Genomic DNA, 57487 nt, shown 5'->3' on the forward strand with positions numbered 1-57487 from the left:
GTTGAAGGTCGCATCGTACGCTTCCCGATCGATGTAATTCCCCTCGGCGTAAATGTCGCTTAGCTCATCGGTTACATCCCGGCGGGCGGAGATCCTGATCAGGGCCTTGATGCGCAGACTGTTGGCAAAGCGCGTCCAATCCTCCAAATTACCGTTGTATAGTATGTCTCCGGTCAGGGGGATGGCTCCACGGTATTCCCGCATGCGTTGCACGGAGGTGCGTAGGTTATCGAGGATTCCCCCCGCTGCCAGATAGATATCCTCCTGGCGATCGTAGGCCGGCGTGACGATCCCGTCGGTTCGCCCACGTACGGCCTCGAAGTATGGGACATCCCCAAAAATATCGGTCAGGTTCATTGCCAGGTACGCCTTCATCACCAGGGCGGGACCTTCGTATACCGCGGCGGCGGGATTACTTCGGCTCTGCTGCAGGATCGTCTCATTGTCGCGCAGGGCGGTATAGAGAATGTCCCAGGGATTCCCCCCCTCCTGGGGGCTGCCGAGGGCGTGACGATCGAGGAGGTTGAAATCAATCATGGCAAAGTGCTGGCTGAGCAGGTTTCCGGCGACGAAGCCCTCGTAACTCATCGCATCGCCGTAGCCGTAGAGCACCTGCCGGAGCAGCAATTCGTTCTGCACACTGGAGGGTGCATTTTCATTCGTATTGATCTCTTCAAAATCCTGGGTACAGGACTGGAGAACCAAAAACACCAGGAGGCACGGTACGTATTTCATTTGTCAGCGGGCGTTAAAAAGTAAGTCCGAGGCTGAGTCCGAAGCTTCTGGCACTGGGGTAGGTCATATCCTCGACGCCGAAAACGATGCTCTGCCCCTGAATGGCGAACTGCTCCGGATCGAAGTGGGGAATCTGCGACCAGGCGTAGAGGTTGCGGCCGATCAGGCTGACCGTCGCACTCTCCAGTCCCCGCAGGAAGGTATCGGCGAGTTGACCCCGATCGAGCCGGTAAGTAATGCTCGCCTCCCTGAGTTTCAGGTAGCTGGCAGCGTAGACGTTATTCTCCTCGTGGTTGCGGTCGTAGTAGCTGCGGTAATAGCGCTCAGCGTCGATCGGGGTATCGTTGGGTACGTAAATCGGTTCCTGGTCGGTACCGGTGTTCTGCACGCCCGGAATGATGATTCCGCTAGCGGGGCGATCGGCGGTTTCCTCGAGTTGACCCGCCACGCCGGCCAGACTCAGCGAGCGGCTCACCAACTCCCCGCCCTGCCGCCAGTCCAGGAGCAGACCGAGTTCGACGTTGCCGAACCGAACGTTATTCTGCGCTCCGAGGATAAAGTCCGGGTTGGCGTTCCCGATCTTCCGCAGGGTATTGTCGGCGACGAGCGCGCCGTCGCTGTCCAGAATGAACTGCCCCCCCTCGGTTTTTCGGTAGCCGGTTCCCCAGATGTCTCCGATTTCTCCCCCCGGCTCGACGATGAAGTACACCGTTTGGTTGACGGAGTTGTATACCCGACTGTAGGAAAGGGTGAATCGATCGGTACCGGCCGGCAATTCATCCACTACTGCCCTACTGGTGCTAAAATTAAAGCGGCTGGTCCAGCGAAACTTACCCGTGGCAATCGGAACGGTGGTGAGGATGGCCTCGATCCCACGGGAGCTGACCGTCCCCCCGTTAACGATCTGCTGGCGGTAACCGGAAGACTGGGCAATGGGCAAGCTCAAAATCTGATTTTTTGTCCGCTGGGTGAAGTAAGTGAAGTCCAATCCCAGGCGATAGTCGAATAGGCGAATGTCGGCGCCAATCTCGCTGGAGGTAGCCTGCTCGGGCATCAGGTTCGGCTGGGCTAAGACGGCTTGCTCACTGAAGGTTGGTTGGCCGTCGAAGGGCCGCTGGGCCACGAAGGTCGAACTCGTTCGGTAAGGATCGGTGTCGTTGCCGACCTGCGCCACATTTGCCCGCAGCTGGAGGTAGTCGATGACCCCGGGCAGCGAGAAGGCCCTGCTGGCCAGAAAGCTTAGACTGGCCGAAGGATAAAAGAACGCGGTCCGGTCGGCACTGGTGGGGGTCGCGAGTGCACTGGACCAGTCGTTGCGTCCCGTAATGTCCAGAAAAAGGTACTCGCGAAAGCCAAGCCTGGCCAAGCCGTAGACACTGTTGATCCGCTTCTCCGCCGTCTGATCGGAGATGACGACCGGGCTGGCCGCATTGCTGAGGCGAAAGACGCCGGGCTGGGCCAGGGTGAGCGCATTACTCTGGGTATTCCGGGCCTCCTGCTGCAGCCGATTGGCACCACCCAGCAGGTCCAGGGTAAAATCTCCGAAGCCCGTTGCGTAGTCCAGCAAAATATCGGTGTTGACCTCCCGAAAAAAGACGTCGTTTTCTGCATACCCGCCCTGGGGAAAACGATTGGAACTGAAGTTGCGACGGAACTGACGCTGCTCGTTGCTGTAGTCCATCCCCGAACGTACACTCACCTTCAGGTTTTCGAGGATCTCGTAACTGGCTGACATAAACCCGAAGAGGCGGTCCCGACCAAAGCTGTTCCGGTTCTCCCGTAGGGTGAAGTAGGGGTTGTCAAAAAAGGTATAATTGTAGCTAAACTGCCGGATGCCCTCCAGCCCCGGTTGCCAATAGTCCTTCAACACCTCGGTATCCGTCTGCCGACCGAGCCAGGCGGTCAAACCGTAGTTTACGTTCTCGGAGCCATACCCCCCGGCCGGCCGATTGTCGGAGCCGGAGTTGATGTAGTTGATCCCGGCATCGATGCGTAAGCGATCGGCGGGACGGAAGCCAAAGCGGCCGGACAGTGTTTTTCGTTCGAGGTTGACACCGGGTATGTAGCTGTTGCTGCGCAGATCGGTGGCCGACAGTCGGAAATCGCCGTAATCTCCGCCGCCGCTAATGGAAATGCTGTTGATGGCCGTCGTGCCGGTCCCGTAAACGTTCTTCACGTTATCGGGGCGACTGATGAAGGGCGTAGCCGGAATCGCCTGCCCACCGTGTACCGCCACGTCGCCGCCACGAACTACCCTCCCGTCCGGCAGGGTTACCGGGCTGTCGAACTGTGGGATGTTGATGCCGGCATCGAGGCGTGGCCCGTAGCTGTACGTAATGTTGTCCGAAATCCCGCCACCGAGGCCATCGACGAAGGCAAACGCGCCACCCTGCCCCTGCCCGTACAGGTTCTGGTAGCGGGGCAGCTGAAAGGGGGTTTCGGCCGTCAGGCTGCTGTTGAAGCTGATGCCCAGGCCCGGCTGTCTTCCGCCGCGCTTGGTGGTAATCACAATCACGCCGTTCGCAGCACGGGCGCCGTAGAGAGCCGCCGCCGAGGCACCCTTGAGCACGCTGACCGAGGCGACGTCGGCCGGATTGACCTCCATGGCACCGTTTCCGAAGTCAACCTCCTGGAAGCCCGCCGCCGCCTCGTCGGTCCGGTTGATGATGGTGTTGTTGTTGATGGGCACGCCGTCGATGACGAAGAGGGGATTGTTGTTGGTAAAGCTGGTCTCTCCCCTGATGACGATCTGGCTCGTCGAGCCCACCCCGGTAGCACCGGCGGTGACCCGCAGACCGGCAATCTGCCCGCTGAGGTTGTCCAGAAAGTTGACGGCCTGTACGTCGGTCAGCGCTTCCGTTTCCAGTTGTTGGACCGAATACCCCAGCTCGCTGTTCTTGCGCCGAAGCCCCAGCGCGGTAACGACGACCTCGGAAAGGTTGAGGCCTTCGGTAAGCTCGATGAGAACCGTCGTTGCACCTGCGTCCCCGCCTAATCTGTAGGTTTGAGTTTCGTAGCCTAAGTAGCTCACGATGAGGTCTCCGGGCAGTTCGTCCACTACCAGAGTAAACATCCCCGTTGCGTCCGTCACCGTTCCGTTTTTGGGATTATCCCCTTCGTACACGGTGGCACCGATCAGCGCTTCCCCGCCGGATGTGACGGTGCCGGTAACCGGGATTTGTCCGGACAGATAAAGGGTAAAAAGCAGACCACACAGCGTGGCCCACGCGCGAGAGCGTGACATACGGCAAAGATTGAGAAGCTACTAAACGGAAGGACGGCAGTAGTCAAGGGCACGGTGCAAAGGTCTGGACTGGAACGACGTTGCCGGTATCCTTTCACCACTTACGCCCGATCGCGACACATTGGATTTAGTGCAGCAACCGCGTAAGCGCCGATTCCCACCGTTCGTAAGCTATCCGCAGGGATTCCGTATTCTTAACCTCCGGGGTGATGGTCTGTTCGATCTCCTGGCGACCAACGGCGCTCGCCAGATCGGGGGAATGTCCGGCCGCTACCCCGGCTGCCAGCGCGGCCCCCACCGCACCGTTGGTGTTGTGCACCTCAATGGTCGCGCCGGTAAGGGTAGAAATAGTGCTGGCAAATAGGCGGCTTTGAAACATATTGTCGTTGCCAACCCGGATCTTGGACAGCTCCACCCCGAGCTCCTTCATGATGCGCATTCCGTAAACGAAGGCGAAGGCCACTCCCTCGATTCCGGCACGCACAAGGTGAGCGCGGGTGTGCCGGTTGAAGTCGAGTCCGAGTAGTTGGGCGCCGAGATCGCGGTTGCCCAACATGCGTTCCGGACCGTTGCCGAAGGGTAGAAAATGGAGTCCGTCGCTGCCGACCGGCACACTGGCCGCCATGCGCTCCATATCTCCGTAGCCCGTATGCTCGTCGCACACCTGCTGGCGTATCCACCGGTGGGCGATGCCGGTCCCGTTGATGCACAGTAAAATGCCGATGCGCGTCTGGTCCTCGGTGTGGTTGACGTGGGCGAAGCTATTCACCCGTTGGCCGGGATCGTAGGAAAGTCGGTCGGTTACTCCGTACACTACGCCACTCGTACCTCCCGTTGCAGCCACTTCGCCAGGGTGAATCACGTTAAGGCTCATGGCGTTATTCGGTTGGTCGCCGGCGCGGTAGCCGATGATGGTGCCTTCGGCCAGACCGGTTTCCGCCGCCGCTTGCTTGCTTACCTTTCCCTGTAGGCCCAGGGCGGGGACGCGGGTGCAAAGTTTATTGGCATCCAACCCCATGCCATCGAGTACGATATCGGCGGCGTGGTTTTCCTTAAAGTCCCACAGTACGCCCTCGCTAAGACCGGTCACCGTGGTGGTGGGCTCACCGCTCAACCGCAGGGCAATGTAGTCGCCGGGCAGCATGGCGTGGGCCGAACGGCTGTAGTTGTCCGGTTCGTGCTCCGCCACCCACTTTAGCTTGGCAGCGGTAAAATTGCCGGGGCTATTGAGGCAGTGCGACAGGCACCGCTCTTCCCCAATTTTGCCAAAGGCACGGTCTCCGGTTTCCACCGCCCGTCCGTCGCACCAGATGATGGCGGGGCGCACGACCCGGTGATCCTTGTCGACCAGTACGAGTCCGTGCATCTGGTAGCCAATGCCGACCGCCCCGATGTCTGCGGAACGAATCTCCTCCGCCCCGGGGGAAGCGAGTAATTGCTGAGTGCATTCGGTCACGTACCGGTACCAGAGTTCGGGGTCCTGCTCCGCCCAGCCCGCCCGGGGAGCGTCCATGCCCATTTCTTCCTGGGGTGCCTGCACCCGGGCGACCACCCGTCCGGTACCTACCTCCACGAGGGCTGCTTTGACGGAAGAGGAGCCGATGTCATATCCAATGGTGTACATAGCGGAGGGTAAGTTTTTGTGGGCGATTCGGGCGGCAATGTACGGTACAGAATTTACCTGCCGCCACGCCGAAAACGGCGAACGTGAAGGCCCGTGACCCGTTCATCAGTAAACAACGATATGCCAACCTCACCCTCGCCCATCATCCTGGCCGGCGCTACCGGCGACCTCGGTGGCCGCATCGGCCGCAGCTTGCTGACACTGGGGGCACCGGTGCGGGCACTCGTTCGGCCCGGATCGTCCCATCGCCTGCGGGAGTGGGAGACGCGGGGAGCGGAAGTACGGGAGGTAGATTTTGAAAACCTGGCTGCCCTTACCGAAGCCTGTCGCGGAGGAAGTTGCGTCGTTTCAGCTCTGTCCGGTCTCGAAGCGGTGATCGTGGGCGTACAGTCACGGCTCCTCGACGCAGCCGTAGCGGCCGGCGTACCCCGCTTTATCCCGTCGGATTTTTCCATCGACTACACCCAGCTCCCCCGGGGGACCAACCGCAACCTGGACCTCCGCAAGACCTTTCAGTACCGGCTGGAGGCAGCTCCCGTTCGGGCCACGTCCATCCTGAACGGCATGTTCACCGAACTACTCAATGGGGAGGCCCCCTTCGTCCTCCGCCGGATCCGCCGTGTGATGTACTGGGGCAGCGCCGACCAACCGCTCGACTTCACGACCAAGGACGATACGGCGATGTTTACCGCGCTGGCCGTACTGGACAACACAACGCCCCGGTTTTTGCGGATCGCCGGCGATACCCTGACGGCCCAGGGATTAAGGGATGTGGCGACCGAAGTGACCGGTGAGCCCTACCGTCTGCTCACCGCCGGGGGCACCGGCCTGCTGAGTACGGTAATCGATGTCACCCGCCTGGTAGCACCCAAGCGGGAAGAAATCTACCCGGCCTGGCAGGGAATGCAGTACATGCGCAACATGTACAGCGGGCGGGGCAAACTGCATGAATTGGATAACGATCGCTACCCGGATATGAAGTGGACCGGTGTACGGGAGGTACTCTCGCGGTAACCGCCGTCAGTTTTCCATGATTTTCAGGAAATCCTCGAGTTCGGACAGGTGGCGCTCGAAGGCAGCGCGTCCGTCGGGGGTGGCCCGGTAACTCGTGCGGGGTTTGTCCCCGACAAAGCGTTTCTCGACTTCGATCTGCCCGGCCTTCGTAAGGGCTTTAATGTGTCCGGCCAGGCTGCCGTCGGTCAGTTTGAGGGCATCGCGCAGGGTTACGAAATCAACCCAGTCGTTTACGATGAGGATGCCCATCAATCCCAGTCGCATGCGGTGACCGTATAGTTTGCTCAGCCCCGCCACACTCGCCTTCACTTCCTCCACTTTCTTCATGCCGCGTCGTATTTAAGGTACATCCAGATGCCGTAAGCGATGTGAAATACGCCGAACCCGAGCGCCCAGAAGTAGAGACCGTAACCCACGAAGAAGAGGGACAACAGTCCAAGGGCAAGCTCCATGTACCCTAGGGTACGTAATTCTTCGGTGGCAAAGTTACTTCCGTTCAGCAAAGCTAATCCGTAGAATACTAAGGTAGTAGGCCCGATCAATCCACCCTGCGCGTGATACACGAGAGCCAGGCAGAATATCCCGCCGACGGCCAACGGTACGCAAATGTTGACCACCAGCTTATAGGTTTTCGGATCCTGAATGGTGTAGCCGAGCCGTATGACCCGCCGGCGGGTGAAGAAGTATCCGCAGGCCAGGGCACCGCTGACGACCACCGCCGCATTGGTCAGCAAAAACATCAGGGGGGAGATTCCCCAGGGATGGGGTGCGTTGAGCCGGACGTCCTCCGTAATGAACACCAGGTCGCTTCCCCCCGCCCACTGGTAGGCGACCACCGCCGCAATACCGAGCAGGGCAAAGCACCCCGCCCCCACGCCCGACAATCCACTCAGCCCGATGAAGTAGCGGGACCGCTCCATCAAGTGACGGATGTGCCGTAGATCGGATATGGGAGTGTGGACGGTACGCGACATTAAAGGACTTTGGCCCGTAAAGTAACTGATTTTTCGGAAGGATTAACCCTCCCCAGGCCGCTGCCCACCGCAGTATGCCAAACTTTCCCCGCTCCTTTGGCCTTATTACCCTGCACCCGCGCACCCGCCCCATGTTCTAAAAAGTATACTGTCCTGGAAAGCAAGAATCTCCCAACCGGTGCCGAAGCGCTTCTGATCGCACTGGCCACGCCCGCCCCCCATGGTCTCACCGGCATCCCGGTGCTGCTGTGGGGAAAACCGGGTGTCGGAAAGTCCAGTTTTATCGAAGGCCTGGCGAACGATCGGCTGCGCGTGACCACCCTCATCGCGTCCATTCACGATCCGACCGACTTCAGCGGCTTGCCGTTCCTGGAAAACGGACAGGTGCGCTACGCCGTGCCGGAATGGGTGAGCGACTTCGATCAATCGCCCGACGGGATTCTCTTTCTTGACGAACTCAGCACCGCCCCGCCCTCGGTACAGTCGGCCTTATTGCGCGTCGTATTCGAACGCAAGGTCGGTTTCACGCCACTGCCGGGGGGGGTGCGCATTGTTGCCGCCGCCAATCCCCCCGATCTCATGGTGGGTGGCTGGGAACTCTCTCCGCCCCTGCGCAATCGTTTCGTGCACCTGCAGTGGGACATCCCCGAACAACTCTACATCCGATCGCTGACCCAGGGCTGGGAAGGCGGACAACTGCCCCGGGTCAGTGCGGAAGACCACGCCCGGAGGTTGGCGGAATGGAAAATTCGCGTGGGGGGATTCCTTCGTCTGCGACCCGACGCCCTGCACGGCAGTCCGGATGAGAACCGCTACGGATTCGCCACGCCCCGCACCTGGGACTTCGCCACCGCCCTGCTCTGTACCTGCGATTTGCTGGGGTACCGCCTCGGGGACGGTCAGCAACAACGCGTGATCCTGGATCTGGTCACCGGTTGCCTGGGCGAAGCAGCCGCCATTCCGCTCATCGAATACCTTACGAATCTTCGCCTCCCCGATCCGGAAGCCGTGCTTGCAGGTACCGAGACGGTCGACATCACCTCACTGGACGATGCCGAACTCTACGTATTCTACTACAGCCTAAACGTATACCTGCTGCGTGCACTGGAGTCTCCACGATTGGTCCCCTTCTCCCTGAAGTACCTGCAATTGGCCGAGGAAGTGTTTAACGACGGCCGGCGGGACATCATTTTCGTGCCCCTCAGGGAAATGGCGCGGGCCGGTTGGCTCGCTCGTTTGAGCGCTACGGCCAGTAGGGCGGGGACGCAGGAGCAAGGCGAAATCCTGGAGCAAATCACCCGGGTATTTAGCGACGAGGCCTTCAACGAATTCGTAGATGTCCTCGCCTAATTTCAAGGAAATTGCCGAACGGGTACGGTTCGCGCGCGCCTACGCCGCCGAGCAACTGCCCTGGTTCGCCCCGGCCCTGTTCCGGTCCAATATTGTCATTACCCCGCAGGTGGAGGTGGCCTCCATTGACCTGCACTACAATGTCTACTGGAATCCCGTTACCGTAGACCAAATTTGGCGCGATCGCGACCGGCGACTTGCCCTAAGCGAACTTGGTTTTTTGTGGATCCACGAGATCAGTCACCGACTGCGCCGCCACGGGGAGCGGGCCACCGCACTCGGTATCTCCTCCGGTCCCCGGGCCCGTAGGTGGAACATCGCCTGCGACTTCGAAATCAACGATTCGGAATGGTCTGGACTGAAGATGCCGGCCGCCTATCCGGGTATGCTTCCCGAAGGTTTCGGCCTGCCGCGGGGGCAGTTGGCCGAAACCTACCTCTTGCAACTAGAAGCCGGAGATTACCCGGACCTTTCCTTTGCCATCGACGAGGGAAGCGGGATCCACGGCCTGCCCCGGCCGTGGGAGGCGGGCGACCGACAGCGGCTGTCGACGATCGAGGAAGAGATCATTCGCCGCGAAGTCGCCCGGCGCAGCTGGGAGGCGAGCCAGGATTTGGTCCCGGATGCCTGGCGCGACTGGGCCGCCGACGTCCTCGGTAGCCGGGTCAACTGGAGGCAGCGGCTGGGGCACCGCCTGAGCGTTGCCCTCCAGCGGGGTATCGGTAGCCGGACCGACTACAGCTACGCCCGTCCAAGCCGCCGGCAGTCGGTCTACCAACCCATCATGCCCCCCAGCCTTGCGGGCGACCAAACGGCCCGGATCGCGATCGTGGTGGATACGTCGGCATCCATGCAGGCAACGGAACTGCAGCGCGCACTCAGCGAGGTGGCGGCGGTCGTGCGGCAGTTCAATCATCCGGTCACAATAATCCCCTGCGACCTGGTGGCCTACGAGCCGGTGCGGGAGGTTTCCGAGCGGGAAGCTTTTCGTATTTCCTACTTACCCGGCGGAAGCGGCACGGACATGCGCGCGGGCATCGACGCTGCGGTTCGCCTGCGTCCACGACCAGATAGTATCCTGGTGCTTACCGACGGCATGACCGTATATCCGCAAGCAAACTATCCCGTACCGGTTATCTTCGGCATCCTGCGGCAGGAAGGACAGGAAACGCAACTCCCCCCCGATCCGCCCTTCGGACCCGATCGCGTCGTGATGATCTAATTGCCCGTTTACTTCGTTTATACCGCGGTATGGAGAATATTTCTGCGCAGCTCGTCCTGACGACCAAGTACGGCCAGGCCTCCTTCGGCCTTACGGTTTACGAAGACGGAACCGTGGACGTAAGTGAACTCCCCTTTCAGCATTTGCCGGAGAGCGTATACAAGCTTACTTACGGCAGCGACTGGGCAGTGGTATGTGAATACTTTAAATCACTGGCTGCTACCCTGCCCTACCGCGTTTCGGCGACCTTGCTGAGCCCCCAACCGCCGCCGGAGCTCCTAGGCGTAGTTTCGGCTTACCGTGCGGCCTTCCCTTCTCCGGAGTGTTATGGACCGTTCACCGAGTTCTGGGCACGCCATCCGAAACAACATGGCTTGTTCAGTTTCCGGGACGATCGCGTGAATGCGGCCCTCGACGCGCTGCGGCAGCGGGGCCGGCAACGGAACCTGGAGAAATTCGGCCCCTACCTGCAGGATTACCTCATCGCACTGTTACCCATTGCCAACCACCGCACCACCGTTTACGTATATGCGGCCATCGGCGCACTCGGCACCGAAGCCGCCCGCGACTACCTGCTGAAAGAACTGGAATCCGAGGGCCGTCATCCCTTCACAAACAAGATATTACGTGCCCTGACCTTCGCCAGTGATGCGGATACCTTCCACCGGCTGGTGGCCGTCTACCGGGCGGGCAAATTCAGTACCGAAGAGGTACTTCAACACTTGCTCTTCCTCGGGCGCTTCGGGTCCGAGCTGGCGCTCGACCACGTTCGGGAGTTGCTGTCCGCCTACCCAACGGAAGCGGAGGCCATCGGTCGGACGCTCGGCGATCTCGGCCTGACCGAAGCGGAGATCGCTCAACTGCTTACGGCGGAGTTTGAGCGGCAGCGGGAGTACTACGCACTCGACCCACTTCTTCGTGCGGTCAACCGGCGGCAGGTAGCCGGTCACCGCATCGACTTAGCGGCCATGAACGCCAAGGCCGATGACCCCGCCTTTCTGGAGTTGCCCCCCGTCAACTGGCCGCAGCAACTGGAGGAAGGTTGGCGGGAACTTGTGGCTGATACTCCGGCAAGCGAGGTGTATGAAGTACTCGGCCATTACATCGTACGTCCCGAGCCCCGCCTGCAGCGTAACGCCATCTTGCAACTGAAAGCATCCCGGTCGCGGACACCGACCGACGACCGCCTTCCCTACGAAATCGAGCGAAGGCTACGGGAGCTCGTGGCTTCCCGCTACGACAAAATTTACGTGGAGGTACTGAATATTCTCGGGGGCAATCCACTGGTCCTGAGGGAGCGCAAGAAAATGCTGCTCGCCGTACTCAACATCAGCATCGGCTCCCGTTACCGCTTCGTGGTACTCAATGCGTTGCGGATGATCGGTGATACGGACACCCTGCGGCAGTTCAGCCGGGCCTACTACGGCAGGGAGATCGCCACGGCTCCGGTGGGGTCGGAGCGCCTACAGCAGATTGCCGGACTGTTGCCCTATCTAGACAAATACCTCGGTAATACGGAAGACCTGCATACTGCCCTGAAGGCGCGGCGGTCGTCCAGGTCCTAAACGGCCGAAAAGCTGGTACTTCCCTCCAATTCGGTGAACTGGACCGGGAGTACCCCGCTGCCCCCGTGCTCGGTAGTGTATACGCCGTAGATGCTGTCCACGGCCTCCATCGTAAGCTTGTTGTGGGTGACGATGATGAACTGGCTGTCCTTCGAAAACTTCTTGACGATGCGGTTGAACTTGGAAATGTTCGCATCGTCCAGCGGCGCGTCAACCTCGTCAAAAATGCAGAAGGGAGCCGGCTTGAGCAGGTACAACGCAAAGAGGAGGGCCGTTGCAGTCAGGGTTTTTTCTCCCCCCGACAGCTGGCTAATCGTTTGCGGTCGTTTGCCCTTCGGTTTGGCGACGATTTCGATGTTGGATTCCAGTGGGTTTTCCGGGTCCAGGAGGATCAGGTCGCAGTTGTCGTCTTCGGTAAACAGGCTGCGGAAGACGTCGATGAAGTAAATCCTCACCCGCTCGAAGGAATCGAGAAATTGAACAGTAGCGGTATCCTCGATCTCCTTGATCGTTTTAACGAGGGTGTCCTTGGCGGCAATGATGTCGTCCCGCTGTTTGGTGATGTTCTCGTGGCGCTCCTTCATCTCGTCGTAGGCTTCGACGGCCATTGGGTTGATCTCGCCGTAGTTTCCGATCCGGCTGCGCAATCGGTCGACCTTGACTTCCAGATCGCCTATGGAGCCGGTCCACTCCTCCACCTCCATCTCGGCTAGTGCGGAAAGAGAAAGGTTGAACTCGATCTGCAGCCGTTCCTCTACGGAGTTGATCCGAAACTTTACATCCGTGAATTTTTCTTTAAGCTGATTGACCCTGATCTGAGCATCCTGCCTGATGCGGTTCTCGCGGCGCAAATCGTCCTCGTAGCCGTTGATGGTCGTACGGGCGGCGAAGTAGGCCTGCTCGGCCGAATTCAGGGTAGCCTGGTATTCCTTTTTCTCGACGTACATGGATTCGAGGTTACCCGCCAGGGTCAGTTGCTGCTCGTCAAACTGTCGCGCTTCCCTGGCCAATTCCTTGAGTTGCTCGCGGTTAGCGGCTTCCTGCTTGCGGATCTCGTCGCGGCGGTTTTCCCGGAAGGACAGTTCCCGCTCCAGCGTCTGCAGGTGGTTCTGCTGCTGGATGTGCAGGATGTTTTCCTGGTTGAAGTGGGCGCTCGCGGCCGATAGTTCTTCGCTCAGGCGCCGATAGGCCTCATCGGTTCCGGATACGTCGGCGCGGAGGGATTCGATCGTGGCGTGCAGGCCGGCCAGTTGCTCGTCGATCTCCAGGTTGCCCCGGATCAGGTCCTCTACCTGCTGGTTCAGCTTGCCGTTCTTCGCCTCGGTGTCGGCGAAGTACCCCTGAAAGCTCTCGACCCGCGCCCGCAGGGCGGCCCGCCGCTGTTGCAAGCCGTTGAGTTCGCGCTGGCGGATCTGGATTTCGCGGTCCAGCCGTTGTTGCCGCAGGTCGCTGACCTTTTTGCGCTCGTCGGTCAGGGTGGTGCTTAGTTTCGCGGCCTGTTTTTCGGTGGCGGCAATGTCGCGTTCCAGAAGTTCCAGGTTTTTCTTTCGCCCGATCTTCTTTCCTTCGAAGAGGCCCACCGATCCGCCCGAAACGGAGTAGGCCCGGCGTGCGTACCGACCACCGAAGGAGAGGATGGTGTTTCCGTCTTCGGGTGCTGCGGGCAACTGCGCTTCGTCGCTGACATAAACGCCGTGCAGCAGGCGATCCGTGAGCGGGCGGTACCGGTCCTCTACCGTGACGACCTGGGTGGCGGGTTTTGTTCCGGCCGGGGCGGGGGCACCCGTGGGGGCGGGTGTGGGGAGTGCATCCAGCACGAAGAAGTTGGCTTTCCCCTTCTGCTTGTCGCTGAGGAGTTGGATGGCGGTTCCGGCTTCCGCCGCCGTATCGACCACGTAGTAGCTCAGGAAGGGCTCGAGGTATCCTTCGATAGCTACGCGGTAATCTTGGTCGACCAGGATCACGTCAGACAGCAGCGTGGGTTCCCGTGTCCAGGATTTGTTCTTGCTGAGGAAGCGGATCGACTCCGGGAAACCCTCCAGGCTATCGATCATGCTCTTCGTGAGCTTGTACTCGTTGCGGCGGGCGTCGAGGCCCCGGTTGATGCGGCTCAGCTCGGTTTGGAGGTGTTCTACGTTCACCTCGGTGGTTTCGAGGGCATCGCGGCGTTCCTGTTCCCGTTGCTCCAATTGCGCGACCGCCTCCACCTTAGTTGCTTCCTCGGTTTCCAGTTGCTTCAGCGCATCTTCGAGGGATTCCCGCTCGCCGCGCCGGTCCTCCATTTCTCCCAAGTTCCGCTCGACCTGGAAGCGGAAGTTTTCCACCTGGTTGCCGTTGATGGCACGGCGCTTCTCGAGTTCGAAAATGCGACGCTCCTCCTGCTGCTGTTGTTTCAGCCCGCTGTCGAGCTGCGACTTTATGCCGGCGTGTCCTTCCTTTACGCGCACCAGTGCCGCTTCGGCCTGCTCGCGCGATTGCCACCTGGCCTCCAGTAGTTGCCGCGCTTCGGCGATCTGGGCACCGGTTTGCACGGCCTGCTCGCCGTAGCTGGCAAGTTGACCGACGGCCTCGTCCAACTCTTCCGTAAGCTGCCGGGTCTGCCGCGCGACAAAGGTTTTGCGCTGTTCCAGCATCTGCTTTTCGTTCTCCAGGCCGCGAAGTTCCCCGACCAGGGCGTTCAGCTTCCGTTGCCGCTCGCCGACGAGTTGTTCCTTGTCGATGTGGCGTTGCCGCTCCTCCCCCAGCTGTTTTTCCAGTGTGGTGATCTTGGCGTCGGTATTGCGGTAGGCTTCCTCGGCGTGATTGATCTCGTTGCGGATGCGGTCGTAGTCGATGCGCAGTTTCTCGACCCGGAAGCCGGTGAGGAGTAGGCTCAGGTCGCGGTACTGCCCCTTAAGGTCGCGGTACTTGCGGGCACGTTTGGCCTGTTTTTCCAGGCTGGTGAGGTTGTTGGAGATTTCGTGGAGGACGTCCTCGATGCGGTCCAGGTCATCCTCCGTACTCTTGAGTTTCCGGAGGGTTTCCTTCTTGCGGTTCTTGTACTTGCTCACGCCGGCGGCCTGCTCGAACATGCGCCGGCGGCTGTTGTCCTTGTCGGCCAGGATGTCGTCGACCATCCCCAGTGCAATGATGGCGTAGGAGTTCGATCCGATGCCCGTATCCAGAAAGAGATCGCGAATGTCGCGCAGTCGACACTGTACGCCATTAAGCCGGTATTCGGAATCCCCGCTACGGTACAACAGGCGGGTGATGGTGACCATGTTGTACTCCGTCGGGAGCAGGTCCTTGTCGTTTTCGAAGGTCAGGCTTACGGAGGCCAGGTTGCCGGCTTTCTTCTTTTTGGTGCCGTTGAAGATGATCGACGACATTTTGTCGAGCCGCAGTTCGGAGCCCTTCTGTTCGCCGAGTACCCAGCGGATGGCGTCGACGATGTTGCTCTTACCGGAGCCGTTGGGACCTACGATACCGATCACGTCGGCATCGAAGTTCACCACCGTTTGGCTGGCAAAACTCTTAAATCCCTTTATCTCCAGTTGCTTCAGGCGCATGGCGGGCGAAGGTAGAAAATTTGGGCGGGGACGCAGGTGCGGCGTTCGTCATCAAAGGTGCCGTGTTCGCACGTAAAACTCCTTGTCACGGACACCGAATGCCTTCACCAGGAGTGGACTGACCACCACCACGACCCGGCTGTCGTACACCTGTTCGGGAATGCGGGCAACCACCCGGGCGTACACCGTTTTTCGGCTTCGCGGATCGTCGATTTCGATAATGCTGCCAATGGGCGCGGTCCGGTGCAGGACCATCCACTTGCTCTGGTCGCCGTGACTCGTCCAGGCCGCCTTACCGTTGGTGGTTCGTACGGTTGCTCCCTCCGTTCGTGCGAGCCACAGGTCCCGCAGGGCGCGGTTTCGGATTAGGTAGGGATCTTCGACCTCAACCTGGGTACCGGGACTGATGCCGTCGAGCCGCAGGTAGCCGATCTTCACGATCTGACCGGGGCTCAGGTGGGTGGGGTCGAGGTCGGGGTTCAGGACCCGAAGGAGGCGGTCATCCGGGAGTCCGAGGGTGCGGCGGGTGAGTCCGTAGAGGGTTTCTCCGGGCGACATCCGGTACCGGACCGGGACGAACCAGGCGGTGCTGTCGGGACTGAAGCCCGGCCGGATCACCCCGCGGGGAATGGCTACCGTGACCCGGGTGCCGGGCGTATAACCAGCGCGCAGGCCCGGATTGAGGCGATATACGTCCTCCAGACTAAGCCCGTAAAATCTTGCGGCACCGTAGAGGGTTTGTTTGGGTGCCAGGTAATGGTCGAACAGTAAGTGGCCGGAGGCGGGATCCGACTTGACGATGACCGTATCGGAGGGAAGCAGGAAGTAAAGGCTGTCTCCCGTTGCGCCGACGGTTCGTACCGCGCACACCACCACAAGGAGAAGCCAGAGAGTAGAATGTTTCACGTTTGGAAGCGTTGGGACTAATGCAGCAACGAAGGTACGCAACCCACCCGATGCCGCGCGACCAACCAAAACGTGCTTCTTTTGTTTCGTTTGGGTTAGCGCGCATACCGACCGAATAAACCCTAAGTCGGCCGGCGAAATGTCAGGCTTTTTTGTCAGTACCCCCTGGGTGGCACAATTCTTTCACTCAAGCGTTAACTTTAGGGCACGTCCTCGGAACTTACCCGGTTACCCGGCTCCCGCGGACCCGCCCTAAACATCTTTTACTCCAAAGTTTATCGAATGAACCCTCCACAGCGGGAATTTAACCCCGAAATAAAACAGGCGATGGCCCGCGGCAAGCAGGAAGCCGAAAAGATGGGTCATACCTACGTCGGTCCCGAGCACCTACTGCTGGGTGTCCTCAGCATGGGCGGCAGCCTCGCCACCCGTGTACTCCGTAACCTGGCCGTCGATATAGAAGCCCTCACCGACACCCTGCGCGAAAACGTGCAGCGGAACGGTGGACAGGCCAGCAGCCATACGATCTCTAAGCTCCCCCTCAACGACAAGGCCGACCGCGTGCTCAAGGTAACCTTCCTGGAAGCCAAGGCGCTCAAAACCTCGCAGGTGAGTCCGGAGCACCTTATTCTATCCATACTGCGCAACAAGGAGCTTTCCGCAACCAAGATCCTGCGGCAGTTCGAGGTGGAATACGAAATTTATAAAGCAGAATTAGACTACGTGAAAGACGAAAAAGACTTTACCGAAGACGATACGCTACCGATGAACCAGGCCCCGGGCAGCGGCGATGAAAGTTTTGAGGACGACGATGCCGGTCGCGGCGGCCAACGCGGCGGTCGCGGTCAGGGAAATGCAAAATCCCGCACCCCCGTCCTGGATAATTTCGGTCGCGACATTTCCGCCCTCGCCGAAGACGACCGACTCGACCCCATCATCGGTCGGGAAATCGAAATAGAGCGCGTAAGCCAGATCCTGAGCCGGCGTAAGAAGAACAACCCGATCCTGATCGGTGAACCAGGGGTCGGTAAGACGGCGATCGTCGAAGGACTCGCCCTGCGCATCCGCGACCGCAAGGTGAGCCGCACGCTCTTCGACAAGCGCATCGTGATGCTTGACCTGGCCGCCCTGGTGGCCGGTACGAAGTACCGCGGACAGTTCGAGGAGCGTATGAAGGCCATCATGACGGAGCTCGAAAAGAGCCGCGACGTGATCCTCTTTATCGACGAGATCCACACCATCGTCGGCGCCGGCGGTGCCACGGGCTCCCTCGATGCGAGCAATATATTCAAGCCCGCACTGGCCCGTGGAGAACTGCAGTGCATCGGTGCCTCCACCCTGGACGAGTACCGCCAGCACATCGAAAAGGACGGTGCCCTGGATCGCCGCTTCCAGAAGGTACTGGTCAATCCGCCCAGTGCCGAGGAAGCCGTACACATCCTCAACAACATCAAGCCGAAGTACGAAGACTTTCACAACGTCAACTACTCCGACGATGCCATTGAGGCCTGCGTCAAGCTCAGCGACCGCTACATCACCGATCGCTTCTTGCCCGATAAAGCTATCGACGTACTGGATGAGGTAGGTGCCCGCACCCACCTGAAGAACATCACCGTACCCGAGCACATCGAGCAGGTGGAAGCCAAGATCGAAGAGGTCAAGGAACAGAAGAATGCTGCGGTCAAGAACCAGCAGTACGAGCGTGCCGCCGACCTGCGCGATCAGGAAAGCAAGCTCCAGCGTACCCTAGAGGATGCCAAGAAGCAGTGGGAGGAGGAAGCCAAGACCAAGCGCTACCCCGTCAACGAAGAAGACATCGCCGAAGTGGTCAGCATGATGACCGGCATCCCCGTACGCCGTGTCGCGCAGAACGAAAGCAAGAAGCTCGTCGGCATGGAGGGTGATCTGCAGGCCGTCATCATCGGCCAGGATAACGCGATCACCAAGGTCACGAAAGCCATCCAGCGCAACCGCGTGGGCCTAAAGGATCCCAGCAAGCCCATCGGTACCTTCATTTTCCTCGGTCCTACGGGAGTTGGAAAAACGGAACTGGCCAAGGCCCTTGCGAAGTACATCTTCGATAGCGAGGAGAGCCTGATCCGCATCGATATGTCGGAGTACATGGAGAAATTCAGCGTCAGCCGACTGATCGGTGCGCCTCCCGGCTACGTCGGTTACGAAGAGGGCGGTCAGCTTACCGAGAAAGTCCGGCGCAAGCCCTACAGCGTCATCCTGCTCGACGAGATCGAGAAGGCCCACCCGGACGTTTACAACATCCTCCTGCAGGTACTGGACGACGGTCAGCTTACCGACGGTATGGGACGCAAAGTCGACTTCAAGAACACCATGATCATCATGACGTCCAACATCGGCGTACGCCAGTTGAAGGACTTCGGACAGGGAGTAGGTTTTGCTACCAAGGCACGTACCGAGAATGCGGAGGAGAACAGCAAGGCCGTCATCAACAACGCGCTGAAGCGGACCTTTTCCCCGGAGTTCCTTAACCGGATCGACGACGTGGTCATCTTCAACAGCCTCGGTCAGGACGAGATCTTCAAGATCATCGACATCGCCCTGGCGGACCTGTACAAGCGACTGAACGGTCTAGAGTTCAGCCTGGCCCTCGACGAGCCCGCGAAGAAGTTTGTCGCGGAGAAAGGTTTCGACCCACAGTTCGGTGCCCGCCCCCTGCACCGTGCCATCCAGAAGTACATCGAGGATCCACTCGCCGAGTATATCCTCAACAACAACCCCGAAGGCGGTTCATCCCTGCTGGCCAAGCTCAACGAAGCCGGCGACGGACTGGAGATTGCCCAGAAGGAAGTGGTCACTTCGGAGGAATAGTTGGACGAATAGGGTCAATCGGGCGTTATGTGCCGCTTCGGCGGGGCAAAACGCCCGATTGACCTTGCTCCGTTGAACTTTATTCAGAGCATTCTTTTTAATTTGCAGTATGATGTCCGCCCATTGATGGTGGACCGCTCATTTTTTATCATTTAATCACCAATCTATTGGCAAAGAGAAGAGGCGGCGGCCGTAATCGTTACACACGCAGAGAAGAACCCACCCCCCAATTCCGCATCAACGATATGATCCGGGTCCCGGAAGTGCGCCTGGTTGGCGACAACCTGGAGCAGATCAGCGAAGAGCTCGGAACCAAAGTAGAAAGCGGCGTGTACGACATCCGCCAGCTGAAGGGCTGGGGACGCGACCTGGGGCTCGACCTCGTCGAGATCAGCCCGAACGCCAGTCCGCCCGTTGTCCGCATGACGGACTACAAGAAGTTTCTCTACGAAAAGAAGCGTAAGGAAAAGGAGATCCGCAGCAAGGCGGTCAAAACGGTCATCAAGGAAGTCCGTTTCGGCCCCAATACGGACGACCACGACTTTGACTTTAAGGTGCGCCACGCCCGCGGTTTCCTCGAGGATGGTGCGAAGGTGAAAGCCTACGTTCACTTTCGGGGTCGTTCCATCGTCTTTAAGGACCGTGGTGAGTTGCTCTTGCTCCGCTTCATGAAGGAGTTGGAGGATCTCGGCGCCGCGGAGGCCATGCCCAAAATGGAAGGCCGGCGCATGAACGTCATCATCAGCCCGAAGAAAGTACAGAAGAAATCGAAGTCCAAATCCAGCTCGGAAGAGGAGGACAAGGAATAAGGGGTACATCCCCTTCCTATTAACGTTTAAACCCGCGCCCGCCTGTTGATTCAGGCGGGCGCTTTAGTACCCCAGCCATTGGCTCAGATCAAATCATCCCGCTTCGCCTCCTCCCACGCCCGCGTCCACCAGGCACCCCGCGACGGGAAGCCAGAATTCGCCTTCATCGGTCGGAGCAACGTCGGGAAGAGCAGCCTGATCAATATGCTCACCCAGCGCAAGGAACTGGCCCATACGAGCGGCAAACCGGGTAAAACTCAGTTGATCAATTATTACCTGATCAATGAGAGTTGGTACCTCACCGACCTGCCGGGCTACGGCTACGCGAAGCAGAGCAAAAAGACCCGGGCAAAGTGGGAGTCCCGTACGGAAAATTACTTCCTCAAGCGACAGACATTGGTGTGCGCCTTCGTGTTGGTAGACAGCAACGTGCCGCCCCAACTCATCGACCTGGAATTCATCAATTGGCTGGGAGAACACGGCGTACCCTTCGTGATCGCCTTCACCAAAACCGACCGCAAACAATCGCGCGACGGGGGCAGCGTAGACGACTTCCGCCAGGAGCTTCTGAAAACCTGGGAAGAGCTACCCCCCATCTTCCTCACCAGTGCTACCCGGGAAACGGGGCGCGATGAAATTCTAGAATTTATAGAAACCACCTTGTTGGCCCTACCCTGGCCCTACTATGGCGAGGTGAAGTAGTAACTTTGTGCTCCCGCGTCCCCGCCGGTAAATTTTGAACCTGATGAGTGCCACCATTCCCAAGACCGCCCTACCCCACCCCGAATTCGAACGGGAAGGCAAGCGGTACCGGCACACGGCTCCCAACATCGAGCAGTGGGACATCTACAAGATCAGTGAGGATCGGGAAGCTTTCGTCAAGGCACTCGAAGCGTCCAGCGCGCAACGGATCATCCAGGAAGCGGGAGACAGCCTGCCCGACGTACTGAGTAAAACCATCTTCAGCGAACAGGAAAGGACCAAGAACGAGCCCTGGAAGGTTGATCCGCCCCAGGAACGCAGCTACTGGAAGCGCCTCGCCAAAATGCTGGCCACCCAGAGCCTCGACCAGGACGAACCCACCAGTGCCGATGAGGCCGCCCGCAACATTCTGCAGCGCATCGTCCACCGCTATTCCGAAGAAATCGTCGGCACGTTCAAAATCCCGACCTTCCACTTCGCCAGGCGCTTCCTGACCTTCTTCTTCGGCCGATTACTCAATGCAGCTACCGGCCGCACCTTTAGAAGCCTGTTCTCAAAAAAGATTCTGCTGCAGGAGAAGTTACTGGTGCGCGGCTACGTCGAACAGGTCAGGACCCTCAGTGAAAAGGGAACGCTGGTCATGGTCCCGACCCACTTCAGCAACCTCGACAGCATCCTCATCGGGTACGCCCTCGACCAGGTAGCCGGACTCCCGGCCATGAGCTACGGTGCGGGCCTGAACCTGTACAATACGGGCTATACCGCCTACTTTATGAATCGCCTCGGGGCCTACCGGGTCGACCGGCGGAAGCGCAATCCCGTCTACATGGCCACGCTCAAAATGATGAGCAAGCTCCTGATCCAGCGTGGCGTCCCTTCCATCTTCTTCCCCGGCGGCACGCGGTCCCGCTCCGGCGCCCTGGAAACAAAGCTCAAGCTGGGACTACTCGGCACTGCGGTCGAGGCCCAACGTGCGCGCTACCAGCAGGGACGTAACGAAAAGATATTCATCGTCCCGGTGATTCTGAGCTACCCATTTGTTCTGGAAGCACAATTCCTCATCGAGCAGCACCTGCGGCTGGAGGGGCAGGATCGCTACATCAAGGCCCAGGACAGCTTCCATTCCCTGCGGAGCATCATGAAATTCGTGTGGGGCGTGTTCAGCAAGGGCAACCAGATCACCATCACCCTCGGTCAGCCGCTGGATGTACTCGGAAACCGCGTGGATCAGGACGGCAAAAGCTACGGGCTCAACGGGCGCCACGTCAGTACCCGTGAATACTTCCGCGACCAGTACGGCAAGATAAACAAGGACCTACAGCGGGAGAGCGAATACACCCGGTTACTGGCCAACCAAATCGTAAAGCGGTACCACTACGACGGCATCGTACTGCCCGGGCACCTCGTGAGCTACGCGGCCTTCATCATGCTCGAACGCACCTTCATCAAGGACGATCTGTACGCCATACTCCGGTTGCCGGCCGAAGACTTTTACTTCCGCAAGGACGCGCTGGTCAAAGTGGTCGGACAACTGAGGGACCGACTAATCGAGATGGAGGCGGAGGGTAAGGCCAAGATCGCGGCGGAACTAAGGGAGTCGGCCGAACAAATCATCATCGACGGGATCGGCAATATCGGCAACTACCACATCGACAAGCCGCTGAAGTACGATCCTACCGGCCGCATCGTGAGCGACAACTTTTCCATGCTGTACTATTACCACAACCGGCTGTCTACCTACGGCCTCCGGGGCCGGCTCACCTGGCCGAAAGAAATGATCGGCGACGAACGAAAGGAGTAGCGGCTCGCTACAGCACCGATTGCCTTGATCTGAGCTCAAAGGTGTGCAAGCCGGGTCCGTGCGGCCGGGTGATCAATTCGACGATCTCCTCAAATAGGGACGCATCCTCCGTAAAGCTGTTCTCCCCGAGATCGAGCACCACCACCGGCGTCTCACGCAGCGTGCGGAAATAGCTGAAGTAGGCTGACTGAACGGATGCCAGGTAGTCATCCTTCATATCCCGCTCGAAACTACGCCCCCGTCGGGCAATATTTGCCTGTAGTGCCTTCACCGGGCGGTGCAGGTACACGATCAGTTCCGGCTGGGGGAAATTGACATCCAGGGCGCGGAACAGGCGACCGAACAGACGAAATTCCTGCTCCGTCAGGCTGTTGCGGGCGAACAGCAGGGTTTTGATGAAAAGGTAATCGGAAATGGTACCCTGGGTAAACAGCTCGGGCCGCGTAAGCTCGTTCTGCAGTTGTTTATGCCGCTCGGCCATAAAGAAAAGCTCTACGGGAAAGGCGTACCGTTCGGGATCGCGGTAGAATAGCGACAGGAAGGGGTTGTCGTCAAACTCCTCCAAAATCAGCCTGCGGTTGAAGCGTTCGGCGAGCAGGGTAGCCAGCGTGGTCTTGCCGGCACCAATGTTGCCTTCAATAACGGTAAAGGGTGGAAGGGTCATAGTTACATTTGGGTATGGCAAAACTAACCCTCTCCACCGGATCCAACGTCGGGGACCGACAATTCTACCTCGCGGAAGCACGATCGCTACTGGGTCAACGGCTGGGAGAAATCCTCTTCGCAAGCGAGGTCCGGGAAACGGAGGCCTGGGGGTATACCGACCAGTCGCCCTTTCTGAATCAGCTACTAATCCTGGAATCTCCCGTCGCCGTTTCGGGCGAAGCCATCCGTCACGATCTCCACCGCGTACTCGACGTAACCCAGCAGATCGAGCACGAATTGGGTCGTACGCGTGATCTATCCTGGGGACCCCGCACCCTCGACATCGATCTGATTTTCGTCGATGACCTTCGTTACGAGGACGAGCGCATCAGCCTCCCCCACCCCTGGTGGCGCCGGCGACCCTTCGTGCGGGAGTTATTGCCCCGCTTCCCCGCTCCCGAACTAGGCTTGTTCAGCGAATATTAACGTCGGTGTTCTCGATCACCGATAGGCGGGGCAATGCCCCCTCCGCGTACCGACGTCCTACGCTGGCGATATCCCGATCCTCGCCGTTGACGCCGTAATTGATGTAATCCTGAACGAGCACGCCGTTGATTCGCCGCTTGTTCGTGGCCTCCCGGAACCGGAGCCCCCCGTCGTTCACCTCAAAGGTATAGGCGAGGTAATCGAGTTCCCCCGTCGACCGATTGAAGAAATAGCGGTAAACGTCTTCAAAGTCGGCTCCCCCACCCTCCGGTGCGAAGGTGACGGCAACCTGATCGTACAACTGCTCTTTGATCGTAATGGTATCGAGCAACTCCGCATGGGCGGCCGGGTCGTCCAGTCCGTAAGGAAGCATGAAAAAGTAGCGGACCGAGTTCACCGATTCCGCATAGGCGGCACTATCCTTCGCCGTCAGGACCACCATAGAATCGTTCACCCTTCGCTGCAGTCCCGTATTGTCCAGCAGGTCTACCACGTGGTTGCCGGTGGAGTCGGTAAAGTCACGCGTATAGGCAAATTTGCCCCCGTCCCTGCGGATGCCGTACTCCCGCTCCCGAAAGGTAAAGGTGATGTCGGTCGTTGCGAATCCCTCCATGCCGTGGGCCTGCACTGCCCGCTCGATTACCTCGGATGCGTTTTCCGCGGCAGGCTCAGTTTCCTCCTGGGCGGGTCCGCAGGTCCAAAGGATACACAGGAGTAGCCATAGAATCGGGTAAGTGCGAAGAATTGCCATACGGTTGTTTTACTAATTTTGGGTTGGTACGTTGTCCACGGTATGAAGTACATCCTGTGCGCCCTGCTTTCGGGAATTTTCCTCAGCACCTGCGGCCCCGCCCAGATGGAGGACGGACTTCCGGACGTTGAGAAAAGGATTTTGCGGGCCGAAAAGTTATTTAACGGGGCGTATGAGAACCTGGATGCGGCAATTATGGAACGCCTCCTGACCGAGGATTTTACCATTGGTTACGCGGATGCCGCACCTTCTAAGAACAGAGAACAATTCGTGGCCGAGCTCGGCAGCCTCCGCCAGGTTTTTCCCCACCTCCAGATAAGCATCGACAGCACGGTCTACACGGTGACCGAAGATCGGGTAACGGTGGTCGGCGTGAGGACTTTTACCTGGCAGCAGGAGGGGGTGACCGGAGAGCACAGGGAGTCGTTCGAAAACGTCTGGCACCTCGTCGGCAACCAGTGGAAGCTAGCCGCCACCACCCTCGCAAAATATCCCGAGTAGATGATCGACCTGGTCCTGCCCACGCCGGAGGAGTTGCGCGCTTTGCTGAGAAACCGGAAGCATTTTCGTGGTTTCGAGATCGTACAAGAAGCGCTGCCTCCGCGGGTAATCCTCGATCAGAGCCGGTACTTTCCTACCTCGACGCCCCTAACCTACCGCTGGGCCGTGCCTCACCTGATCGTACTTGGCGAGGAAGACCGGGTGGTAGGGAGTATCGGAGGAAAGGGACTACTGCCGGGTGAGGAGGAGGTGGAACTGGGGTACAATGTCGCTCCCGCCTACCGCGGTCGGGGCATAATGAAGCAAGCGATCCACCTAGTCATGGAAATGGCAAAAGGAGATGGGCTTGGCCTTATCGCCCATGTCGCACCGAGTAACCTCCCCTCACGGGCGGTGCTCACGGCAAACGGGTTTTCCCATGACGCGACCGTTTCCTGGCCCGTCGGTTTTGCGCTGGAGCGGTGGCGCTGGCCGTCACCTGATCAGCACGGCCCCCCCCTTGAATGATTCCGGCTCCCCGGCAGCATTCCGGAAGGTAACATCCCACAGGTACCCGCCGGCCGGGCTGTTCGATCCGTTGTGCGTTCCGTCCCAGGCCCCTTCGAAGTCCTCCGTATAGTAGATCATTTCACCCCACCGGTTCCAGATGCGCAGTTGGTAATCGGTCGCTCCTTCCCAAATCCCTTCCGGACGCCAGGAGTCGTTGAGGCCATCTCCGTTGGGGGTGAAGGCATTGGGTGCCGAAAAGGCATTTTTGAGCAACATTCGGATGTCCTTCGCCAGCGTATCCCGGCACCCGCTGGGGTGGTTGACCACCTGAGTGACGGTAAGCGTGGAAGTGTCGCGCAGGCGGTAGTTGAAATCCGGTCCCGGAGATGAAAAAATGGCGGTTCCGGTCCGGTCGGAGATCTCGTACCGCTGAGACGCGGAGGCCACGCTGCGATCGATAATGCGGACGTCCGGAAAGATATTACTGGGTTGCTCGGGCGAAAAATCGAAATCGGCCACCGGGGAGCCGCGCACGTCGATCAGCCGCTGAAAGGTGGTATCGACAAAGCACCCCCGGGGACTGGTAATACTCAGGTACACATCGAAGGTGCCGGTGTTCTCGTACACGTGCCGGGGATCACGCTCGTCCGATCGACCGCCGTCACCGAATTGCCAATCGAACGCATAGGTGTCGTCAATGGGAAACGATCGGTTGACGAACTGGTTGCCGTAAGGGGCGCATCCGAATGCGTCCGGCGGGTCGAGAATAATCGTGCGGGGGGCGGGAAAGTACTCGACGATCGCAGTCTCCTCATCCTGGCAGCCGTTCTCGTCGGTGACCCGCAACTGGGCCGTAAAGGTACCGGGCGACCGGTACAGGTGTCTGGGCTCGAGCGACCGGGTGGAGGGAGAGGCGTCGCCGAAGTCCCACTCGTGGTTCGTGATCCGCTGTCCGCCCTGCGCCTCCGACAGGTTGGTGAACTCGATCGGTATCGGATCGCAAACGACGGAGGTGGCGGTAAATTTGGCCTCTACCGGCGGGTAGACGCCCAGGAGGAACCGGGCCGTATCCTTGCAATTGTCCGCAAAGCTGTTACGGTTCAGCATCATGACCCCTTCGTAAGTGCCGAGCTCCTGGATGTCGGTGGTAAAATCACGGCTGTTGCTGGTGATCAATTGACCGCCCGGACCGATCATCTCCCAATCGTAGCTCAGGATAGAATTGATCAACGTGCTTTCGTTGACAATGGTGTTGAGGCCGGGTCCGCACTGCCGAATGAAAAACCGGCCCTGTTCATCGATTTCCGTTTCCAGCAGGTCGGCATTGACGGTGTTGCCGCAACGGGCGACGTTCAACTGAAATTCCCGCTTGGTTTCGCTGAGGAGGACGGGGTTGGGGCCCCTGCTCCACTCCTCGACGCATACGCCCAGTACGTGGGTACCCGGATAGATCGGGAAACCTTCGAGTAAGCCCGTGACCGGGTCGATCGTCAGGGTACTGCCGATGCCCAACTGGTTATCTACCGAGTAGCGGGGGGAAACCCAGGAAATGGGATCGTAGGGGTAAGGACTTTCCTCCAGCGGCACGATGTCGTCGAAGTAGGTAGCGGTTTCAAAACCGGTCTGACGGCCACCATCCGTTCCGCCACCGAGACGGGGATTGCAGAAGACGTAGGCGAGGCTGTCGCCGTCCTGGTCCGTTGCGCCCAGGTCGATCTGGAAGGGCTCGTCGATACAGATCGCAATCGGGGGGTCGATGTTAAACTCGGGGCTCGAACTCAGCCGTTGCTGGGCCGCCGGGGTGATCTGGATGAAGTAGGTTGCTCCGATACGCAGGGGATCGATGAGGTTTCGGATACTCTCGTTGCGGCAGCAGCGCTGGTAAACAAAGGTGTACGTCTCTTCGGAGATCGGCAACTCCTGAATGAAGGTATAAACGCCAATTTCCTGGCAGATCGGCTCGGTGATGACCAAGCAGGGATTACCGAGGTTGATCGGAACGGACTCAGAGCGGGCCAGCGTAATGCCGAGGGTGCGTATGAAATACCGATCCCCTGCGTAAATGCTGATGTGACCGGCCGATGAGGGCGCTTCTTCGGTTCCCCCTCCAGGATCTCCGTCGAATCCGGCTCCGGTACCGATGCAGTCGCGGTACATGTTGATCGTGATGCGGTACCGCAGTACCCCGGTCGTAGGATCGTCGTTCTTGTATCCCAGGCACTCATAGTGGAACTCCCCACCGACGATGTGATTAGCCAGTACACTCGCGGGTAACAGTGCCACCAGGAGGAGCACGGCAGTGCACCATCGGATACGGAGGTGAAGATTCAAGGACTAAATTTTAAAGTGCAAACAATCTATGCGACAAAATACAGTTTCCTTAGCTGTACGGACGTCCGATCGATCCTTTCCCTTGTCGCACGGGCGTCGGTACGATATTATGTTCCCGCAATTACGGGCATGTGACCTTTTTAACCTTACCCTACACCACCTGACCGGAGTTCCGGCCTGAGTGATCGCCGACTTTGCGTACCGCCCCACGGGGCAACGCTGCAACCCGCCTGGGTGGTCAAGTCAGGTACTAGCGACGGTAGAATATCGACTCAGGGGGATGCGTTTCACTCACCTACACCTCACCGCTTTTCTGCTTATTAGCAGGAAAGTCAGTAGATCATCTGAATGATTAGTACCGATACCAATTCTAATATGCTTCACCGTCCCCCACACCGGGGCATAGGCGCACTCTCAACGATTAAAGGTGGCGGCCTTGTGCTCCTACCAACGGCCAATTTATGGCAGCTGGTCACCGACGCGAGACAGTACAAATCAGTCAACCGGTTACTGGCGGTTTGCCCGCCCAACCGACTGAACAATCCCGAGCTGATCTTTGCCGACCGCGAGATGTTGCTCAGCTGGTTCCCCAACCTCCATCCGAAAATAGATACCCTCCTAAGCTACCACGGCCGGGTACTGACCGTCAAAGTGCCGGCAACGGTGTCCGTCCCCGACTCCATGGTGGATCGCCGGGATGAAGTAGCCGTGCGCCTGGCGTTGGACAGCTTTTGTTACCGCCTTACGGAGGACCTCGAAGCCCCCCTGGCCGGCTGCCTGGCCCTCAGCGAGGTATCCGCCGGCCTGCCCACCCGCTTCGGAAAAATTCGCTCCGACGTCATGCGACAGGCCGATTTCACCGTTCAACGTCGCCAACGCGATCAACTGGACACCCGCGCGGCGGTTACCATCCGCATGGACGACGACGAGCTGGAGTTTTTGTAGTGATGCGCCGTATCTTGGCCCGCCCCAGCCAAGCGCGCCCCTATGATCGATCAGCTCGAAGCCATTTACCACCGTTTCAAAAACTTAGAAGAACAGCTTTCGGATCCCGAAATCATCACCAACCCCGACCGCTTCACCCGGGTAAACAAGGAGTACGGTAAGCTCCGGCCGGTAGCTGAAACCTACCTTCGGTACAAGGACCTGACCGAAAACATCACCTCCGCCGAAGCAATGCGCAAGGATCCCGATCCGGAAATGCGCGAAATGGCCCAACTCGAATACGATGAGCTGCGCGAGCAAAAGGAAGCCCTCGACGAAGCAGTCAAGGTCATGCTCATCCCCAAAGACCCGGAAGACGAGCGTGACATCATCATGGAAATCCGCGGCGGTACCGGGGGCGACGAGGCTGCCATCTTCGCCGGAGACCTCTTTGATATGTACAAGCGGTACGTCGAAACCCAGGGCTGGAAGATCGAGGTGATCGACGAAAACGAAGGCACCGCCGGCGGCTACTCCAAGGTCGTCTTCGAGGTCCACGGCGACGACGTCTACAGCAGCCTAAAATTCGAGTCCGGCGTACACCGCGTACAACGGGTCCCGAAAACGGAAAGTCAGGGCCGCGTACACACCTCCGCGGCCACCGTAGCCGTGCTCGCCAAGGTCGAAGAAGAAGACGTCAATCTCAATAAGGCCGACCTCAAGATCGACACCTTCCGCGCATCCGGCGCCGGTGGACAGCACGTGAATAAAACGGAGTCCGCCATCCGGATCACCCACCTCCCCACCGGCATCGTATCGGAGAGCCAGGACGGCCGCAGCCAGCACAAAAACAAGGAAATTGCCATGGCCCAGCTGTACCGCCGGATCAAGGACGCCCAGGACTCCGCCGCCGCCTCGGAGCTGGCCAGCGCCCGCCGGTCACTCGTCGGCAGTGGCGACCGCAGCGAAAAGATCCGGACCTACAACTACCCCCAGAACCGGGTGACCGATCACCGCATCAACCTGACGTTGCACAGCCTCGATAAGATCGTCGCGGGCCACCTCGAACCCATCATCGAAGGCCTGCAGGTAGCCGAGAACGCGGAGAAAATGAAAGAAGGCATATGAATTCCGTCCTCCCCCTTCTCCTGACTATCCTGCTGGCGTATGCCTGCGATCCGGCCGCGCGCGAAGCCAAACGAGCCGCCGCCCGGGAACAGGTTACCACCTTCATTCTGGTTCGCCACGCCGAAAAAGGTTTTGGGGATGATCCGAATCTCACCCCCCAGGGCCAGGAACGCGCCCAGCGCCTCAGTGAAATGCTGAGTACGGAGGCCATCGACCGAGTCTACACAACCGATACCAAACGAACCCGGCAAACCGCCCAGCCCACCGCCGACGCGCACGGCCTCAAGGTCAACTTCTACAAAACCGAGGACCTCCCCTCCTTCGCCAGTCGCGTCAGGAGGGCCCACGTAGGGGAAACCGTGCTCATCGTAGGACACAGCAACACCACCCCGGAAGTAGCTAACCTGATTGCCCGCAGCAGTGACCTGGACCGGTTCAGCGAACTGGATTACGGCAATCTGCTGATCGTCACCGTCCCGCCCACCGGTGAATCCCGGGTGCTGAAACTGCGGTACTAAATTTTGCCGGTTGCCGACTGGTTCAGTCTAATTCTTGCCGTAGGGTTTCCCCTTCTGGCGGTACGGGCGGTACACCGCAATTGGGTGCCCCCCTGGTGCAGCAGCATCGTAGCGTGTTACGGGATCGGCATTGTGGTCAGCAACCTACGGCTCTGGTCCATCGATAAGGAGTTAATGGAACAACTGGCGGGGGGCGGAATGCTCATCGGACTTCCGCTGCTGCTGTTCTCCGTGCGCGTGGGGCAAAGTCTGCGCCACGCCCGCCGGATGATGCTGTCGTTCGTGCTGTGCTGCGTTTCCGGACTGTTCTTCACTTCGGTTGCGTGCTTCTTCTTCATCGACGAGCTGGCGGACAGCTGGAAGATTGCCGGTATGCTTACCGGGCTCTACACGGGCGGTACACCCAACGTTCAGGCGATCGGTTTGGCCCTGCGCGCGCCCGCCGAGTACCTGGTGCTGATTCAGGCCGCCGATATTTTACTGGGAGGCGCCTACCTGCTCGGTCTCGTAACCGTACTGCCCTCCCTTTACGGTCGGTTATTTCCCACGCTTACTCAGCAGACGGGCGGGGACGCGGGTGCAGTGCAAGAAGCCGAAAGCGTACCCTTTGGGCAAAGGACCCTACAGTTGGTCGCCGGCTTACTGGTGACCGGCACCGCAATAGTGATGTGCCGGTGGATCACCGGAGTATGGCTGGACCCCACCATCATCATTCTGTTGGTCACGACCCTCAGTCTGCTGGTAACGGCCACCCCCCTCACAAATCGGATTGGAAACAGCTATCCGCTGGGAGAATATTTCGTCCTCATCTTTTGCGTAGCATTGGGCCTACTGGCGGACTTTCGCGCACTGGCGGCCGGCGGAATGGAACTTCTCTACTTTTCCGCCATTGCCCTGATCGGCACTACCCTTTTGCACCTCCTGCTGTCCAAGCTTTTCGGTATCGATCGGGATACGGTAATCCTGAGCTACGTCGCCGCACTTTACGGTCCCGTGTTCGTGGTACAGGTGGCGGCGGCGATCCAAAACCGCGATTTGCTGGCGGCGGGGATCGGCGTCTCCCTAGTTGGGTTTGGAATCGGCAATTACCTCGGTATCGGTATCGCCTACCTGCTGCTTCACCTTACCGGCTAACCGTTTGCGGGGCGTTAGGGCCAACGACGAACGTCCGCTAAAAATATTTGAGATCCGGTACTTGGACTGATTGAACGTAGTAACAAACTGCTCCGATTGTTCGTAGAGGTCATCGCTCATGAGCAGAGCGACCGGTCGGAGCGGCTCGATGTGAGTTAGAATGATGCGGATCATGGCCAGCAGAGGAATCGCCAGAATGATCCCCGCGATACCCCAGAAAAAGCTGCCGATGATCACGGAGATGATGGCCGCCAGCGCGTTGATCTTCACGCTGCCTCCCAGTACCTTAGGGGTAATGAGGTTTCCTTCGATAAACTGCACCGTTACGTACAGTACGATCACCAATATTGGTTGCCACAAACTCTCCGTAGTAGCCACCGCAAACAGGAACGGCAACATACCCCCGATCACCGTACCGATGTAGGGTATGATGCCCAGCACCGCAGCCAGGAAGCCCCAGACCAGGTAGTAATCGAGTCCGATGGCGAAGAGCCCCAGACTATTCAGAATGCCAAGTATCAGCATGACCAGTCCCATACCGCCGAGATAGCTTTTGGCAACCTGCTGCACTTCGTTTAGAGTCTGTAGGCCCTCGGTCTGGTCGTCGTCACTGAGTTGCCCCAGCACGAAGTTTTTAACGGCCGTGCGGTACAGCAGAAAGAAGAAGGTATAGATCATCACCAGCGAGAAGTTCGCGAGCAGTACGCCACTGGTCGATAATCCCGTGGAAACGATGCCCAGCGGTTCACTGGACACGCTGGTAATCGCCTGATCGATGTAGGTTTCTACCTCTTCACCGGTAAGGCCGAAGCGGTCTCCGCCATATTCTGCCCACTCGTAGAGTGTTTCCTGTAAGCCGGCATAGATGTCGTCGGCCTCGGTTAAAATCGCCTGTACCTGGTTGAAGAAAAAAAAGATCACCCCAATCACGATGGCACTGGCGGTAAAGAGCGTCAGCAGAACCGATAGGATGCGACTGGAGAAGAGATCGTCGAAGCGCCGACACACCGGCTGCAGCATCAGGGCGAAAAAGATGCCGTAGGTGATGGGGATAAAAAAAGCTCTGCCTGAGTAAAGCGCGTACAGCACGATACTCAGGCAGATAAGGAAATGTGCCAGTCGCTGAAAACTGATGGTAGAGGTTTCCCTGCGGCTGGTTGCTTTTTTCATATTAATCTTCGGGTGATCCCCCGCGCTTGTAGTACTGCATAAATACAAATCCAATGATCAGCACGAAGACCAGTGTTTCCATGGCAACGAAAAAGCTGTTCATCATTGCATCACCGAAACTGTTGTTGTCGTTCAGGAACTGCTCGAAGCCGAGGGCCGGGTTAATGGCCGAGAGGCTGATATTCAGAATGGCGATGACGATCGTCGCCCACATACCGATGCGGAAAAGGAGACCTATCTCGGCCTTAAAGATGCCGTTGCTGTTGTAGATCGCTTCGGCATACTGCTTGGTCGAATACCACACGACCGGAATAATGATCAGGTGCTTAGCAAAGCGAACGCTCATGGGGAGGTCTGCATAAATTGCGTTCACTACGAGTAGGTAGGCGGAAACCGCTAGCCCGAGAATGATCCCATACTTCCGACCTTCTTTGTCGACATTGAAGTTATGGGTCGGTGGTGGATCGAGGTGGGGTGGGTTTTCGTGAGTCGTAGAGCTTGTCTGGGCCATGTACCTAGTAAGTTGAGTGAAGGTTAATTTAATACTTTTATCCTACAAAATTTTTACGCGACCGCTGAAGTTGCTCGAGCTCAGCTTCCAGATCTCGTACCCGTTTGGCTTTCTCGTCGGCGGTCTCAAGTTCATCACCAACGTCGTCCCGCAGGTCCTCGATTTTTCGGCGTAATTTTTCGATCTTGTCTTCGTACTTCTCGATCTTTTCGCGTGCTTTTTCCGCGTCCTTAGATGCCGAAGCGGAGTCGTCCCTCACGTCTTCCAGCGCCTCACGGGTCGCATCGATTCGCTCGTCGAAGTAGCGGGTGTAAAAGTACGTACTAAACTCTTCGAGTACGGCACGGGCGGCGGCATAGGTATCCGCATGGTTATCGCGCCCCACAATATCGGTATCGCTAAACGCGAGTGCGATGCTGACCGTGGCATTCGTTTCCCCCCCACTCACATTAGAGTAAAAGTCGAAATTTTTACTGCTGAGTTTGGGTAGGCTTACCTGTTCGGCCAGGTACGAGATGTCGTCGCCGTCCTTATCCGATCGGTCGATGTCAACGTCGTACCGATCCTCCCAGAAATCTTGCCAGGGATCGTAAACCGCATCTACCGGCGCTTGCAGGGGAAGCCGCAGGGAGGGCAGTTGCCGCTTGTCGTATTCTACGGTACCATCGGAAATGCTGACCGCCTGTTGTGCCATTAGCTGGAAGCCAAAGCAACACAGCAGGAGCGACAGAATAAGCTTGGTAGCGATTGTCCGGCAGCCCATGGAGAGGTCGTTGAGATTAGTCATAATGCTCGTTGCGGTCTTGGGGAACGGTTTTATACCGATCGGCCCGGTTTACCCACACCAAAATTTCCTGGTGCTGGGCGTGAAGTATTTCTTCGGCGAAATCCAGCAGATTCGTGTTTGCGAGTGCGTGCTCGTAAGAATTGCTGATGCCCTCTTCGTTCTGGTGGGCCAGTGACGCAAGTTCTACGACGTTTTTGGCCTGTAGTGCCCGGTTGAGCTGGGCCTCCTGCCGCTTGAGTTCGGTTTCGGAGCTGCGGGAGGGCGTGTGCACTCCGCCGGAAATATCTTCCAGGATGCCGTTGATTTTTTGGAGCATCTCCTCGTGGTACGCGGCTAGCGAGTCAAAAAAGTTAGCAGCCGTATCGTCCGCTGACCTAATGGCGGAAGAAATATCTCGGTAGTACCCGGCCGATTGTTGGTGCTCCATAGCGATCTGGCTGAGGGTGGTATCGGTGCCCTCGGGCCTGATTTCGTACGGAGTTTTCATATCTGAATTGTTATCCATGACGTTAAGCTTTTTCTACTTCGGATTCTGACTTCAGTACGTGATCGCCATCGTCCTGCTTGATGTACAGGGCTTTGTTACCTGATTCCCCGTTGCGGGTAATTTCACTGCCCTTGATGGTTTTGGTTACCTTCTCCGTGTAAGTTTCCTCCACGGTGCCGGTAGCCTCCCCGTTGCCCCACTTCCATTTTACTTTTGTGCCCTTGCGTATCATCTCGTGCGTTTTGATCGAATAAAAAACCCGGTGGAGTGGGTTCTATACCATCTCCACCGGGTGTGGTTACTGAGCGTCAGTGGTGGAAATTACTCCAGATCACCTTCGGGATCCATGGAACGTTCGATGTCCTTGAGGAGGTTGTCGGATTCGTTCTTGAAGTCCCTCCATCCCTGGTTTACGTCTCCCTTGAAGTCCTTCCAACCGCTTTCCATATTGTTTCCAACACGGTTCATGCGATCGTCGAGGTCGTCGCGGTAGGCCTTGAGTTCATTGTATTCTTCTTCCATCTCGGCCTTGGCCTCGTCGGAAGCGTCCTCCATGTTGGCCTCTAGCTCATTCATCCGCGCATCAACGTTAGTCCGCGCATCGCGGAACTCGCGGTCGAGCTCGTTGCTTTCTTCCCGAATTTCGGCGCCCATATTAGCGACGGCGTTTTCGGTTTCCATTTCGAGTTCGTCCGCAGCGTTATCGGCTGGAGAGTTCTCAGCACAGCTGTAGAACATGCCGGAAAGGCTGAGCAAAAGGGCTAAAGTGAGAATGCGAATTTTCATAGTTGTAATACTTTGGTTAAGAGTGCGTGATTTCGTCGCCGCCAACTTAGGCGCGTCGTTCTCGATCATTAAAACAGTAGATTAAGACTGTTGTTCGTTGTCGGCTTTGTGACTATTCTTTTTACGCTCGATCACCTCGGCCATATCGGAAAGCTTTTCACCTCCCTTAATTCCGAAGTCGAGGGTACGGATTGGGAACGGAATCATGATGTCGTTGTCGTCGTAAGCACGTTTGATGGCCATAATCGCATCGCTTTGTGCCTCCAGGTAGTCGGCCTGCCCGCTCTTACCCCCATCCAGCCAGAAGCGTAGGGTGTAGTTGATGGAACTGTCGCCGAATTCGTTGAAGAAGAGCTGTACGTCCTTTGAGGTGTCGTAAGCCACCCGCTCCTTTACCGCGGCGATCGTGATGTCCCGCACCTTATCCAGGTCGTCTCCGTAGCTGACTCCACAGCTGAGGTCGACGCGGCGCATCCTGAGCTTGTTGTAGTTCTTTATCGGTTCCTGGGCTACGATCTTGTTGGGGATCATTACGTCCTGCCCCTGCAGGGTAACCATGGTTGTGTGCCTCAGCGTCACTTCCCTCACTTTGCCGAAGTAACCGTTGACTTCGATCAGGTCACCCTCCCGGAACAGGGTGCGTACCGACAGCATGATACCGCTGAATAGGTTAAGGATGGGATCCTGGAAAGCCAGGCCAAGGGCCAGGCCTACAACCCCCGCACCCGCCAGGACACTCTGTACGATTCCCGTTAGGTTTAGCACCGAGAGGGTGAGAAACAGAAAAGCGAGTACGAGCAGCACCGTCAGGAAGGAACTGAGCAGACCGGCTACCGTGGAATCGTGAACCAGCCGCCGGCTGATCCGATTGAAGTACTTTTTGGCAAAACGGGTGATGACATAACCGACGACCACTACGATTAGGGCCAGCAGCATATTGGGCAAATTGCGCAGTGCCAGGGCCCACCACCGCTGGAGTTCATCAAATAAGGGTTGGAAATCGAGCTCGAGCCCGAATAATTCAAATAGGTACATAAGGTAAGTTGATGACCGCTATAACTCCAATCCCGGATCGGTGTTCAACCTAACATCTGCCAGTCGCGGTCAAGCGCCCCTAAATCGACCGCTACGACCCCCGGCCGCGCAATCACCTGGGCACCGGCCAGATTAGCCAGACGGGCGGCGGAGTTGAGACTCATTCCAGCCACCATTCCCGCTGCCGCTACGCTGATTACGGTATCCCCCGCCCCACTTACATCGGCTATTTCACGTGCCTGGGTAGGATGAATGGTGGAGTGGGTGCGGTCGTTGGTGTAAATACCGTGTTCGGAAAGCGTGATCATGACCATCCGACAATCCAGGCGCTCAAATAGCACGGCGGCGGCCCGGTCCAGGTCCGGCAAATTCGGTCCAATGGGGAAGTCCAGTTGCTGCTGCATTTCCCGCAGGTTAGGCTTGAACAGGTCAACACCCCGGTAGGCCCAGAAATTTCGCTGCTTCGGATCAACGGCGGTGAAGACCTTCCGTTGCTTCGCTAGTTCGATGAGCTGTGGGATCGTAGAGGCAGTTAGCACACCCTTGTTGTAATCCTGCAGCAGCATAAGGTCGTACCGGTCGGCACCCGTCACCCGCGCTATTCCATCTACTAACCGGTTCGCGGTATCCTCCCGCAGGTCATTGGTACTTTCGCGATCAATGCGCAGCAGTTGTTGATCCTGGGAAATGACGCGCGTCTTTACGGTCGAAGAACGTCCGGCTTCAGCGACCAGCAGCTCTTCCGGTATACCACACTCACTGAGGAGTGGACCAAAAACCTTTGCATTTTCGTCAACTCCCACTGCACCTGCGAGCCCCGCCCGAATGCCTAACGCCCGGAGGTTGACGGCAACGTTGGCCGCGCCGCCCAGTCTGTTTTCTTCCCGCTCCATACGGACTACGGGCACCGGGGCTTCCGGACTGATCCGTTCCACGCGCCCGGAGACGTACCGGTCGATCATGATGTCGCCGACGACCAGCACGCGCAAACGGGAAAAGTCAGGAAGCATTTCGGTGGGGGAATGTAACGCTAGGCGAATACCTCCGTGCCGGCGAAGTGAAAATTGCTTTCGATGGCTGCATTTTCGTCGCTGTCGCTGCCGTGTACGGCATTCTCCCCGATGCTGGTCGCGTACTTGGCCCGGATGGTGCCGGCTGCGGCTTCTGCGGGATTGGTGGCACCAATTAGGGTACGGAAATCGGCCACGGCATTGTCCTTCTCCAGCACGGCGGCGACGATCGGTCCACTGCTCATGAAGCTCACCAGGTCGTCGTAGAAGGGGCGGCCGCGGTGCACGTCGTAAAATTCACCGGCCTTTTCGGTACTGAGTTTGGTGTACTTCAGGGCGACGATGCGGAACCCGGCTTCGTTGATTTGCTGGAGGATGGCTCCGATGTGACCGTTTTTGACGGCATCGGGCTTGATCATGGTGAAGGTTCGGTTGGTGGCCATGGGGTATTCAGATTATGTTTGGAGCCGCAAAAGTATGAAGTTTTGGCCACCCCATCATTTTTTCGGAACTTTGCGCGTCCTTTCTGCCACCGTACCTATGCACGACAACTTACTACAAGCCCGCCGACTGCTCTCCAGCAGCCAGGAGATCGTTGTCTTCAGTCACCGAAATCCGGATGGCGACGCCGTTGGCTCTACCCTGGGCCTCATGCACTACCTCAGGGACCGGGGGCACGCCTGTACCATAATTCTCCCCTCAAACTATCCGGAGTTTCTCGATTTTCTGCCCGACGTGGGCTCGATCATCATTTTCGATGACGATATGGAGTGTGCGCAGGAAAAAATAAAATCCGCTACCCTCTTTTTTCTCCTCGACTTCAACTCCTTCGAGCGCATCGATAAAATGGCGGAGGGTATGATGGAGGACGATCGGCCGCGAATCATGATCGATCATCACCTTCACCCCGAGGAGATCGCCAATCCGATCTTCAGCCGGCCGGACCGCAGTTCCACCTGTGAGATGGTCTACGAATTCATCGAAGGACTCGGTGATGCCGAGTACGTGAATAAACGGATTTCCGACAGCCTGTATACCGGTATACTCACGGACACCGGTGGATTTAAGTATAACACTACGCCCGATCTGTTTCGCACGGTAGCCAAACTACTGGAGGCCGGCACCGATGCCTACAAGGTGGCCGATCACGTGTGGAACAACCTTACCGAAAAGCAGCTGCGCCTTCTGGGCCACTGCCTGGCCAACCGCATGGAGCTTCTGCCCGAATACCGTACGGGCTTGATCTACCTAAACAATCAGGATTACGAGGAATTCGACATCCAGCGGGGGGATACCGAAGGCATCGTAAACTACGTGCTCCGGATGCCCGACATGATGATCGCGGCCTTCATTCACGAACAGCCTACGATCGTAAAACTAAGTCTGCGCTCCAAGGGAACGATGGACGTCCAACAGATCTGTAAGGCCCTCTTCCGTGGAGGCGGCCACCGCAATGCAGCCGGCGGAGCGAGTTTTGCCCCGCTCGGATCTACAATCAACCGCTTCAAAAAGCACCTGCCGAAGTACGCAGATGAAATCGAAGCGGCCTATCTAGAATTTAACAATCAATAATTTTATGCGTACCAATTTTCTCTCCCTGCTTGCGGGGCTGATCTTCTTCGCTGCCTGCACCGATTCGGACAAGGAAGGGATGCAAACTACCGAGCTGGGTAACCGCTACTCGTACGTCACCAGCAACGACGACGGCCAGTTGGCTGAGCCCGGTGAATTCGTCTACATTCACGCTATCCTGAAGTCGGAAGGCGACAGTGTCATCGTCGACACCCGGGAACAGGACGGTGAGCAACCCGCCATCCAGGTGGTCGCCGATTCGCTGGCCGACGAAACCCTCGGACCCGTGCAGGATGTCGTGCGCAAGCTGCGCGTCGGTGAGCGTGCCATCATCCGCACCAACATCAGCACCTACCCCCCCAACGCCAAGCCTCCCGGCATGGAAAACGATACCGTACTGCTGTACGACATCGAAGTGACCGAGATCGTCGGCCAAGACGAATTCAACACCCGCCAGCAAGCCCTCGCCGCCGAAGCCCAGGAGAAGGCCGCCGTCATCCAGGGCCGCGAAGAGGAAATGCTCGCCTTCACCCAGCAAGTCTTTGAAGACTACAAAGCCGGCAAGCTCGACGGTGAGCTCCAGTCTACCGAAACCGGACTGCGCTACATCATCCACGAAGAAGGTAGCGGTGCGGAAGCCGAAGCTGGACGCGGCGTAGTGGTACAGTACATCGGACGCCTCACCTCCAACGGAGAAGTATTCGACCAGAGCTTCGAGCGCGGACAGGGTATTCCCTTCCCCCTCGGCCAGGGCCGCGTAATTCCCGGTTGGGACGAAGGCATCGACCTGCTGCAGGAAGGCGACCACGCTACCCTGATCATCCCTTCGGATCTCGGGTACGGTCCCCAGGGCAGCTCAGGCACCATCCCCCCCGACAGCGAGCTGATGTTCTATGTTGAGCTGGAGGATGTGCAGTAGGTGGAAGTAGGTTAGTTCGTGAGTCGGTTAGTCTTTTAGTGGGGTGGTACGGTGGTACGATATATTAAATCACCGTACTACCCCACTAAAGACTAACGAACTAAAAGACTGTACTACTAACAAACTACCTTCCCCCAAACTCAGCCTTCCGTTTTTCAATAAACGCGGCAGCCCCTTCCTGGAAATCGGCCGTTTTGGTAGTGTTTCCGAATGCGCGTGCTTCTGCGGCGAAGCCCTCCTTGTTTTCGTAGTAGGCGTTGATGGCACGAATGCTCTCGCGGATGGCAATGGGTCCCTTTGTTCCGATGGTTTGGAGGAGTTCCGTGGCTTTGGCGTGAGCCGCTTCCCGATCGGGTAACACGTAGTTGACCAGGCCGAGACGGTGCGCTTCGGTAGCATCGATCGGGTTACCCGTCAGGATAAGTTCCGTGGCTTTTCCCTTGCCGATGTACTGGTTGAGCCGTTGCGTGCCCCCGTAGCCCGGTATGATGCCGAGATTTACTTCCGGTTGGCCGAATTTGGCTTGTTCGGTAGCTATCCGGAGGTGACAGGCCATGGCGAGTTCGCAGCCGCCGCCGAGCGCGTAGCCGTCGACAACTGCGACCACCGGTACGTGGAAGCGTTCGATCAGGAAGAATATTTCGTGTCCGCGGTGGGCCATCGCTTCCCCGTTTCCATCGTTGGCAACGCCCAGGAATTCCTTGATGTCGGCTCCGGCGACAAAGGCCCGTCCTCCTGCACCCGTCAGAATGACGCCGTGAATATCGGTTCGGTCGCGGTAATCGGTACCGAAGAACCGGTGAATTTCCTTCAGGGTATCGGCGTTCAGCGCGTTGAGGGCCTTCGGACGGTTGAGGGTGAGGGTAACGATGCCGTCGTGTTCCTCGACGAGTAAATTTTGGTAGCTCATGCGGCCAATATAGCGCGCATTTAATTTCCTACTTCCTCCCGCAGTTCCTGCAGGTAATTGTTCAGCCGTTCCATTGGCTTTACGATGGCTACCCGTCCGCTACGGACGAATTCGTAGATGCCTACTTTACGCAGCTCGGTCAGCAGGGCTTCGGTTTCGTATTCGTGGCCGGTCTTTTCGATCACGACGTAGCCGGGCTCGATGAGCAGCACCCGGGCGTTGTGGCGGCGGATCATCATCTCTACCTCGTTGCCGTTGCTGAACACCTCAATCGGCACCTTGTACAGGGCAATTTCCTGGTACACGATGTCTTTATCTTCGTAGTAAAAAGCCTTGAGTACATCGACCTGCTTATCCAACTGGGCTACCAGTTTGATCACCATTTCCTCGGTCACGTTCACCACGATTGTGAAACGGTGGATCGTCTCGTCGCTGCTGGCACTGGTGGTCAGGCTGCTGATGTTGAGGTTGCGGCGGTTGAAGATGCCGACCACCCGGGAGAGTAATCCGGTCTGATCTTCCGTAAAGACGGTTATGGTGAAGGAGCGGGTCATAACGTAAGATTTAGGTGCGGGTACGCAGGTGCAGTTAAAGCGGACGGATCAAAGATCTTCGGGGCCCAGGATCACCTCGCTTACCGCCTTTCCGCTCGGTACCATCGGGAAGACGTTATCTTCCTTAACCGTATGGCAGTGCAATAGATACGGCCCGTCGTGCGCCAGCATTTCCGCAATCGCGCCGACCACGTCCTTCGGATCGCGGATCGTACGGCCGGGAACGCCGAACCCTTTGGCGATGGTCACGAAGTCGGGATTCTGTAGTTCGACCGAGCTGTACCGGCGGCGGTGGAAAAGCTCCTGCCACTGGCGTACCATGCCCAGGAAGTTGTTATCGAGCAAAACGATCTTTACCCCAACGTTCCACTGTGTACACAGTCCGAGCTCCTGTATGGTCATCTGAAAGCCACCGTCGCCGATGAACGCGACGACCTGTCGGGAAGGATCGGCGTACTTGGCTCCGAAGGCGGCGGGTAGTCCGTAACCCATCGTGCCCGCCCCGCCGGAACTCACCCACTGGTCGTGGCCCTTGTACTCGTAGTAGCGGGCCGCCATCATCTGGTGTTGCCCGACGTCCGTGGCCACGATGGCCTTGCCGTCGGTTTGCGTGCTGACTTCCCGGATGACCTGTCCCATGCGAATTTGTCCGTCATCGGTCGGTTTGATGGCCTCGCTGATCACCCGCCGGTGTTCAATGCGTCTGCATTCGTCGAATCGGGCCACCCATTCCGGGTAGGTCCTTTGCTCGACCATGGGGAGAAGCAGTTCAAGCACCTCGCGGGCATCACCGAGCACGGGTGCCACGGCCTTGACGTTCTTGTTAAGTTCCGCAGGGTCGACTTCGATGTGAACCACCTTGCTATTGGGTAAGTATTTGGATAGCAGTCCCGTCACCCGGTCATCGAAGCGCATTCCGATGGCTACGATTACGTCCGCTTCGTTCTGGAGCAGGTTCGGGCCGTAGTTGCCGTGCATACCCAGCATGCCGGTGAACAGGGGGTGATCGTTCGGAATGGCCGACAGTCCGTGGCAGGTGGCGCCTACCGGAATGCCGGTTTTCTCCACAAATTGCCGGAACACCTCCTGGGCGTGGGCGATGTGAATACCGTGTCCGGCGAGGATCATCGGCTGCTCGGCGGCATTGATGAGATCGGCGGCCACCCGTAGTTGCGAGCGTTTGGGCTTATTGTGGGGAATGTAGCTTCTGATGGCGAGCTCCTTCGGATAGGAGAAATCGACCATCGCCAGCTGAGCGTCCTTGGTAATGTCCACGACAACCGGCCCCGGACGACCGCTATTGGCGATAAAGAAAGCCTTCTTCAGCACCCACCCGATCTCCTCGGGATCCGTGATCTGGTAGTTCCACTTTGTTACCGGAATGGTGCAGTTGACCACGTCCACCTCCTGAAATGCGTCGCTGCCGAGCAGGAAACCGGGCACCTGACCGGTGATGGCGACGACCGGCAGGGAATCGAGCTGGGCGTCGCAGAGTCCCGTGATCAGGTTGGTAGCGCCGGGGCCGGAGGTAGCCATACACACTCCCGTCTGCCGCTTGATCCTGGCGTAGCCTTCCGCCGCGTGGATGGCTCCCTGTTCGTGACGGGGTAGGATGTGGGTGATCCGATCTTCGAAGTCGATCAGGGCATCGTACACCGGCATAATGGCCCCACCCGGGTAGCCGAAGATCGTATCCACGCCTTCGTTCACTAAACACTGCAGCAGTGCGTGGGCACCGGACATTCGTACCGTAGTATCGTTACCGTTCTGAGCTACAGTGGTGCTGATGGAATGTGTCATGGAGGGGATCGTTTACTCGTGATCTATAGGTCCGTAACGCAGCCCAGGGAGGCGCTGCTGACGGAGCGGGCGTATTTCTTCAGGATTCCGAACTTGACTTTGAGCTCGGGGGCCGTCCACCGTGCACGCCGTTCACGGATGGTGGCTTCGTCTACTTCTAAATTAAGGACATTATTATCGGCATCAATGTTGATGATGTCCCCCTCTTCTACGAGGGCCAGCAGTCCGCCAACCTGGGCTTCCGGACTGATGTGCCCCACGACGAAGCCGTGGGTTCCCCCACTAAAGCGGCCGTCGGTGATCAGGGCGACCTTTTTACCGAGCCCCTGTCCCATGATCTCACTCGTAGGTTTAAGCATCTCGGGCATGCCCGGACCGCCTCTGGGACCACTGTAGCGAATCACGACGACGTCTCCCTCCTTGATGAGTTTGTTACGAATGGCCGTATTGGCTTCGGGCTCGGAATCGAAAACGCGGGCCGGCCCCATGAAACGGGTACCTTCCTTGCCGGTGATTTTTGCTACCGATCCTTCCGAGGCGAGGTTGCCGTAGAGAATTTGGAGGTGGCCGGTGGACTTAATGGGCTGATCGAAGGGACGAACGATGTCCTGACCTTCGCGCAGTCCTTCCACTTCAAGTAAGTTTTCGGCCAGCGTTTTTCCGGTAACCGTCATGCAGTCGCCGTGAAGCATGCCCCGCATCAGGAGTTCCTTCATTACGGCGGGGACCCCCCCGACGTAGTACAGGTCTTCCATCACGTACTTACCGCTCGGTTTCAGATCGGCCAGGAAGGGGGTTCGGTCGCTGATGCGCTGAAAGTCATCGATCGTGATGTCGACGCCGGCGCTCCGTGCGATGGCCACCAGGTGCAGGACCGCGTTGGTGCTGCCGCCGAGGACGGTGATCGTCACGATGGCGTTTTCGAACGCTTTCCGGGTGAGGATGTCGAGGGGTTTGATGTCCTTTTTGAGGAGATTGAGCATGTACTCCCCCACCCTGGCGGTATCGGCGCGCTTGTCCGTGTGGTTGGCCGGGATGCTGCTGTTGAAGGGCAGGGCCAGGCCCATCGCTTCGATGGCGGTTGCCATGGTATTGGCCGTGTACATGCCGCCACAGGCTCCGGAACCGGGGCAGGCGTGGCGGACTACGTCGCGGTGTTTTTGTTCCGTGATCTCACCCATCCGAAACTGCCCGAGCGTCTCGAAGGCCGAGACGATGTCGAGATTTTCATCATCGAGACAGCCCGGACTAATGGTACCGCCGTAAACGAGGATAGCGGGACGGTTCAGGCGGCAGAGCGCCATCATGGCACCCGGCATATTTTTATCACAGCCGACCACCGTGACGATCCCGTCGTACCACTGGGCTCCGGCGACGGTCTCGATGCTGTCGGCAATCACGTCGCGGCTCGGCAGGCTGTAGCGCATCCCTTCGGTGCCCATGCTGATGCCGTCGCTTACGCCGATGGTGTGGTAGATGAGGCCGAGCAGTTCACTTTCCTGATTAATTCCCGCCTTGACCTCCTCGGCCAGGGCGTTGAGGTGCATGTTGCAGGGGTTGCCCTCCCAACCGGTGGAGGCGATTCCAACCTGGGCCTTATCCATGTCGGCATCGGAAAGACCGATGGCGTAGAGCATGGCCTTGGCGGCGGGCTGTTCGGGGTTACTGGTGACGTTGCGGCTGTACTGGTTGATTGGTCGGATCATAGATTCTTTAAGTAAAAAAGCCGCCTTCCGGGGGAAGGGCGGCGATTGATACAAAATACCACAATTGCGCCGGAGGCTTCAAATCGGGATTTACACGATCTACGACGGCAAGGATGGCACAGCGGTACGGGTATTAGTACCGCTTTTTATCGAAGCGGAAGGTAGCTTGCAATCCCAACTGAAGCGTTGTAAGCCGCGCCCGCGATTCCACCAGTCCGGTTTGGTCGTCGTTCGCTGCATTTACGTCAGCAAAGTCGGTGAGGGTATGGCGAACGGCCAGTATTGGCGTCAGGGTCAACAAATTGCTGACGCCGAAGTCGATACCGATGCCCCCACCGAGGGTAAACGCCACTTTATCGAGCGCTTCCCTGTTCCCGTCTTCCCCGAGGCGGTGGTAGGCCACCCCCGGTGACAGTTGCAGGAATAGCCCTTTTTGCAGCTGCGGGCCCTGTTTGCCGAAAGTGGGACAATCACAGTCCGTACCGAAATCGAAGGGGTACACGTTGGTCCTGAACTGGAAACCGAATTCCGACCACTTCACTTCACCGCGAGTTGTGGAACCGTACACTGTAGGTAGAAATTCGACCCGCTTTTTGGGCAGCCTGAACCAGTAATTTAAGGCCAGGTCCTGGCCATTTTCGTACCCCAGGTCGGACGATTGATCGCCTATCGTGGTATTGGCGTCGTTGAAATTGTGAAAGCCGGTCAGGCCAACCTGGGCACCGGCAGTGCCGACAACAGTCGGGAGGAACAGCAAAAAGAGCCAAAATCGCATATGGAGAAAAGTTGTACTTGCACGAACGCCACACGGTTGCGTACAAGTACCTTAACCACCCAGCTCTTCTACTAGTTTTCACTGCACCCGCGTCCCCGCCCTAACATCCCGGACCGGAGTCCTTAACGGCGGTTAACAAACTTATGTACGAAAATCAGGGTTAACTTTGGTGTAACTTAATCCTCTCCCTGCCCTTGCTACCATTCCTCGTCTTCAGCGTCTTATCCGGTTCGATCGATAGTCTGCCGCCAGATGGTCCTTACCTGATCTACGAAGACGACGCCGTAGTGGCCCGGTGGGTAAACACCGAAGACCGGACCGAAGGACAGATCGTATTCGAGCCCGAAAACTTCGATCAGCTGCCGGAATTTGCTTCCTTCCGCCCGGAGATGGTTGACGTGACCCGCGACTTTGCCCCCCAACTGGACATCCGCTTTGAGGGAGTGAGCCGGGTAGCGGCGCTCAGCGACATTCACGGACAGTTTGATACGGGCCTAAAACTGCTGCAGGCCAACGGAATCATCGACGACAATCAACACTGGGCGTTCGGCGACGGCCACCTGGTGATCGTGGGAGACATCTTCGACCGGGGCGACCAGGTGACCGAACTGCTCTGGCTGATCCACAACCTGCAGATCGAGGCTGAACGCTCGGGGGGAAGGGTCCACTTCCTGCTCGGCAATCACGAAACGATGACGCTAGAGGGCGATGAACGGTACCTCAACCAAAAATACCGCGTAACGAGCGGCATGACGGGTAAGTTCTACCACGAACTTTACGGTCCGAATGCCTACCTCGGTCGGTGGTTGCGCACGTTGCCGTTGGCGGTAGAAATCAACGGTACGGTGTACATCCACGGTGGCCTGAGCCGGGCAATGGTAAGGGAGGTAAGTAGCATCGACCGACTGAACGAGCTGTACCACGAACACCTGATCGACTCCGATGACCTGGATGAGGTAATCGGCGGAAGCTCCCGCCTGCACATGCTGTACGGCCGGGAGGGCCCGCTCTGGTACCGGGGGTACTTCAGCCGAAACTCCTTCACCGTGAAGGACCTCAACTTTGTGCTGAAAAAGATCGGTGCCCAGAGGATCGTGGTGGGCCACACGAGCTTCACCGCCGTACAGGGGTTCTACGATAACCGGGTGATCGCCGTTGATTCGAGCATCAAATTCGGAGGGGTCGGGGAGATTTTACTTATGGTAGATAATGATTACTTTAGGGGAACGATCTCCGGGGACAGAATCCCGCTGGAGTCCTCACCCACGAAGTAATGCGTTACCTGTTTTGTTGGCTGCTCATTGGGTCCCTCTACGCCGGTGCCCAACCCTCGCTCTTCGACGAGCTCTGGGAGTGCAACGATACGGTCACGATCGCGCTAGAAACCAACACGAAGCGACTCCTCCGTAACAAGAAAGAAAAATCGTACCAGCCGGCTACCGTCCACATTAACGGACGGACCCTAAGCGGCCGCGTTCGTAGCCGGGGACACATTCGGCTGGAAGTCTGCCGTTTTCCTTCCCTAAAGATCAAACTCGATAAGACGGCCCTCGACTCGTTAGGCTTCACGGAGCTGAATGATCTAAAATTGGTCGTTCAGTGCTCCAGCCACAGCGCGGCGGAGGGGTACCTCAGGCGGGAAAAGCTGATCTATGACCTGCATGCTATGGTCAGTAGATATCACCACCGCACGATACCGGTACACCTGTACCTGGGCGATCGCATCCTGGAAGCATTTTTGGTGGAGGCGGAAGAACAACTCGCAGCCCGTTACGGGGCTATCGTCGTCGAATCCGATCAGGTCAGTACCCGCGGCCTGCAGCGGGAGGCCTACCTCAACATGTGCCTGTTCAACTACATGGTGCTGAATACGGACTGGAACGTATTCAACCTCCACAACGTCGAATGCCTTCAGTTGACGGAGAGCCGGGAACTGATCCCCATTCCGTACGATTTTGACTACAGTGGCGTTGTCGGCACTACTTACGCCGTTCCCCACGACGCCCACAATTTGCGGTCGGTACAGCAGCCCAAATGGCTCGGTCGCCATGTAACCGAGGAAGAACTGTCCGCCGCGCTGCTTCCCTTTCTGGATGCACGCGCTCGGATGGTCGATCACGTCAATTCGTGCCATGACCTGCACCCCGGTCACCAAAAGAGAATCCTGGATCGCCTGACGGAATTCTACGAACTGATCGAGAATCCCGCTGCGCTGCGGGCATTTACCAGCAACTGACCGGTTTACTGCTTGAAGGCATATTCGATCACGTTGGCCCCCATCTGCAGGGCGGCCGCCCGCACCTCCGGCGGATCGTTGTGGACGGGCTCGTCTTCCCAGCCGTCTCCCAGGTCCGACGAAAAGGAGTAGAAGCATACCAGACGTCCTTCCCAGAACAATCCGTAGCCCTGCGCCGGTTCCCCGTCGTGCTCGTGTATCTTCGGCAGGCCGTTCGTAAACTCGTAGGTTTGGTGGTAGATGGGGTGGTCGAAGGGGAGTTCCACGAACTTCACTTCGGGCAGGACCTGCTCCATAGCGACGCGGACGTAAGCGTCCATTCCGTAGTTGTCGTCGATGTGCAGGAAGCCGCCACCGATGAGATAATTGCGGAGGTTTTCCGCTTCGGCCGAGGAAAAGACCACGTTGCCGTGACCGGTCATGTGCACCCAGGGGTAGTTGAATAACTCGGCGCTGCCTACGTCGACCGTACCGTAGTCCGTGTCAAAATCCGTCCCCAGCGCCTGGTTGCAAAATGCGGCCAGGTTGGGAAGGGCGGTGGGGTTGGCGTACCAATCGCCCCCTCCGTTGTACTTCAGCAACGCCAATTGCAGTTTGGCACCAGCCGGAGGAGCTGCCGCGGCAAACAGGAGTAGACAGACCAGAAGCGGGAGGAACTTTCGCATGGGAGGATAACGCAACTAACCCCCATTGGGATTATGCTCACTGCTCCAATTGAGAAGTTCTACGGTGTGTACGGCCGCAATGGCGGCGGTTTCCGTGCGCAGACGGTGGGGACCGAGGCTCGTGTAGTGAAATCCGTGGCGGAGGGCGAGTGAGGCTTCGGCGGGACTAAATCCTCCTTCGGGACCGATAGCAAGGGAGACATCGACCCTGGGCCGGACGATTTGGTGCAGTAGGGGGCTGTTCCGTTCGCCTAGGTAGGCCAGAAACTTATCGCCCGTAGCGGCAGATTCTACCGCCTCGGTAAAGGAACAGGGGTCGAGGAGTTGGGGCAGCCAGGCCCGAAGACTTTGTTTCATAGCGGCTTCGACCACGCGTTCCAGCCGGTCGGCGCGTAGGCGGGTTCGTTCCGAGTGCTCGCTGAAGAAGGGCTGAATGCGATCGATACCGATCTCGGTTGCCTTTTCGAGGATCCACTCGAAACGGTCGATGTTCTTTGTCGGAGCCACGAGCAGGGTCAGGGTATGGGCGCTGCGGTGCGTTTCCTGTCTGAGTTGGTCCACCTCCAGGGTACAAGCGCGTTTGGAGATGTCCGTGATATTGCCCCGGTACCAGCCGCCCTTACCGTCCACCAGGTCGATGGACTCTCCTACTTTCCTGCGCAAAACCCGGGCGACGTGGGCGGCCTCGGTATCGCGCAATTCGTGGCGGCCGACGGTCAGGTCAGGATCATAAAATAGCTGCAAGTCCGCTCAATTGACTGCGACAACGCCGGTGATCTGGGGCAGCCGGTTCTTCAGGGTCTGTTCGACTCCGGCCTTCATGGTCATGGCGGTCATGGAGCAGCCGTTGCAGGCGCCCAACCACTTGATCTCGACGATCTTGTCGTCGCTGACGTTCAGTACTTCGATGTTGCCGCCGTCGATGGCCAGGTGGGGCCGCACCTCGTCGAGGGCCGAATCCACTCGGGTAATCAGGTCTTTTCTTTCCTCGATCGTCATTAATGGTGGTTTGGGGACAAATGTAAACGTTCCGGGGCGGGGGTTTGGTTGAGCGGATCCGGAACGCTTGATCCCGTCGGTAGGTAATATTGGGTAAATGGTCGATGGATTTCAACGATCCATAGGTTGGGGGTCTACATATTAGAGATTTTGCCGAACTTAAAGTCACCTACCAATGCATCTACCACCCCTTCTTATGCGATTTGTATTTCTTCTTCTCATGGCGGCGCTGTACCACACGCCGCAACTGTCCGCCCAGATCAGCAGCGGCACCATTGACTATCTCGAGCACCGGGATTTTCCCCTGTGGGACGGAATGTCGATCGAGCAACGTAAACGGATGGAACGGATGAAGGAGGAAGGAGCCTTCGACCAGTCGGGTCGCTTGTCGTTCAACCAGGAGGCCTTCAGTTACCAGCAGCTTCCCAAACCGCCAAGCAATACCGGCCGGCGGGGATGGTGGGGCGGCGACACCGAAAATCCGGACGTCTACTTTACGTCCATCAGCGATAGCCTCGTCACCGATCAGCGGCGCATTATGGACCGCACGTTCATCATGGAAGACGAGTGGCTGGTGCCCGAGTGGGAGATCCCCGCCAACCAGCAAATGAACATGGCCTACACCCTCCCCAGTAAACTGGCCTTCACGGTTTCGCCGGAGGGCGATACCCTCACCGCATACTTCACCGAGACAATCCCACTGGGCATCGGTCCACGGGGGTACGGGGGCCTGCCCGGCGCCATCATTTACCTTAAGGTCCAGAACGAGGGCATGTACACGGAGTACACCATGACCACTATGCAACCCAATCCGCCCGACTTGGAACTGGTCAAACCCACGGAGGGGGACAAGATCACCCGCGAAAAATTTGAAAAGGTTGCCGCCAAACGCAGAGAGGTAATGGAGCGCCGGCGTCGCGGATGGGAGCGCAACTACTAAGATCCACCTACCTATGAAACCCTTATTCATCTTGATTTTTCTGCTGTGCAACCTTGTGGCCTACGGTCAGAGCGAGATCAGCGCAACGGTCGTAGACACCACCGGCACTACCCTACCCGGTGCCAATGCGATCCTACTCCGTACCTCCGATACCCTGCTTACTTCCTTCGCCACGACAGATAACAAGGGCGTGTTTCTGATGCAGAAAGTACCCGCCGGAGATTACCTACTGCGAGTTTCCTTCCTGGGCTTCGAGCGGCCCGATCAAAAAATTACCGTTACGGAAACCGACCAGTACCTCGGTCTGGGGGAGATCAAGATGTACCCCGCGGGATTTCTCCTGAACGACATCGAAGTTACTGCCGATCGCATCCCCATCCGCATGAAGGGAGACACCATGCTGTACGATGCCGAAGCCTTCGCCGTGGGCGAAAACGCCAAAGTGGAGGACCTGCTGCGCCGGCTGCCGGGCATGAGCATCGATGCGAGCGGTCAGCTTACTTGGCGCGGAAAACCGGTACAGGAAATCATGATCAACGGCAAGCCCTTTTTCGCGGGCAACGCAACCCTAGTGACCCAGAACCTCGACGCCAAGGCACTCAAGAACGTGGAAGTGTTCGACCAGAAAACCGATAGCGAGGAGATTTCAGGGGTAGACGACGGGGAAGAAAATACGACCGTCAACCTGGAAATGAAGGATGAGTTCAAGGCCAAAGTATTCGGCGAGGTGTACGCCGGCGGTGGTGTAGCGGCCGGTGGCGACGATCCGCGTTACGATGCGGGCGGGAAGGTATTCCGGATCAGCGACGCTACCCAAATCGGGGTGCTCGGTACCATCAATAACGTAAATCGCGTCGGCTTCACCGGGAACGAACTGTCCAACTTCAACCGCAGTTCCGGTCGCGGTGGAGGGTTTCGCTTCGGAACCGGCTCCCTGCCCTACTACGACGGTGGACAGGCACCGGGGCAAAACCGCAGCCTGGCCACCGGTATAAACTTCGGCAAATCGGTGGGCGAGCACGGGCAGCTCACCGTCGATTATACGCTGTTCGAGCGTCAGCAGACGCAAATCGTCACCGAACGACAGGCCTTCACCCGCAGCAACAACGAACGCACCATTCTGTCGGACCAGACCGACGCCTCCACCCGCTACAGCCACGGCATGTCGCTGGAATTCGAGCAGGAAATCGACACGACCTCCCGACTCCGTTTCTACGGCAGCGGCTACCTCACGGGTGATGACGGACGCGCACTCGCCCGCACTACGGCAGACAGTGAGCAGGACGGCAGCAACACCTATACGGTGGAGGAACTGTCGGACGGCTACAATCCGGGAGGAAACGCCACCCTAGGTTACAATCGCAGGCTTGGCACCAAGCAAGGCCGCACTTTCGGCGCCAGCGCGGGCATCGGCTACCAAAAAGACCAGACGGATCTGCAAATACTCGTCGCCGGGCTCAACGAAGGCTCCGGCGGCGGCCTACCCATCGCCGGAAGCCTGCAGAACGGTTTGCAGCTACAGGACCGACGCACCAATTCCTTCAACTACGATGGAGAGCTTCGCTACGACGAACCCCTTACGGAGAAGTTGGTGCTGGAGACGGAGATCGGATATTCCTTCGACGAGGACGAGGGCGACTACCGTTTCCGGCTCGAGGAAGCCTCCACCACCAATCTGCTCACCCGGGGCTGGTCGGAACTCCGCGGTGGAACCGATCTCTCCTACCGTTTCGGTAAGGGCAACAACTTACAGGTCGGTGCGCAGGTCCAGCGCAATCAGCTGAACATTGAGGGGGACACCACCCGAAATTCGGATTTCACCTACCTCCTTCCGAACGTAAACTTTCGGATGCGTACCGGAAAGGCCTTTTTCCGGCTGAACTACCGGGCCAACGTCCAGTCGCCCAGCGTCAGTCAGTTGCAGACGATCGCACGGCCATCGGTGACGGGACGGGTGAGCATCGGAAATTCTGACCTTGATCCGGCTACCGTGCACCGGGTGAGTGGCAACGTTTGGTTCAACGACCAGTTCCGCGCCATCAGCCTGAACGGTTACGTAAGCATGAACTATACGGACAACGCCTTTGGCAACAGCCTGACCTTCACTCCCGGTCAACAGATCTACCAGACGGTGAACGTCAGCCACGCCTGGGGCACCACGATTTACGCCGGTTCCACCATCGGAATGGCCTTCATGAAGGGAGAGCTGCGCACCAACCTGAGCAGCAACCGCAGCGTCGGACAGGGATTCGTGGACGGCGTGGCCCGCACCAATACCTCGGACAACACCAGCGGCACCGTCGACATCACGAAGGAATTCAACGAAAAGTCGTTCCTCAAGGCCGGCTATACCTACGCCCGCAACGTAAACAGCTTCGATGATGAGGAGAGCGTCGACATCGTGACCGTTACCCATGACATCGTGACCCAGTTCGAGCTAGAGTTGACGGAAAAGTGGCGCTTCGAGAGTCGCTTCCTGTACCGGATCTTCGAGGCCGCATCCTTTGCCGACGCAACCAACATTCCCGACCTACAGGCCAGCATCGAGCTGCGGCCGTTCAAAAAGGCCGGCCATTATTTTCGGGTTTCCGGTCGGGACTTGCTGAATCAGAACACCATCATCAACCGTCAGGCGCAGGCCTTCGTCACTTCCGAAACCATCAGTGACGGGCTGGGGCGCTACTTCCTCGCCACCTTTCACTACCAATTGTAAAAAACCTGCCGCATAGCTTGCAGGACAAATTTTGGTGTACGTATATTTGCAGCGCTTTAGCAATAAAGCATGGCTGAGCAGCCAGCAGACGCGGATGTAGCTCAGTTGGTAGAGCGCAACCTTGCCAAGGTTGAGGTCGCCGGTTCGAACCTGGTCATCCGCTCCAAACTCGCGACAAAGCCGCTTTCCCCCGGGAGAGCGGCTTTCGTCGTTTACTACCTTTGCGTCCACACCAGCCACCTCCTCCGCGATCAAACCTACCGGCACCCAATTAGCGCTATTCGTCCTGATCGCTGCCGGTCTGTCGTTGTGGACCATCAACCTGCTCTACGGCCGGCCGCTCTTCATCGACGAGGCCAACGTAGCCCGCAACTTATACGATCGCGGATACGCCGCACTCTTTGCGCCCCTCGATCACGACCAGTATGCCCCACCCCTCTACCTAATGGCGGGCAAGTTCCTGGGAGACGTGTTCGGCTACGCTGAAATCCCCCTACGCATTCCGGCTTTTTTGGGAGGCTTACTGGCCGTGTACGGCCTCTATAAAAGTGGGCGCTACCTCGACCTCGGCCCCTGGGTACTGCTGCCGCTTGCTTTCCTGTTCGTTAACCCAACCGTCCTGCGCTACGTCGGAGAGATCAAACCCTACGGCCTCGACCTGGGCATTGCTGCACTTCTGATTGCACTGCGCCTGCGACCCCGCCAAAGGAAGGAAGTGTGGCGGTGGACGGTGATCGGAACGATCGCACCCTGGCTGTCTTTGCCGTCGGTTTTCGTGCTGGCGGCGGTTGGACTGCTACGACTACGCACGGATTGGCGCTATTCCCTCGCAATTGGAGCGTGGCTGCTTTCTTTTGCTGGCCTCTACTTTACCGTGCTGCGGCCATCAGTGGGGAGTGGGTACCTAAATTCCTTCCATGCGGAATACTTTTTCCCCCTCGCAACTAGCTGGGAGGAATTGCTACAGACGGGTCGAATCATCTTCCGGATGCTGCGCCTGAGCTACGGCTTTACGGTGGTGGCCCTGGTATGGGGCGGGGCATTGTTGGTGACCGGAATGTTGAGGTTGCCTACGCGACGGCTATGGTTGCTTCTGCCCCTGCTGGTCGCCATGGGAGCTTCTACCCTGAGGTTGTATAGTTTGATCGATCGCCTGCTGCTCTTCGCCCTTCCGGGAGTGTGGCTCTTTACGGCCCTGAGTGCGCGCAGCGTTTATGCTTCACTGGGTAAAGCAAGGCCAGTCGCGCTGTTGCTGACGGTCGCCGTACTCGGGGGCACCAACATCTACCGGAGCTTTTACGAACCGGTTCGGTTTAGCGACGGCAGGAAACTCGCGGAAATTGCGCGGACCGCGGGAGCGTATACCCTACACCCCGATGCGGTGCCGGTCGTGGAATACTACCGACGCATCCATCCGCAAACGAGCAAAGAGTGGGTGAAGAAGGTCGGAAGTGGCGCGGATCACGTGCTCATCTACGACGTGACGACCCGGGAAAGTACGCGGCAGACCATCAGACGTGACAGTATCGGGGCGGCGGAGCGCGGGTGCAACGTATTGGCGGAAAAGCTGTACCGGTCGGGAGTACTTCGACTTAGATGTCCCGTACCGAATTCCGATCCGTAACCACTTCGAGCAGTTCGCGGAGAAATTGGACCTGGCCGGGGCTTAGGCGATTTTTGAGTGCGTCGCGGATGGTGAGGAAGGTGCCGCTTTCGATTTCTTTGAGCAAGCCTTTGAGCTCGCCGGCGTCTTCGTAGAGCATTTGCTTCAGGCTCGGGATTTCGTGCCAGTCGCCCTCTACGGCAACGGCCTCTTCGCGGTCTTCGGCGGGTTCGAGGGAGATCAGATCCGGGTTATCGACATTGAGATCACCGCCGGGTAGCCCCCATTCGTCCGATTGCTGCGTTAAAAATACCTCCAGCCCGCGTTCGCGGAAGCGATAAATGATAAGCCGCGCTTTTTTCCTTAGTCCCATGGAAGAGGTTTCACTTTTCTAACTTGAATCGCGTCCGCTATGTTTACCTACAAAGGTACAACGAAGGACATACTGACATCGTTAGCTATACTCAAACTACCACTATGAAATTAATATTGTTTTTACTACTTGTAAGTCCCGTCTTTCTCACCGCTCAGACCAGCGAAGAAGCGCTACAGGGTGCCTGGGAATCTTCGTTCCTCGACGAAAACGGCACCACCAATACCCTGAGCATGATCATCGAGGAAGGGTACTTCTCGATGACGGCCTACAACAAGGAGGAGAAGAACTTCATTGCTACCCTGGGGGGAAAGTATGAAGTAGCCGATGACAGCTTTAACGTAACCTACGAGTTCGATTCCTCCACCCCGGACAACGTGGGGAAAACGGTCGCCATGCCCTTCGTGGTCGACGGCAGCCTGCTGGTCTTCAACGGCGACAAGGCTTGGCAACGATTGGACGACGGCAGCGGCCCCCTGGCCGGAGCCTGGGAGATCACCGGCCGGAAGCAGGACGGCGAAATACGTAAGCGAGACACCTCCGGACCCCGCCACACGATGAAGATCCTTTCCGGCACCCGCTTTCAGTGGATCGCCTTTAACACCGAAACCGCCGAGTTTATGGGCACAGGTGGCGGAAGCTACACGAGCGAGGGCGATAAGTACGTGGAGCGCATTGAGTTCTTCAGCCGTGACCCGGAACGGGTAGGCGCTGAACTGGGCTTCGATTATAAGGTGGTGGACGACGAGTGGCACCACTCCGGCCTCAGCAGTAAGGGTGACCCGATCTACGAAACCTGGGGGCACCGCTAGGTGCCGCAAGAAAATCCAGTGCACAAAAAAGCGCCCCCGATCCTTGGATCGGGGGCGCTTTTTTGTTGCGAGGAGATAGTGTAATTATTTCTGGACGATGAGCCGCTGGGGGGCGAAGTTGCTGTCGTCCGTGCGAAGCAAATACATTCCGCTTACGAGATCGCTTACGTCGATTCCGTCACGGGCGGCGGCGGCCGGGTAGTCACGAATAACCTGACCGGTGGCGCTGATCAATTGTACCGTATTCACGCGCTCGGGTACGGCCATGCGGACGAAGTCGCGGGCGGGGTTGGGAAAAATGGCCAGGGCGGTCTTGCTTTGCTGCCCCGGTACGTAGATCACATTGCTGTAGTCAAAGGTGCCGGCGTAATCGAGTTGCTTCACCCGGTAGTAGGCATCACTTTCGGATTGCTCAAGAAGCGCGGTGTAGTTTACTTCGAGGCTACCGTTTTCGCGGTAGGGTACTGACGATATAGTCTCAAAAGTTTCTCCGGTACTTCTCTGGATTTCGTATCCCTCTACGTCAACCTGATCGGCTACGGACCAATGTAGTTCTACGGCATCGCCGGCGGCGGCGTAGGTGAGGAGTTTGGTCCAGGTGACGGGGGCGACGGAGCCTTGGACGGTGAGAGCTCTGGATGAGGTTGAATTACCAGCATTCTTTCCCTGAAACTGATGGGTTATCGTTCCTGCTCCTTCACCAGTAATTTCAACGTAGTTGATCGAGTTCCTTTCAAATACAAAGAAATCGGTTGTTGCGTTTTCACCAAATGTTGTGGATTTGATAAAGGGTGGGTTACCTCCGGATTTGACTTGGCTCACCGTAAGCACATCGCCCTGCACGGTCGATGGATTGGATAAATTGACTACAAAATTTCCACCAGAGCTAGCATTGTCTGGGACCGTCACGCAGCGAGTTATGGTAATTCCGGCATCGAGCGTAGCCGGGAGACTTTCTGCGAAAGTCCTACCGCTGGTGTATATGGGGGTACCAACCGGACATTGCGCGACGACGGTGGATGTAGAAAGTAGCAGCATCAGGCCGCAAATAGGTAAAAGATTCCTCATGTGTTCTTTGGTTTGTGTGTTGAAATTTGTGCGTCTATACCGCTAATACGCGGCGATAGCTCAAATGTGCACCTATCTTCCAACTAAAGGTATCTTTTTATTGTGTTCCACTGACAACTTTAACATTTTAGTTTTACCCTGGCGTACGGCGGTGGGTTGATCCGGACATTCGGAACAATCCATAATATGCTTTTTTCTGGGGTTCAAACAGTTATAATGATATGCTAGACGTCTCCATTAGCTGGGTTAGCGTCGGATGATCAAGTACTTCGATTTCGTGTCTGTAGGTCCGCTGGCTCGCAGCAGATACGCCCCCGCGGGGAACTCAGTCAGATCGATTCCGCCACGGGCGGTAGCGGCCGGATACGATTTCAGCAACTGCCCCGCCGCACTCAGTATGGTTACGGTTTCTACCCGATCGGGCAGGGACATTTGCACAGAACCAGTGGCTGGATTAGGATAGACCGAAATGGCGTCGTCTGTTTGGGAATGCCCCGGAATGAAAGCGATGTTGCTGTAATCATACGTACCGGCGTGGTCCACCTGCTTTACCCGGTAATACCTTTCAGTCTCCAATTGAGGCTGGGTAGCGGTATAAGTAACCTCCCGGCTGCCATTTTCACGGTACGGGATGAATGCGGCGGTAGCAAACCCAGTTCCGTTGTCAACTTCGAGTTCGTAGCCCCGGACGTCGACTTGATCGGCAACCGACCAGCTGAGCTCTATCTGGTCGCCCGTAGTAGCGTAGGTTAGGGGCTTAGTCCAGGTGACGGGGGCGGCGACTCCCGATATACTAAACGTTCTACCGGGA

53 protein-coding genes and 1 tRNA gene (2 of these 54 only partly in view) are annotated in these 57487 nt (G+C 57.8%); 24 read left to right on the top strand and 30 right to left on the bottom strand.

All coding sequences use genetic code 11. From position 1 onward, the window contains the following. The 3 genes from GGR28_RS03875 to GGR28_RS03885 form a co-directional block, all read right to left on the bottom strand. Nucleotides 1–735 carry the 5' portion of a SusD/RagB family nutrient-binding outer membrane lipoprotein gene (locus GGR28_RS03875; protein WP_183494389.1) on the bottom strand. The gene continues 693 nt to the left of window position 1, outside the view, so the window shows 735 of its 1428 coding nt (coding positions 1–735); it begins with the start codon at nt 733–735; the stop codon falls past the left edge of the window. Nucleotides 736–748: 13 nt separating this feature from the next. Then, entirely contained in the window at nt 749–3979 is a 3231-nt protein-coding gene (locus GGR28_RS03880; RefSeq protein ID WP_183494390.1) for a SusC/RagA family TonB-linked outer membrane protein, read from the bottom strand. A gap of 127 nt (nt 3980–4106) precedes the next feature. Beyond that, nucleotides 4107–5603, bottom strand: coding sequence for a xylulokinase (locus tag GGR28_RS03885; RefSeq protein WP_183494391.1), 1497 nt, complete (start codon nt 5601–5603; stop codon nt 4107–4109). Nucleotides 5604–5723: 120 nt separating this feature from the next. Here GGR28_RS03885 and GGR28_RS03890 point away from each other — a divergent pair, with 120 nt between their 5' ends. Then, nucleotides 5724–6617, top strand: a complete 894-nt coding sequence (locus GGR28_RS03890; RefSeq protein ID WP_183494392.1) for an NmrA family NAD(P)-binding protein — start codon at nt 5724–5726, stop codon at nt 6615–6617. 6 nt (nt 6618–6623) lie between these two features. On the opposite strand, the gene GGR28_RS03895 is transcribed toward GGR28_RS03890, so the two are convergent. Next, nucleotides 6624–6944: a winged helix-turn-helix domain-containing protein gene (locus GGR28_RS03895; protein WP_183494393.1), complete on the bottom strand. Its 321-nt coding sequence runs from the start codon at nt 6942–6944 to the stop codon at nt 6624–6626. After that, the gene (locus tag GGR28_RS03900) at nt 6941–7591 is read right to left on the bottom strand and encodes a hypothetical protein (RefSeq protein ID WP_183494394.1); all 651 of its coding nucleotides are present in this window, start codon (nt 7589–7591) and stop codon (nt 6941–6943) included. Before GGR28_RS03900 ends, GGR28_RS03895 begins: the two co-directional genes overlap by 4 nt. Before the next feature lie 96 nt (nt 7592–7687). On the opposite strand from GGR28_RS03900, the gene GGR28_RS03905 reads away from it, so the two are divergent. From GGR28_RS03905 to GGR28_RS03915, 3 genes are read left to right on the top strand one after another with little or no spacing between them, the layout of a single operon-like run. Further along, a complete protein-coding gene (locus tag GGR28_RS03905) occupies nt 7688–8941 on the top strand; it encodes an AAA family ATPase (RefSeq protein WP_183494395.1) in 1254 nt (417 codons plus the stop codon). Continuing rightward, nucleotides 8928–10163, top strand: coding sequence for a vWA domain-containing protein (locus tag GGR28_RS03910; RefSeq protein WP_183494396.1), 1236 nt, complete (start codon nt 8928–8930; stop codon nt 10161–10163). Before GGR28_RS03905 ends, GGR28_RS03910 begins: the two co-directional genes overlap by 14 nt. 29 nt (nt 10164–10192) lie before the next feature. Next, nucleotides 10193–11728 (top strand): hypothetical protein, encoded by a 1536-nt coding sequence (locus tag GGR28_RS03915; RefSeq protein ID WP_183494397.1) that lies wholly within the window; start codon nt 10193–10195, stop codon nt 11726–11728. On the opposite strand, the gene smc is transcribed toward GGR28_RS03915, so the two are convergent. Both smc and GGR28_RS03925 read right to left on the bottom strand, forming a co-directional pair. Beyond that, on the bottom strand, nt 11725–15276 hold the full coding sequence (smc, locus tag GGR28_RS03920) for a chromosome segregation protein SMC (protein WP_183494398.1): 3552 nt from the start codon (nt 15274–15276) through the stop codon (nt 11725–11727). The genes GGR28_RS03915 and smc overlap by 4 nt on opposite strands. A gap of 51 nt (nt 15277–15327) precedes the next feature. Continuing rightward, on the bottom strand, nt 15328–16182 hold the full coding sequence (locus tag GGR28_RS03925) for a LysM peptidoglycan-binding domain-containing protein (protein ID WP_183494399.1): 855 nt from the start codon (nt 16180–16182) through the stop codon (nt 15328–15330). A gap of 282 nt (nt 16183–16464) precedes the next feature. On the opposite strand from GGR28_RS03925, the gene GGR28_RS03930 reads away from it, so the two are divergent. From GGR28_RS03930 to GGR28_RS03945, 4 genes are all read left to right on the top strand, one after another. After that, entirely contained in the window at nt 16465–19026 is a 2562-nt protein-coding gene (locus GGR28_RS03930; protein ID WP_183494400.1) for an ATP-dependent Clp protease ATP-binding subunit, read from the top strand. A 167-nt stretch (nt 19027–19193) separates the two neighbouring features. Then, nucleotides 19194–19835, top strand: a complete 642-nt coding sequence (gene infC / locus GGR28_RS03935) for a translation initiation factor IF-3 (protein WP_221233783.1) — start codon at nt 19194–19196, stop codon at nt 19833–19835. Between the two features lie 78 nt (nt 19836–19913). Further along, nucleotides 19914–20537, top strand: coding sequence for a ribosome biogenesis GTP-binding protein YihA/YsxC (yihA, locus tag GGR28_RS03940; RefSeq protein ID WP_183494401.1), 624 nt, complete (start codon nt 19914–19916; stop codon nt 20535–20537). A 43-nt stretch (nt 20538–20580) separates the two neighbouring features. After that, nucleotides 20581–22338: a 1-acyl-sn-glycerol-3-phosphate acyltransferase gene (locus GGR28_RS03945; RefSeq protein ID WP_183494402.1), complete on the top strand. Its 1758-nt coding sequence runs from the start codon at nt 20581–20583 to the stop codon at nt 22336–22338. A 7-nt stretch (nt 22339–22345) separates the two neighbouring features. On the opposite strand, the gene GGR28_RS03950 is transcribed toward GGR28_RS03945, so the two are convergent. Beyond that, nucleotides 22346–23002 carry a deoxynucleoside kinase gene (locus GGR28_RS03950; protein WP_183494403.1) on the bottom strand — a complete coding sequence of 219 codons (657 nt, stop codon included), beginning with the start codon at nt 23000–23002 and terminating at the stop codon, nt 22346–22348. Nucleotides 23003–23016: 14 nt separating this feature from the next. Between GGR28_RS03950 and folK the strand changes: the two genes are divergently transcribed. Then, entirely contained in the window at nt 23017–23469 is a 453-nt protein-coding gene (gene folK, locus GGR28_RS03955) for a 2-amino-4-hydroxy-6-hydroxymethyldihydropteridine diphosphokinase (RefSeq protein ID WP_183494404.1), read from the top strand. On the opposite strand, the gene GGR28_RS03960 is transcribed toward folK, so the two are convergent. After that, the gene (locus GGR28_RS03960) at nt 23456–24220 is read right to left on the bottom strand and encodes a DUF6503 family protein (protein ID WP_183494405.1); all 765 of its coding nucleotides are present in this window, start codon (nt 24218–24220) and stop codon (nt 23456–23458) included. The genes folK and GGR28_RS03960 overlap by 14 nt on opposite strands. 42 nt (nt 24221–24262) lie before the next feature. Here GGR28_RS03960 and GGR28_RS03965 point away from each other — a divergent pair, with 42 nt between their 5' ends. Further along, the gene (locus tag GGR28_RS03965) at nt 24263–24721 is read left to right on the top strand and encodes a nuclear transport factor 2 family protein (RefSeq protein WP_183494406.1); all 459 of its coding nucleotides are present in this window, start codon (nt 24263–24265) and stop codon (nt 24719–24721) included. After that, nucleotides 24722–25228, top strand: coding sequence for a GNAT family N-acetyltransferase (locus GGR28_RS03970; protein ID WP_183494407.1), 507 nt, complete (start codon nt 24722–24724; stop codon nt 25226–25228). Here the strand turns inward: GGR28_RS03970 and GGR28_RS03975 are convergent. After that, the gene (locus tag GGR28_RS03975; protein WP_183494408.1) at nt 25196–27541 is read right to left on the bottom strand and encodes a PKD domain-containing protein; all 2346 of its coding nucleotides are present in this window, start codon (nt 27539–27541) and stop codon (nt 25196–25198) included. The genes GGR28_RS03970 and GGR28_RS03975 overlap by 33 nt on opposite strands. A gap of 375 nt (nt 27542–27916) precedes the next feature. Between GGR28_RS03975 and GGR28_RS03980 the strand changes: the two genes are divergently transcribed. From GGR28_RS03980 to GGR28_RS03995, 4 genes are read left to right on the top strand one after another with little or no spacing between them, the layout of a single operon-like run. Further along, nucleotides 27917–28486: a Sua5/YciO/YrdC/YwlC family protein gene (locus GGR28_RS03980; RefSeq protein WP_246416206.1), complete on the top strand. Its 570-nt coding sequence runs from the start codon at nt 27917–27919 to the stop codon at nt 28484–28486. Nucleotides 28487–28528: 42 nt separating this feature from the next. Next, complete coding sequence (gene prfA / locus GGR28_RS03985; protein WP_183494410.1) at nt 28529–29593, top strand: peptide chain release factor 1; 1065 nt, start codon at nt 28529–28531, stop codon at nt 29591–29593. After that, nucleotides 29590–30111 carry a SixA phosphatase family protein gene (locus GGR28_RS03990; RefSeq protein ID WP_183494411.1) on the top strand — a complete coding sequence of 174 codons (522 nt, stop codon included), beginning with the start codon at nt 29590–29592 and terminating at the stop codon, nt 30109–30111. The genes prfA and GGR28_RS03990 overlap by 4 nt, the downstream gene beginning before the upstream one ends. A 3-nt stretch (nt 30112–30114) precedes the next feature. After that, on the top strand, nt 30115–31245 hold the full coding sequence (locus GGR28_RS03995) for a DUF819 family protein (RefSeq protein ID WP_183494412.1): 1131 nt from the start codon (nt 30115–30117) through the stop codon (nt 31243–31245). Here GGR28_RS03995 and GGR28_RS04000 read toward each other — a convergent pair. The 9 genes from GGR28_RS04000 to GGR28_RS04040 form a co-directional block, all read right to left on the bottom strand. Continuing rightward, a complete protein-coding gene (locus GGR28_RS04000; RefSeq protein WP_183494413.1) occupies nt 31174–32415 on the bottom strand; it encodes an AI-2E family transporter in 1242 nt (413 codons plus the stop codon). The two genes, GGR28_RS03995 and GGR28_RS04000, sit on opposite strands and share 72 nt — an antisense overlap. 1 nt (nt 32416) lies before the next feature. After that, nucleotides 32417–32926 carry a hypothetical protein gene (locus GGR28_RS04005; RefSeq protein WP_183494414.1) on the bottom strand — a complete coding sequence of 170 codons (510 nt, stop codon included), beginning with the start codon at nt 32924–32926 and terminating at the stop codon, nt 32417–32419. A 37-nt stretch (nt 32927–32963) separates the two neighbouring features. Further along, complete coding sequence (locus tag GGR28_RS04010) at nt 32964–33713, bottom strand: hypothetical protein (RefSeq protein ID WP_183494415.1); 750 nt, start codon at nt 33711–33713, stop codon at nt 32964–32966. Continuing rightward, entirely contained in the window at nt 33706–34200 is a 495-nt protein-coding gene (locus GGR28_RS04015; RefSeq protein ID WP_183494416.1) for a hypothetical protein, read from the bottom strand. Before GGR28_RS04015 ends, GGR28_RS04010 begins: the two co-directional genes overlap by 8 nt. Before the next feature lie 22 nt (nt 34201–34222). Beyond that, the gene (locus GGR28_RS04020) at nt 34223–34432 is read right to left on the bottom strand and encodes a hypervirulence associated TUDOR domain-containing protein (RefSeq protein WP_183494417.1); all 210 of its coding nucleotides are present in this window, start codon (nt 34430–34432) and stop codon (nt 34223–34225) included. An 89-nt stretch (nt 34433–34521) separates the two neighbouring features. Then, entirely contained in the window at nt 34522–34986 is a 465-nt protein-coding gene (locus GGR28_RS04025) for a sll1863 family stress response protein (RefSeq protein ID WP_183494418.1), read from the bottom strand. An 81-nt stretch (nt 34987–35067) separates the two neighbouring features. Continuing rightward, nucleotides 35068–36021, bottom strand: coding sequence for a mechanosensitive ion channel family protein (locus GGR28_RS04030; protein WP_183494419.1), 954 nt, complete (start codon nt 36019–36021; stop codon nt 35068–35070). Nucleotides 36022–36065: 44 nt separating this feature from the next. Continuing rightward, nucleotides 36066–37031, bottom strand: a complete 966-nt coding sequence (locus GGR28_RS04035; RefSeq protein WP_183494420.1) for a bifunctional heptose 7-phosphate kinase/heptose 1-phosphate adenyltransferase — start codon at nt 37029–37031, stop codon at nt 36066–36068. A 20-nt stretch (nt 37032–37051) separates the two neighbouring features. Beyond that, a complete protein-coding gene (locus tag GGR28_RS04040; protein ID WP_183494421.1) occupies nt 37052–37474 on the bottom strand; it encodes a nucleoside-diphosphate kinase in 423 nt (140 codons plus the stop codon). Between the two features lie 70 nt (nt 37475–37544). Here GGR28_RS04040 and GGR28_RS04045 point away from each other — a divergent pair, with 70 nt between their 5' ends. Next, nucleotides 37545–38603 carry a DHH family phosphoesterase gene (locus tag GGR28_RS04045; protein WP_246416209.1) on the top strand — a complete coding sequence of 353 codons (1059 nt, stop codon included), beginning with the start codon at nt 37545–37547 and terminating at the stop codon, nt 38601–38603. A gap of 4 nt (nt 38604–38607) precedes the next feature. Then, the gene (locus GGR28_RS04050; protein ID WP_183494422.1) at nt 38608–39522 is read left to right on the top strand and encodes an FKBP-type peptidyl-prolyl cis-trans isomerase; all 915 of its coding nucleotides are present in this window, start codon (nt 38608–38610) and stop codon (nt 39520–39522) included. Nucleotides 39523–39646: 124 nt separating this feature from the next. Here GGR28_RS04050 and GGR28_RS04055 read toward each other — a convergent pair whose 3' ends face one another. The 5 genes from GGR28_RS04055 to GGR28_RS04075 all read right to left on the bottom strand — a co-directional run bounded on the left by GGR28_RS04055 (nt 39647) and on the right by GGR28_RS04075 (nt 45267). Beyond that, nucleotides 39647–40432, bottom strand: coding sequence for an enoyl-CoA hydratase/isomerase family protein (locus tag GGR28_RS04055; RefSeq protein WP_183494423.1), 786 nt, complete (start codon nt 40430–40432; stop codon nt 39647–39649). A 20-nt stretch (nt 40433–40452) separates the two neighbouring features. Next, entirely contained in the window at nt 40453–40986 is a 534-nt protein-coding gene (gene ilvN, locus GGR28_RS04060; RefSeq protein ID WP_183494424.1) for an acetolactate synthase small subunit, read from the bottom strand. Nucleotides 40987–41034: 48 nt separating this feature from the next. Then, the gene (gene ilvB / locus GGR28_RS04065) at nt 41035–42786 is read right to left on the bottom strand and encodes a biosynthetic-type acetolactate synthase large subunit (protein WP_183494425.1); all 1752 of its coding nucleotides are present in this window, start codon (nt 42784–42786) and stop codon (nt 41035–41037) included. 23 nt (nt 42787–42809) lie between these two features. Continuing rightward, a complete protein-coding gene (gene ilvD / locus GGR28_RS04070) occupies nt 42810–44492 on the bottom strand; it encodes a dihydroxy-acid dehydratase (RefSeq protein ID WP_183494426.1) in 1683 nt (560 codons plus the stop codon). A gap of 133 nt (nt 44493–44625) precedes the next feature. After that, nucleotides 44626–45267, bottom strand: coding sequence for a hypothetical protein (locus GGR28_RS04075; RefSeq protein WP_183494427.1), 642 nt, complete (start codon nt 45265–45267; stop codon nt 44626–44628). Nucleotides 45268–45461: 194 nt separating this feature from the next. Here GGR28_RS04075 and GGR28_RS04080 point away from each other — a divergent pair, with 194 nt between their 5' ends. Together GGR28_RS04080 and GGR28_RS04085 are read left to right on the top strand one after the other, a co-directional pair. Beyond that, entirely contained in the window at nt 45462–46541 is a 1080-nt protein-coding gene (locus GGR28_RS04080) for a metallophosphoesterase (RefSeq protein WP_183494428.1), read from the top strand. Continuing rightward, nucleotides 46541–47503 (top strand): CotH family protein, encoded by a 963-nt coding sequence (locus GGR28_RS04085; protein ID WP_183494429.1) that lies wholly within the window; start codon nt 46541–46543, stop codon nt 47501–47503. The genes GGR28_RS04080 and GGR28_RS04085 overlap by 1 nt, the downstream gene beginning before the upstream one ends. Before the next feature lie 5 nt (nt 47504–47508). On the opposite strand, the gene GGR28_RS04090 is transcribed toward GGR28_RS04085, so the two are convergent. From GGR28_RS04090 to GGR28_RS04100, 3 genes are read right to left on the bottom strand one after another with little or no spacing between them, the layout of a single operon-like run. Beyond that, nucleotides 47509–48168 carry a DUF4159 domain-containing protein gene (locus GGR28_RS04090; RefSeq protein ID WP_183494430.1) on the bottom strand — a complete coding sequence of 220 codons (660 nt, stop codon included), beginning with the start codon at nt 48166–48168 and terminating at the stop codon, nt 47509–47511. Nucleotides 48169–48183: 15 nt separating this feature from the next. Then, nucleotides 48184–48912 (bottom strand): RsmE family RNA methyltransferase, encoded by a 729-nt coding sequence (locus GGR28_RS04095; protein ID WP_183494431.1) that lies wholly within the window; start codon nt 48910–48912, stop codon nt 48184–48186. 6 nt (nt 48913–48918) lie between these two features. Then, nucleotides 48919–49167 carry a NifU family protein gene (locus GGR28_RS04100; protein ID WP_183494432.1) on the bottom strand — a complete coding sequence of 83 codons (249 nt, stop codon included), beginning with the start codon at nt 49165–49167 and terminating at the stop codon, nt 48919–48921. Nucleotides 49168–49363: 196 nt separating this feature from the next. Here GGR28_RS04100 and GGR28_RS04105 point away from each other — a divergent pair, with 196 nt between their 5' ends. The 4 genes from GGR28_RS04105 to GGR28_RS04120 all read left to right on the top strand — a co-directional run bounded on the left by GGR28_RS04105 (nt 49364) and on the right by GGR28_RS04120 (nt 54444). Then, nucleotides 49364–50107 (top strand): GLPGLI family protein, encoded by a 744-nt coding sequence (locus tag GGR28_RS04105; RefSeq protein WP_183494433.1) that lies wholly within the window; start codon nt 49364–49366, stop codon nt 50105–50107. Nucleotides 50108–50120: 13 nt separating this feature from the next. Then, nucleotides 50121–52820 (top strand): TonB-dependent receptor, encoded by a 2700-nt coding sequence (locus GGR28_RS04110; protein WP_183494434.1) that lies wholly within the window; start codon nt 50121–50123, stop codon nt 52818–52820. A gap of 90 nt (nt 52821–52910) precedes the next feature. Next, nucleotides 52911–52986, top strand: a tRNA-Gly gene (locus GGR28_RS04115). Further along, nucleotides 52951–54444 (top strand): hypothetical protein, encoded by a 1494-nt coding sequence (locus tag GGR28_RS04120; RefSeq protein ID WP_183494435.1) that lies wholly within the window; start codon nt 52951–52953, stop codon nt 54442–54444. The genes GGR28_RS04115 and GGR28_RS04120 overlap by 36 nt, the downstream gene beginning before the upstream one ends. Here the strand turns inward: GGR28_RS04120 and GGR28_RS04125 are convergent. Continuing rightward, the gene (locus tag GGR28_RS04125) at nt 54413–54796 is read right to left on the bottom strand and encodes a hypothetical protein (RefSeq protein ID WP_183494436.1); all 384 of its coding nucleotides are present in this window, start codon (nt 54794–54796) and stop codon (nt 54413–54415) included. The genes GGR28_RS04120 and GGR28_RS04125 overlap by 32 nt on opposite strands. A gap of 104 nt (nt 54797–54900) precedes the next feature. On the opposite strand from GGR28_RS04125, the gene GGR28_RS04130 reads away from it, so the two are divergent. Then, complete coding sequence (locus tag GGR28_RS04130; protein WP_221233784.1) at nt 54901–55608, top strand: hypothetical protein; 708 nt, start codon at nt 54901–54903, stop codon at nt 55606–55608. Between the two features lie 84 nt (nt 55609–55692). On the opposite strand, the gene GGR28_RS19175 is transcribed toward GGR28_RS04130, so the two are convergent. Both GGR28_RS19175 and GGR28_RS04140 read right to left on the bottom strand, forming a co-directional pair. Continuing rightward, nucleotides 55693–56451: a T9SS type A sorting domain-containing protein gene (locus tag GGR28_RS19175; protein WP_183494437.1), complete on the bottom strand. Its 759-nt coding sequence runs from the start codon at nt 56449–56451 to the stop codon at nt 55693–55695. A gap of 471 nt (nt 56452–56922) precedes the next feature. Beyond that, nucleotides 56923–57487, bottom strand: partial view of a T9SS type A sorting domain-containing protein gene (locus tag GGR28_RS04140; RefSeq protein ID WP_183494438.1) — the 3' portion only. 425 nt of this gene lie beyond the right edge of the window; only the last 565 of its 990 coding nucleotides appear in the window; the start codon falls outside the window, past its right edge; it ends in the stop codon at nt 56923–56925.

It is taken from the genome of Neolewinella aquimaris, assembly GCF_014197245.1.
GTDB classification, from domain to species: Bacteria; Bacteroidota; Bacteroidia; order Chitinophagales; family Saprospiraceae; genus Neolewinella; species Neolewinella aquimaris.

Excerpts from the sequence above, each read along its gene's own strand:
- GGR28_RS03880 (WP_183494390.1), bottom strand. The coding sequence starts at position 3,979 with ATGTCACGCTCTCGCGCGTGGGCCACGCTGTGTGGTCTGCTTTTTACC.
- GGR28_RS03885 (WP_183494391.1), bottom strand. The coding sequence starts at position 5,603 with ATGTACACCATTGGATATGACATCGGCTCCTCTTCCGTCAAAGCAGCC.
- GGR28_RS03890 (WP_183494392.1), top strand. The coding sequence starts at position 5,724 with ATGCCAACCTCACCCTCGCCCATCATCCTGGCCGGCGCTACCGGCGAC.
- GGR28_RS03895 (WP_183494393.1), bottom strand. The coding sequence starts at position 6,944 with ATGAAGAAAGTGGAGGAAGTGAAGGCGAGTGTGGCGGGGCTGAGCAAA.
- GGR28_RS03900 (WP_183494394.1), bottom strand. The coding sequence starts at position 7,591 with ATGTCGCGTACCGTCCACACTCCCATATCCGATCTACGGCACATCCGT.
- GGR28_RS03910 (WP_183494396.1), top strand. The coding sequence starts at position 8,928 with ATGTCCTCGCCTAATTTCAAGGAAATTGCCGAACGGGTACGGTTCGCG.
- GGR28_RS03915 (WP_183494397.1), top strand. The coding sequence starts at position 10,193 with ATGGAGAATATTTCTGCGCAGCTCGTCCTGACGACCAAGTACGGCCAG.
- smc (WP_183494398.1), bottom strand. The coding sequence starts at position 15,276 with ATGCGCCTGAAGCAACTGGAGATAAAGGGATTTAAGAGTTTTGCCAGC.
- GGR28_RS03930 (WP_183494400.1), top strand. The coding sequence starts at position 16,465 with ATGAACCCTCCACAGCGGGAATTTAACCCCGAAATAAAACAGGCGATG.
- GGR28_RS03945 (WP_183494402.1), top strand. The coding sequence starts at position 20,581 with ATGAGTGCCACCATTCCCAAGACCGCCCTACCCCACCCCGAATTCGAA.
- GGR28_RS03950 (WP_183494403.1), bottom strand. The coding sequence starts at position 23,002 with ATGACCCTTCCACCCTTTACCGTTATTGAAGGCAACATTGGTGCCGGC.
- folK (WP_183494404.1), top strand. The coding sequence starts at position 23,017 with ATGGCAAAACTAACCCTCTCCACCGGATCCAACGTCGGGGACCGACAA.
- GGR28_RS03960 (WP_183494405.1), bottom strand. The coding sequence starts at position 24,220 with ATGGCAATTCTTCGCACTTACCCGATTCTATGGCTACTCCTGTGTATC.
- GGR28_RS03965 (WP_183494406.1), top strand. The coding sequence starts at position 24,263 with ATGAAGTACATCCTGTGCGCCCTGCTTTCGGGAATTTTCCTCAGCACC.
- GGR28_RS03970 (WP_183494407.1), top strand. The coding sequence starts at position 24,722 with ATGATCGACCTGGTCCTGCCCACGCCGGAGGAGTTGCGCGCTTTGCTG.
- GGR28_RS03980 (WP_246416206.1), top strand. The coding sequence starts at position 27,917 with ATGCTTCACCGTCCCCCACACCGGGGCATAGGCGCACTCTCAACGATT.
- prfA (WP_183494410.1), top strand. The coding sequence starts at position 28,529 with ATGATCGATCAGCTCGAAGCCATTTACCACCGTTTCAAAAACTTAGAA.
- GGR28_RS03990 (WP_183494411.1), top strand. The coding sequence starts at position 29,590 with ATGAATTCCGTCCTCCCCCTTCTCCTGACTATCCTGCTGGCGTATGCC.
- GGR28_RS04000 (WP_183494413.1), bottom strand. The coding sequence starts at position 32,415 with ATGAAAAAAGCAACCAGCCGCAGGGAAACCTCTACCATCAGTTTTCAG.
- GGR28_RS04005 (WP_183494414.1), bottom strand. The coding sequence starts at position 32,926 with ATGGCCCAGACAAGCTCTACGACTCACGAAAACCCACCCCACCTCGAT.
- GGR28_RS04010 (WP_183494415.1), bottom strand. The coding sequence starts at position 33,713 with ATGACTAATCTCAACGACCTCTCCATGGGCTGCCGGACAATCGCTACC.
- GGR28_RS04015 (WP_183494416.1), bottom strand. The coding sequence starts at position 34,200 with ATGAAAACTCCGTACGAAATCAGGCCCGAGGGCACCGATACCACCCTC.
- GGR28_RS04020 (WP_183494417.1), bottom strand. The coding sequence starts at position 34,432 with ATGATACGCAAGGGCACAAAAGTAAAATGGAAGTGGGGCAACGGGGAG.
- GGR28_RS04025 (WP_183494418.1), bottom strand. The coding sequence starts at position 34,986 with ATGAAAATTCGCATTCTCACTTTAGCCCTTTTGCTCAGCCTTTCCGGC.
- GGR28_RS04030 (WP_183494419.1), bottom strand. The coding sequence starts at position 36,021 with ATGTACCTATTTGAATTATTCGGGCTCGAGCTCGATTTCCAACCCTTA.
- GGR28_RS04035 (WP_183494420.1), bottom strand. The coding sequence starts at position 37,031 with ATGCTTCCTGACTTTTCCCGTTTGCGCGTGCTGGTCGTCGGCGACATC.
- GGR28_RS04040 (WP_183494421.1), bottom strand. The coding sequence starts at position 37,474 with ATGGCCACCAACCGAACCTTCACCATGATCAAGCCCGATGCCGTCAAA.
- GGR28_RS04050 (WP_183494422.1), top strand. The coding sequence starts at position 38,608 with ATGCGTACCAATTTTCTCTCCCTGCTTGCGGGGCTGATCTTCTTCGCT.
- GGR28_RS04055 (WP_183494423.1), bottom strand. The coding sequence starts at position 40,432 with ATGAGCTACCAAAATTTACTCGTCGAGGAACACGACGGCATCGTTACC.
- ilvN (WP_183494424.1), bottom strand. The coding sequence starts at position 40,986 with ATGACCCGCTCCTTCACCATAACCGTCTTTACGGAAGATCAGACCGGA.
- ilvB (WP_183494425.1), bottom strand. The coding sequence starts at position 42,786 with ATGACACATTCCATCAGCACCACTGTAGCTCAGAACGGTAACGATACT.
- ilvD (WP_183494426.1), bottom strand. The coding sequence starts at position 44,492 with ATGATCCGACCAATCAACCAGTACAGCCGCAACGTCACCAGTAACCCC.
- GGR28_RS04075 (WP_183494427.1), bottom strand. The coding sequence starts at position 45,267 with ATGCGATTTTGGCTCTTTTTGCTGTTCCTCCCGACTGTTGTCGGCACT.
- GGR28_RS04085 (WP_183494429.1), top strand. The coding sequence starts at position 46,541 with ATGCGTTACCTGTTTTGTTGGCTGCTCATTGGGTCCCTCTACGCCGGT.
- GGR28_RS04090 (WP_183494430.1), bottom strand. The coding sequence starts at position 48,168 with ATGCGAAAGTTCCTCCCGCTTCTGGTCTGTCTACTCCTGTTTGCCGCG.
- GGR28_RS04100 (WP_183494432.1), bottom strand. The coding sequence starts at position 49,167 with ATGACGATCGAGGAAAGAAAAGACCTGATTACCCGAGTGGATTCGGCC.
- GGR28_RS04105 (WP_183494433.1), top strand. The coding sequence starts at position 49,364 with ATGCGATTTGTATTTCTTCTTCTCATGGCGGCGCTGTACCACACGCCG.
- GGR28_RS04110 (WP_183494434.1), top strand. The coding sequence starts at position 50,121 with ATGAAACCCTTATTCATCTTGATTTTTCTGCTGTGCAACCTTGTGGCC.
- GGR28_RS04125 (WP_183494436.1), bottom strand. The coding sequence starts at position 54,796 with ATGGGACTAAGGAAAAAAGCGCGGCTTATCATTTATCGCTTCCGCGAA.
- GGR28_RS04130 (WP_221233784.1), top strand. The coding sequence starts at position 54,901 with ATGAAATTAATATTGTTTTTACTACTTGTAAGTCCCGTCTTTCTCACC.